The sequence below is a fragment of the Mucilaginibacter sp. PAMC 26640 genome, assembly GCA_001596135.1.
In the GTDB taxonomy this organism is placed as follows: domain Bacteria; phylum Bacteroidota; class Bacteroidia; order Sphingobacteriales; family Sphingobacteriaceae; genus Mucilaginibacter.
Window position 1 is genome coordinate 1960831 of sequence record CP014773.1, and the last position, 57671, is coordinate 2018501.

Here is a 57671-nt window from a genome sequence, read left to right on the forward strand (position 1 = left end):
TTGTACAGCATCAAAAGGACCAGAAGGCTCGTTATTGAAAGCATAACCTTTTGCACCTTGTACATAAGCCAGGTCGGGGTGAACGTTGAAAACGTTATCCGCACCTATAGAAAAGCGCGCTGCCTTAGTCATTTTAAAAGAAAAGTACACATCGCTGGTAACCTTGCCGCTGTAAATGTATTCATCAGCTAATTGTTTAGTTCCGTCATCAGTTGGTACTGTTGGGGTAAGTGTGCTGCCGTCACCGTAACCCAGCAGGTCTATTTTACCGAAGTAGGTAAACCGCGCTCCTATGGTTAAGCTTTTATGGCCGAATTCCGGGTTCAACGCAAATTTTTGCGGCGGAGCCGAAGCAAGGATAAATTTTCTCTCGCGCGAACTCAGGAACGTTTCCTGTAAGGCGGCAGTAGTACCTAATATTGGCGGATAGTTGACTTTATCAATATCCATGCTTTGGAAATTCCCGGTGAACAGTAATTTGTAACGGTTTACACCAATGGTTTTACTATAGTCGATCACTACATCCAAACCACGGTTGGTTGTATTGACTGCATTGGCAAAGAACTGGGCAGCACTTACTCGCAAAGCATTTAATGCATTAGTAAAAGATGGATCGAGTGTTGGATCTGCTGCGCTGAACTGACCTGATAGTACTACGCGGTCTTTCACGCCAATAATATACCCATCCACGGTAAAGCTTAGCTCGGGTACTGGTTTATAAGTGAAGCCTAAGCCTGCATTTTTAGATTTTTCCTGGTGCAGATTTGGAATACCGGCCGCTTTAGTAATAGGGCTGTAGTTTGGCGCTATCTTTACTTCTGAAATTACACTGCCCTGTACGTTTGTAAAGGTATTGCTGTAATTGATCTGTTGTAAAGAAGGAGCACGAAAACCTGTACCCAACGACCCGCGAATATTGAAGTTATCGGTGATTTTATAACGGGTAGCAAATTTGGTATTAAAGGTTGATCCGAAGTCGTTGTAATGCTCGTATCTGTTAGCAAAATCTATGAGCCATTTTTTTGTTATATCCAGTTCCAGGTCTGCATATACACCAAACACTGATCTGTTTGCATTCACTGCATCCGCTGGTTGAAAGCCCGGGAAGCCCTGCGAACCGGCCGCCTGTACACCATTAGGATCATAGTTTTTGTAGGAAGCTTCTTCTCCGGCAAAAATTTTGTAGCGCTCATAACGATATTCGCCGCCTAAGCCAAGATTTAAACCCTGAGCTGCTTTTGCAAAATGCTTGTTAAAATTCAGGTTGGTTGTGTTCTGTAAAAACTCGGAGCCGCCGTCGTCAAAGTGCGTTTTATCGGCGCCTAATGATGCATTAAATGTCTTATCTCCAAAAAAATGGAATTTATTGTTACCAGTGTTGTTGCTCAGATCCCAATCCCAAGCCTCGCCCAAAGTTCCTTTTAAGCCAAATGCGGCGGAGACATCGGTATTATGCGTCTGGATAATTGGGTTATAGTAGGAATCGCCATCCGGTGTCATGAACACTATACCAGTGGTTGAAGCATAATCCGCAGGAAAACGCTCGGGCCGGCCAGAGAGGTTACGGGTAAAGGCATAGGCATCTGATGACTTGTAGCTGTAACCACCGAAACTGTAAAAGGTAGTGCGGGTACCTGCTAATGGGATCTCGCTGTTATAAAAAATGGAACCGGTAGTGGCCGAACCATCGCCATTGGCACGGCGATAAGGGTTGATCGGTAATGCCTGCGGATTTGAAGTGGTAGTATCATGCGTTTGGCGGAAAGTTTTTCCGTTTTTAGAAAAATCTCCGGTGATATTCAGGAAACCGTTGTTTTTACCTAATGCGATGCCATAATTAGCATCTATGGTGATACCATTACCATCAATAGCACCGCCGTGCGGATAGTAGTCTGAAACAACACTTTTGCCGCTATTAAAGGCCGGATCGTAATAACCGGAGTAACCAACGTTAGCCGTAAAAACATTTGTATTTTTTTTAAGCACCAGGTTAATAACGCCTGCAATAGCGTCTGAGCCATACTGGGCAGATGCGCCATCGCGCAGGATCTCTATCCTGTCGATTGAAGCAGTCGGTATTGAACTTAAATCTACTCCTGAATTACCGCGACCCCGCGTGCCAAAGACCGACACAAAGGCCGTGGAATGACGGCGTTTACCGTTGATCAAAACCAGGGTTTGGTCTGGTCCAAGGCCTCTTAAAGTTCCCAGTTCAACATGGTCGGCACCATCAGAGCCGGACTGTTTATTATAATTAAAGGACGGCGCTGCATAGTTAAGGATGTCGGTAATATCTAACCTACCGGTTACTTGGGCGGCCTTGCTTACATTAACAACATCTACCGGTACCGCTGTTTCCAGTTTTACACGGCCCGCCGACCGGGTGCCGATTAGTACCACCTCGTTCAGCTGTGAGGTTTCACTTACCAGCGTCACGTCGATAGCTGTGCGGCCATTAACAGATACGGTTAAGGGTTTGAAGCCCGTATAGCTAAAGCTTAAATCGGCAGATGTTGCAGCCGCGATACGATATTTGCCATTTTTATCCGTACTGGTGCCCGTCGTGCCGCCGGAAACACGCACGCTAACGCCCGGCATGGGTAAATTATCAGCTGAACTGGTGACCGTTCCTGTAACGGTTAGGTTTTGGGCTAAAACAATACTTGAGCTTAAAAAAAGCAAGGTAATCAATAGGTAGATTTTCTTCATATATACAATTTAGGATTAATGATATGTTAAATGGGTTGATAAGTTCAATCAGTATTAACTTTCGTTGATGAATAGAACAATAACTAGGCTCGATTGAAAGCAGTAAATAAGTTGCCTCTGCAGTTGAATTTTAAAACTGCTCTTAAATAATGAAATCGATGCTAATAATTACGCAAAGAGAGAAAAGATCTCCATAGCGAATCTTTGTTAAGCCAATATAGGAATACTATTAATGAAATACGTAAAATTTATAAAATAGTATAAAAAGAATGCGATTTTGTTCCTATTTTCTTATTTTTTAATGATTTTATCGACTTGCATAATTTATTTAGTTCTGATAATTCGTCAGATTTGATAATTTATGCAAAAAATTAAATACTCACTAACAATACATCGTGTCCTAGTCAAAATGTTGGTCCTTTTCTCTTAATTATTGGTGAATTCAAGCTTTTTTTGAAGAGATTTTCTGATTAGTTGATGATTGCTAAAATTAATTTGTGTAGCACGCGCTTTTGTGATAAGGAAATATCTTTTTATTTACTCAAAGTGATCATATCAACTTTCAAAGTTTATGAAACGTGTTTTTTGAATTTGCTGATAAGTCAGATCGTGATGACCAACGGCAATTAATTTTCATAACTTATTGTGGATTATCTACCTTATTGGTTAAGTCAGTTGTAAAATAAAAGCGTAGAATCTTAAAAAAAATACTAAAACACTGCTTATTAACGGTAATTCAATTTAAGTTTGAAAAGCCTGATCATAAATGTTAATTGTTGATAGAAACGGGAGAGATCTAGTAGTAAAGCGCCGTAGCTCGATCTTTCTAAAAATCAGCAAATTGATAGCTGGTTATGGCTCTTAAAACCAATTATTTAATCACAGTAAGCGCTCGGTTAATTATGAATAAGTTTATTTTTTGGGTTATCATTCTTTCTTTTTCTGTAAACAGGTATTCCAGTGCTCAGATCACTGCGCCAAAGCCATTTGGCCCTGTTCCTGGCACTAACCAGTTTCGGGTACAACAGATGGAGTCGTATGCATTTGTGCACTTTTCATTGAATACCTACACAGACCAGTCTTGGGGATTTGGAAATGAAGATGTGAATTTATTTAACCCAAAAGAACTGGACTGCAGGCAATGGGCAAAAACATGCAAAGAAGCTGGCATGAAAGGGGTTATTATAACCGCAAAGCACCACTGCGGTTTTTGCCTCTGGCCGTCGGACTATACCGCATACTCCGTTAAAAACGCTCCATGGAAAAATGGAAAGGGGGATGTAATTAAAGAAATGGCCGATGCCTGCAAAGAATATGGATTGAAGCTAGGCATTTATTTGTCTCCCTGGGATAGGAACCACCCAGATTATGGCAAGCCCGAATACATCACTTATTTTAGGAACCAGCTCACCGAACTGCTGACTAACTATGGCCCAATCTTCGAAGTGTGGTTTGATGGGGCTAACGGAGGTTCTGGTTATTACGGTGGCGCTAACGAGACCCGCACTATTGACCGGAAGACCTATTATGACTGGAAGAACACTTACGCGCTGATTCACAAAATACAGCCAAACTGTGTGATCTGGAACGATGGCGGTGAACGAGGCGACTTGCGATGGGTTGGAACGGAGGCAGGCTATGTTGGCGAAACAAATTGGAGCCTGCTAAACGCTACAGGCGAGGTGCCTTTTGATATGCTGCATTACGGTTTAGAGAATGGCGATAGTTGGGTTGCGGCCGAAGTGAATACCTCTATCAGGCCGGAATGGTTTTATCATCCAAGTGAAGATACTAAGGTGAAAACCTTACCTCAGCTCATGGACACTTATTATAATTCCATTGGGCGCAACGCCACTTTTCTGCTTAACTTTCCAATCATGCCAAATGGCTTAATAAATGAAAGAGACGTAAAAGCTGCATCTGAATATGGTAATGCGGTTAAAGAAGCGTTTGCGGTAGACCTGGCAAGATCGAAGAAAGTTACCGCTTCTAATGTTCGTGGTAACAGTAAACAATTTAGCGCTGATAAAGCTGTTGACAATAATACAGATACCTATTGGGCTACAAATAATAAGGTAAACGTCGCTTCGCTAACCATTGATTTGGGCAGGGCCACTTCATTTAACCGTTTCCTGGTCCAGGAATATATCCGATTGGGGCAAAGGGTGAAAACATTCAAAGTTGAAGCGTTGATTAACGGTAGTTGGAAAGATGTAGCCATGGCTACAACAATTGGCTACAAACGTATCTTACGTTTCCCAAGTGTAAAGGCCACCAAGATACGTTTAACTATTACCGATTCGAAAAGTTGCCCGCTCATCTCGAACATTGGTGTATATAACGCGCAACAGATCCTAACTGCGCCATCCATTATCAGAGACCAATCGGGTAAAATAATTATAATGCCTGCCGATAAAGAATCAGTGGTTTATTATACTTTAGATGGAAGCGCGCCGGGCATTGCTTCAAAGAAGTATAGCGGCCCATTTCAAACTGATGGAAGATTAGAAATAAAAGCAGTAGCCAGTGACACTGCTACTAACAAAAACAGCCCCATAATAGGCGAGAAGTTTGATCTCCCCCGAAAGGATTGGATAATTGTGGGCACTGATGATGAAAAGGCTAAAGCAATTTTAGATGGAGACCCTTCTACCGTATGGCATCCAAAAAATATAAACAAGAAATTGCCGATCGATTTGGTGATTGATCTTGGGGGGGAAGAAAGTTTAACTGGTTTTAGGTACTTGCCAGATCCAGGTATTTGGGGTCCAGGGATCATTAGCCAATATCAATTTTATGTATCGCCCGATAATAAAGAGTGGAAATTGGTTGATGAAGGAGAGTTCGCAAATATTAAAAACAACCCGCTGATACAAATTAAAAAATTTGCGAGCGTTCAAGCGCGTTATGTTAAATTTAGGGCCCTAAAGAATACAGAAGGTAACGAAAATATAGGATATGCTGAAGTAGATGTAATAACTGCACAACCCTAATTTGACAACCTGAGTTTTCGGCAATCCGGCAGGTATTCTGAATAATAGTACCAGGGAGGGGATGTTCGATCATATCCTAATCACTAAGCACAAAACCACTCACTTATGAAACTAACACGAGGTATTATTATTTTCTCCTGCTTACTGCTGTTCGCCTGTTCCAATACGAAAAGAATGGCAGCGAAAATTGATGACCGTAAAGGCTGGAAAAAGCTTTTTAACGGTTCTGATATTAACGATTGGTTCGTTAAGATCAATCATCATGTTGTTGGTGAAAACTATGGCAATACTTTCCGGGTAGAAGACGGCATGATTAGGGTGAGCTATGATCAATATGGCGATTTTAACGATCAGTTTGGCCACTTATATTACAAAACATCCTTTTCTCACTTTCATTTAAGGTTTGAGTACCGTTTTGTTGGGAAGCAGCAAAAAGGTGCACCCGATTACACATTACTTAATAGCGGTGTAATGTTTCACTCGCAAGACCCAAGAACAATGCTGAAAGATCAGGACTGGCCTATCTCCATTGAAATGCAGTTACTGGGTGGTTTAGGGGATGGGAAGCCACGACCAACCGGAAATATGTGCTCGCCCGGGACCGATGTTGTTTATAAAGGCACCGTATCTCCCGATCATTGTATCAATTCAACATCAAAAACATATGATGGCGATCAATGGGTGAAGGGGGAACTAATCGTTTTAGGGAGTAAAATCATCACGCATATTATTAATGGTGATACAGTTTTGCAATATTCAAAGCCTACTATTGGTGGTGGAATAGTACATGGCTACGATCCAAAATATAAACATGACGGTGTGTTATTGAGTAGCGGATTTATCGCCCTGCAAAGCGAGGGGCAGCCAGTTGATTTTAGGAACATTGAAATTAAGCAATTGCCGGCTGATACGCGTGAACAATAGCACGTTTATGTAATGCCAAAATTAATTAACTAAAAAAGCCCTGGTACAAGTACCAAGGCTCAAGTTCAACCAAACAAACTAAACTCCAATAAACTTTTTAACTGGCTAGTTATACGAGTAGCGTTATTATTTAGTTGCGGTTAATTTTTTTGAGCGCAGTAGCCGTTAACAAAAACGAAAAGCCTGTCACGAATATCGTAACAGGCTTTTAAGAGTAGCGGGGAGCAGGATCGAACTGCCGACCTTAGGGTTATGAATCCTACGCTCTAACCATCTGAGCTACCCCGCCGGGTGGTTTTATCACAACATGTTGTTGTGTTTCCTCATTCAGTTATATTTGATGGTTCCTGAAAAAGGTTTGCAAATATAGCAGAAATTCGTTTTCTTTAGAAAAAATGTTAACATTTACATTGTATTGATTGCTAACCATTAATCCTGACATGCCCGAAAAGAAGAAATTCAACATAGAATATGAGATAAAATCCTCCCCAAGGATTCTGTATACTTTTCTAAATGAAGCAAATGGGTTAACCCAATGGTTTGCAGATGATGTTAGCGTACGCGACCAGATCTATACTTTTACCTGGGACGGTGAGAAGCAAAATGCCAAGCTTATAGCCATTAAAGAGAATAAATTAGTGCGTTTTAAGTGGCTGGATGATGAACCGCAGACCTATTTTGAGATGGAAATCATCCAGGATGAGCTTACAAATGATGTAGCTTTGAGCATTACAGATTTCGCAACTGAAGATACTATTACCGAGCGTAAACAGATTTGGGATAACCAGATCGACTATCTCATCGGCGTGCTTGGCGCTTAAATCTTATATTTTCCTTATTTTTGCGCCGTTTAAACAATATGCTGCTATAATTATAGTTAAGCAGTACGCGGCTATTGGTGCCGCTGAATCCGCCCGATGAAGAAGATCCATCTATTACTGCTCAAATCATTTATAAGGCCTTTTATTGTCACCTTGTTTATTGTGATGTTTGTGCTGTTGATGTTGTTTTTGTTTAAATACATCGACGATCTGATTGGCAAGGGCTTTCAATGGTATATCATCCTGGAGCTGATGATGTACAACTCTGCCACTAACGTGGCAATGGCACTTCCACTTTCTGTATTGCTTTCATCTATCATGACATATGGTAGTCTCGGTGAAAATTATGAACTGGTAGCGATCAAATCGGCGGGTATTTCGCTTCGCCGTGCCATGTATCCTATGATGGTGGTAGTGGTGATATTAAGTATAGCAGCTTTTGCTTTTTCGGATTGGATGCTACCCCGGGCTAATCTTAAATATTATTCTTTGTTGTACGATGCGCGCAAGCAAAAGTCTGCGGATCTTTTGCCCGAGAATATATTCAGCAACCGTTTCCCGGGATACTCTATTCGTGTAAAAGAAAAAGACCCGGATGGGCAGACACTGCACAACATCATGATCTATCAGCACAGTGAGCTGGAAACCAATCAAAGCGTAACCTTTGCCAAATCGGGGTTAATGTATCGCTCCAAAGATGATCTTTATCTTATTCTGCAATTGAAGGATGGGGTAAGGTACGAAGAACAGGCAAGCGAAAACAATTACTCTGCGCGTCAAAAGTTGGTCCGCTTTCGCTTTAAAGAGAGGGAGCAAAAATTTGATCTTTCTGGATTTAATATGACGCGGACTAATGAGAACGAATTCAGAAGTGCATCGATGATGATGGATCTTAAACAGATCCAGCATTATGTAGATTCTGCAAACCGCAATGTTGACAGCACGGTGCGTACTAATTATGCACTCATAAAGCCTTACATCAGGTATTTTGCCGTACCACTTAAATCTGCCGTTATTAAGCACCTGGTGCCGGCAGACAGTATTAAGCTGGGTGGACCGGGCGACAAAATTAATGCATATAATAATGCTGCGAGTGAAGTGAAGCAGATCCAGGATATGATAAAAAACCGCACCGATAATTACAAGGAGTCGACCAAAAGTGTGCGGCGCTACATTATGGAATACCATAAGAAGTTTACCCTGGGTGCTGCTTGTATCGTGTTGTTCCTGATTGGTGCTCCGCTAGGCGCAATTATCCGTAAGGGCGGCCTAGGCCTGCCTGTTGTGGTATCCGTGATCTTCTTTTTAATCTATTACATTATTGGTACCATAGGCGAAAAATCAGCAAAAGAAGGTGACCTGTCGCCAATTATTGGCTCATGGATAGCTATTGCCGTGCTTTTCCCTATCGGGATTTTTTTAAGCTACAAAGCTGCTACAGACTCCGCATTATTTGATATGGATATCTACAAACGGTATTTCAAACGCCTTCGTAACCGCAAGGCAAGCACCCCCGCATAGTTTTACAAATTACCGACGGTTATCATTTAATTATCATTTAAATTTGTGGTGCTCCTCAAGTTATTTAGTAACCTATGGGGCCTGGAAAACTTAAAGAAATGCTCAATACCATACCGGAAGCAATAGAAGCCATAAAAGCGGGTAAGACTATTATTGTTGTTGATGATGAAGACCGCGAGAATGAAGGTGACTTTTTAACTGCTGCCCGCAATGCCACGCCAGAGGCCATAAACTTTATGGTTAAGTATGGGCGTGGATTGGTTTGTGCCCCTATTACCAAACAACGAGCCAGTGAGCTGGAATTGGAGCCAATGGTTACGCGCAATACAACCTCGCACGAAACCAATTTTACGGTATCTGTTGATTTGCTGGGCCATGGCTGTACCACTGGTATATCTGCTACAGACCGTTCTAAAACCACGCTTGCTTTAATAGACCCTGCAACTAAGCCGGATGATTTGGGTCGCCCGGGGCATATTTTCCCGCTGATTGCTAAGGATGGCGGTGTTCTACGCCGATCTGGCCACACTGAGGCCGCGATTGATTTCTCGGTATTGGCTGGTTTTGAACCTGCCGGCGTAATTTGTGAGATAATGAAAGAGGATGGCGACATGGCCCGCCTGCCAGAACTATTGGATATGGCCAGGGAGTTTAACCTTGTTATCGTTTCTATTAAAGATCTTATTGCCTACAGGCTCAGTACCGAATCTATGGTACGTAAGGAAGTATCTGTTAAAATGCCAACCGAGTGGGGAGATTTTGATATGGTTGCCTACACGCAGATGGATACCGGAGAAAATCACCTTGCGCTTGTTAAAGGAGAATGGGAGCCTGACGAGCCAATTTTGGTGCGCGTTCACAGTTCTTGTGTAACGGGTGATATCTTTGGCTCATGCCGTTGCGATTGTGGCCCTCAGCTGCACAAAGCGATGGAGATCATCAGCAAAGAAGGCAAAGGGGTTATTATCTATATGAACCAGGAGGGCCGTGGGATTGGGCTCATTAATAAATTAAAAGCATACCACTTACAGGAAAATGGATTGGATACTGTAGAAGCCAACATAAAACTTGGCTTTAGCATGGATCAGCGCGATTATGGCATTGGTGCACAGATTCTACGTAACCTGGGCATCTCAAAAATGAGATTGCTGACCAATAATCCAAAAAAACGCGCCGGCTTAATCGGCTACGGATTGGAAGTGATCGAAAATCTGCCGATAGAAATAGCATCCAACCCGCATAACGAAGCATACTTAAGAACAAAAAGAGATAAAATGGATCACGCTATTATGCGTGAGCATTAATTCTCTTCGTCCTCATTATTACCTTAATCTTCAGAGGGGCCTCCGTTGATAACCGCAGGGGTAGTTGTAGCTGGCACAGGCAGCGGATTAACCGGTGCTTTGTCACGTCGGCTCTGTCGGAATATGTTCCTGAAAAATTCCCCGAAAGTATCAAAGTCGCGCTGGTAAACCAAGCCAATACCATTTACATATTGTACCCCCAAAGCATCATTGATCGTATTGAGCGTGGTACTGTTTAGGGCACGGTAAGAATACCGCACACGTAAGTTTCCATCCTTACGAATGAGGTACTGCATTTCAAAATCTTTATTTAAGGACCGGAAGTCAGAATTGAACAAGCTGCCGCGATTATTGAAAATATCGCTGGAGCCGCTGTTTGAGTAAAAACTGCCGTTTACCGAAAGGCGGTCGTTAAACAAACGAAATCCAAGACTGGCATCGTTGAAGGACCGGATGTTAAGATCGATGTTTTTAATATTGGATTGCGATATTAAGTTATTCAGCTTGTTAAAAGCAAATTCACTCACCGCTTCTGTAGCCGTACCCACTACCTGGTTGGTAAGATTAGTACCGGTACCTGATGCAAAGTTACGCCGTACAATAATGCTTAGGGCCTGCTGGCTGCGGTTGTTATTATCGGCCAGGTAGGTGCTTAAATCATCTTTGATGGAAGGATCTACCGGGAAATTAAAATTGAAATCGATATTAGGTTGTATCAGCGATTTAGTTATCAGCAACTCAGCCTGCACCAGTACCTGTTTAGGGCCGTAAGGCGATTGCAAACCCGCTGCGTTATACAACGGCGATATATCTGTCCGTACTTCATACAAGGCCTTTAAATTGATCTCTGCGTTAGATGGATTTCCGGTCCACCGGATGGTGCCGCCCTGACTTACCACAAAGTTTTTACTTATAAAATCCTTGGCCGTAAATTCAAATTTCCCGGAGGTGATCAAGAAATCACCAAACATCTCAAAGTCACCCAAGCTGTTGATATTGAGCTTTAAGTTTTTTGCCTGGCCGGTTCCTTCTAAAACACCGTAATCGGTGCTGATACGCACTATGGTTTTTTCATCAATGGTGAGGTCGAAATTCAGTGTAACACCATTAAAGGCGTTGATCTTCGACACTACCTTTTTAAGCGTATCATTGTGGTCAACAAAGCGGACAAAGTCGTAATCGGCAGCAGTAGCTGAAGTGTTAAGTGGAATATTAAATATAGTGCCCTCCTGGGTGCTGGCGGTAATATCAATCTTCATGTTATCCACCGGTCCCTGGAACTTAAAGGTGCCCGAGCCATAGGCCGTTCCGTAATAAAGGTGATTGTCTTTAAAGGTAGTATTAAGCGCCAGCAGGTTTTTAGCTTCCAGTGTAATATCTATGTTGGGGTTGCTTAGATTATTAAGATCTACCGTTCCGTTAGCGGTACCAGTGCCACCCTTAAAATCTTTCAGTACCATATCTTTTATAGTTATGGTGCTATTATCTACACTTACCGTATGCTGTACCGTGTACGCAGTTTTTAGATAATCTACCGTAACTCCGGTATTGTTTAGTGACAAGTCGCCGTTGAGGCTGGGACTGCTTGGTGACCCTGAAAGTTTAAGGTTGGCAGAGACTGTCCCTTTCAGATCAGACACCAGGCCCTTTACAAAGGGCTCAAAAATGATGGCTTCCGTATGGTCCATCTTTACATCAAAATCAAGGTTATCGCCAGCATCATGCCCCAAAGTGTAAATACCGGCTATATTAAGCGTTTCCAACCCCTGATGCGTAATGTTCATTTTCACGTTGGCCTCTTCCCGCTGATTATCCAGGTTTGATTTTAATTTGACATCCCCAATAAGCGTTTTATTCATGGTAAGGGAATCGATGGTAAGGTTGGCATCCACCCCTGGTTTTTTAATAACAGAGGTAAGCACCACATCACCATTAAGTGCACCTTTAAGTTGTACGCCGGATGATTTGGTGAGCTGGTTAAGCGTTGACATGCTAAACTTCTGAAAACTAAGCTTTAACTGATCTTCGGGATTATCCGAAATAAAACCATTGATTTTGACCTTTTGAATTCCGTTGGATAGCTCGAAGCCTGATACCTGGGTTTTACCATCCAGCAACCTGATCCGCACCTGATCCTGGATCTTCCATTTTTGCCTTTCCAGTACAATTTCAGATGGCAGCAATTTTAACTTAGCCGTTGTATCCCGCCCGAATTCAACCAGCCCGTACAGATCCAGCTGGTTGGTTGCTGTCTTATCCGATAACTTTATGTTGAAGTTAAGGCTGTCTTTTTTGAGGAAGTTGGTAATGTTGATATCTTTAATAAATAGGCTGTCGGTAAGATCCACCCGGCTTAATGATAAGTTGAGGCCAAGTAGATCCTCGCTTGTGCTTTCATCAATAATGAAATCATGAAATACTATTTTGCCATACTTAATGGTTTTTACAAAGCCGGTTAGCGTTGCCGTCTTGTCATCCGAATTGAATTTTCCCAGGAACGTACCCTGCTCAGGTATTTTTAAATCTGGAAAAAACATTGCCGTTACAGGGTCGAGATTTTTTAAAGTCAGGTTAAAATCAAAGTGCTGAAGCTTTGGCTTGCCAATATCTGTTTTTAACGACGGGATATATTTTTTAGCAATGCTTTTAAAGTAGGAGGGAAGGGTGGCCAGGTCAAAGGTTCCTTTTATACTGCCATCTGCAAGGTCTGATTTGAGCGCTATCGTGCGGTCATTCCCTTTGCCGTTTGCATCTATCGATAAGGTGTCAATTGTATAAACCTTTCGCGGATCAGCTACTCTGATACTGGTCAATAAAATATGGCCGTCTAAATTCTCCAGATTGTTACCGGAAAAATTAGTATTCAATGTAGTGTTGAAGGTAATAGTATCTTTAAGCAGCTTTAGAGATTGCAGCCTTGCATTTTCAACATTACCTGTAAAATTAAAAACAGGCAATTTGGGATTGAGATTAACACTGCCGCTTATAAAAAGTTTAATATTCCTATCGTTAATGCTCAGCTTACCTGCCGCTATCTTTTTCGCAAATGTGCCGTTAGTCACCAGGTTAGTATAGGTATAACCTTTAACACCAATAGACTTAATATTCGCATTCCCCTTTATATTGAGGTTGTTAAGGGCATCCCCGCTGCCGCTTACATTTCCTGTGAGGGTAGCGCGTCCCAGTGTTTTATCATCAATGAGCGTACCCAAATCAAAGTTGGAGGTGCTTATCTTCCCGCTGTAGCTTGGAATACCTTTTTTGTTAATTTTTAAGTTAATATCCGGGTCAAAGCGGCCAAGTGCAGTTTTGAAGGTACCGAAGGCGACAAAATCATTTTGTAAACCGGTAAACCTGCCGCTAAAATTCACGTTTCCAAATTTACCTACCACTGCCGGAAGCCTGGCAGTAGGGTTGCCGGTAAAATGCTTATAAAGGTAATCCAGGTCTTTCTTGTTGCTGGCTACCTGCTCAAATTTCAGTTGCAGAAATGTATTTTCCCAATCCGGGAGACCTGATAGATGAAAATCTCCCCTAATAAAAGTTGCTTGAGCTGCGGTAACAGTCAGATTGTTTGCTCTCAGGTTATTCACCAGACCTCGTATGCGGCCGTCTACGCCCAGTTCGAAATTGATTTTCCCTAGCGTGCTGGTGAAGTAGGCTACATCTTTTGATGAAAGGTGGGATGATTTAAAATCGGCATCCATATTCACCTTATTCTCGAAATCGTCAAAATCGTTAAAGGATTTAAAATTCATCCTGAAGAAATTTTTAACATTCGAGTTAGGGGTTATAATATTAAGGTTCTGCAGCAGGATAGCCGTTGTATCGATCGTAGTATTAGCATTAAAGTTTTTTACATAGAACCCGCTTTTCTCATGTAATGTTAAGCCCGTAATATTGGCTTTAAACAGGTGATTTTGCACATCCATATTATGCAGTACCAAGCTGAAATGGTCTACGTCTACATCATTGAAATTTACCCCGCTTATTACTTCTGTACTGAGTTTGTTTTTGTATTTAAAATGGAAATTATTAAGGGTGATCTTTTCAAAGTTGAGTGTCCACGGTTTTCCGGTTTTTGTGGTTTTGGTAGTATCACCGCCGGAGTTGAAATAGTCTAATATAAATTTAAGATTAGTGGTGCTGTCTTTTTGCTTTTTAAGGTATACCGAGCCATTGTCAAGCTGAATCGACTTAAAATCGAGTACCCTCTTTTTAATACTGTTGAATACTGAAAATCCGCTCAGCTCAAAAGCTAACTTCGGCGTGCTTATCAGGGTATCCTGCTGCTTATCTAACACGTACATGCCCTCCAGTACAACTGATTTAAAAGGCACAAAATAAAGGCTTTTAATATCAACCTTGGTATTTAGCTCTTTTGATAAGTAAGCTGTCGCTTTTTTTGCGGCCCATGTCTGAACGGGTTTATATTGAAACAGCATTAACACAATGCTGATTAGCAGCAGAATTATCAATACAATGCTTAACGCTATTTTGAGTAGTTTTTTAATAACTTTGCGGTTTAATTTAGTAGCTTCTTATCGATTTGTTGCGTTAGCTATATCGCTATACATATTTATCGGTAAATGGTTTGTTTTCTGATCACAAATTCAATCATTCAATAATTCATAAACGTGCCCGTAATTTTAGGAATCGAATCTTCTTGTGATGAAACCTCCGCATCTGTTTGTGTTGATGGCAAGATATTAAGCAATGTTATTGCAAATCAAACCATTCACGAAGCTTACGGAGGTGTTGTGCCCGAGCTTGCCTCCAGGGTGCATCAACAAAACATTGTTCCTGCTGTACAGCAAGCTTTATTGAACGCAAAAGTAAACAAAAATGATATTGATGCAGTAGCTTTCACGCGCGGCCCCGGCCTTTTAGGTTCTTTATTGGTGGGCGTATCATTTGCAAAGGCATTTGCGCTGGCCAGTAATATCCCATTGATAGATATTAATCACATGCAGGCGCACATTTTGGCTCATTTCATTGCTGATAATAAACCAACCTTCCCTTTTTTGTGCCTTACCGTGTCCGGCGGGCATACACAGATCGTATTGGTGAAAGATTATTTCGATATGGAAGTAATTGGCCAAACGCTGGATGATGCGGCAGGAGAGGCAATGGATAAAACAAGCAAAATTTTAGGTCTGCCTTATCCAGGTGGTCCGTTGATAGATAAATATGCGCGTAGTGGCAACCCTGATGCCTACAGGTTTCCTGAGCCGCAAATTCCCGGGTATAATTTTAGTTTTAGCGGGGTAAAAACTGCAATTTTATATTTTATAAGAGATAACGTTGCTAAGAACTCCGATTTTATACAAGAAAACCTGCCCGATATTTGTGCTTCGGTAGAGAAACGTATTGCTACTATACTGCTAAACAAACTCAAGCGTGCCGCAGAGGAGTACGGGATAGTTGATATAGCACTTGCTGGTGGCGTATCTGCTAATACGGGGTTACGGGAAGGTTTAACAAAGCTGTGCGCCGATAAAGGCTGGAACTGCTTTATTCCCAAATTTGAATATTGTACTGATAATGCTGCAATGATAGCCATTGCAGGGTATTATAAATTTTTAAAAGGCGAATTTGTAGGGCAGGAGGTTGCTCCGCTGGCAAGGATGCCAATGTAACTGCCCCCCGGCGCCTGAAGGGGTGCGGGATAATAAGAGGCGATAGTTTAATTAAAATATTAATATTTTATTCCCCCTTCAGGGGGTTAGGGAGGTATATGTCAATTCCATCACTCATTTTCTGGGCAATATTTGTGTTGCCGTTAATTGCTTTTTTAATTTGGCTGATGCGCCAGGACAAGCGTAAAGGCATTCTTGGCCTATTTGTGTTGGGTGTAATTGTTGTTGGCTGCATCACCTACATGATCTTAGAGCATAAGGCGGGGAATTACTAAATTCCGTACTTCTTGTTATTATTATCTTCCTACCTGATTAGATCTGGGGGAACGGTTGTGTTACTTTCATGTGCATGAAATTATAAGACATTATTTTAACTTAAATGTTTATTGTAAAATAGCTACTGATTTTAAGCTATTTATAGTTTAATCTGTAATGTTAATTGCCATAATTTTAAATTGGTAAATTGGTGTTGCTTTGTAATGAAATTAAACCTACCTTTGCGCTCGATTTGGCGATGTAGCCAAATACGTTATTTTAATTCATGAACCCATTTATTCAACTGGGAATCCGTCATGATATTGTTAATGCCATCTCTGAGTTAGGATTTGAAAATCCAACACCAATCCAGGAACAGTCAATTCCGGTATTGTTAACAGGCAGCAACGATTTTGTCGGATTAGCCCAAACAGGGACCGGTAAAACAGCTGCTTTTGGACTGCCGCTATTGGAACTGCTCGATTTCGAAGAAAATCATCCGCAGGCGCTTGTTTTATGCCCGACACGTGAGCTTTGCTTACAGATCACGAACGACATTAAGAACTACGCCAAAAAAATGAACAACGTTAATGTTGTTGCCGTTTATGGCGGTGCAAGTATTCAAGATCAGTTACGCCAGATTAAACGCGGCGTACAGATCGTTGTAGCTACACCGGGCCGTATGCTCGACATTATTAACCGTAAGGCGATAGACTTTTCGCAGGTTAAGTTTGTAGTATTGGATGAGGCTGATGAGATGCTCAACATGGGCTTTCAGGAAGACATTGACAGTATTTTATCCACCACTCCTGACGAGAAAAAAACCTGGCTGTTTTCTGCCACTATGCCTTCTGAAGTTAGAAGGATCGCTAAAAAATACATGGATAACCCTTTTGAGTTAACCATGGGCGAAAAAAACACAGGTAATGTGAATATCGACCACGAGTACTATGTAGTACGTGCCCGTGATAAATATGCCGCATTTAAGCGTATAGTTGATAATAATCCGGAGATCTTCGGTATTGTATTTTGCCGTACTAAAATTGAGACTCAGGAAATTGCAGAGGCACTTATTAAAGACGGTTACAACGCCGATTCTTTACATGGTGATCTATCTCAGCAACAACGTGATAAGGTAATGAAACGTTACCGCGAGCGCAGTCTGCAACTATTGATTGCTACAGATGTTGCCGCACGTGGGATAGATGTTAATGATGTTACACACGTTATTAACTATAGTTTACCTGATGAGATAGAAAACTACACCCACCGTAGCGGCCGTACAGCCCGTGCAGGTAAAACCGGTGTATCTATCGCTATCATCAACAGTAAAGAGCTTGGCAAAATACGCCAGATTGAGCGCACCATCGGTAAAAAGTTTGTTAAGGGTGAAATACCTACTGGCTTTGATGTTTGCGAAAAGCAATTATTTGCATTGGTGCATAAAGTACACAATGTAGAGGTTAACGAAAGCCAGATCGAGCAATACATCCCGCGTATTATGGATGAGTTTGCTGAGCTGAGCAAAGAGGATGTAATCAAACGTTTTGCATCTTTAGAATTTAACCGCTTTTTAGATTATTATAAAAATGCTCCTGACCTGAATGCTCCGGCTGATGACAGGATGCGTGATGGTGACCGTGGCGAGCGCGGAACGCGCGATGCTACCGGTAAATCAGAATATACCCGTTTGTTTATTAATCTTGGAAGTGTAGATGAATTCAACCGTGGCGACTTGCTGGGTTACATTTGCAACAACGGAAAGATAAGCGGCCGTACAGTAGGCAAAATTGATGTTAAAGGAGTTTACTCATTCTTTGAAGTAAGCAATGCAGACGTTGAAATGGTTACTAACAATTTCAAAGGCGTTGAATTTAAAGGCCGCGAAGTAAGGATAGAAGTATCCGGTGAAGGAACCAGCACTACCCGTAGCGGTGGCGGTGAAAGGCGCGAAGGCGGATACCAAAGGCGCGAAGGCGGTGGCGGTTATAACCGTGAAAGAAGCGGTGGTGGTGAAAGACGCGAAGGCGGATTTAACAGAGACAGGAACAAAAGCGCCGGTGGCGGTGGTTTCCGCGATTTCTCTGGTAAACCCCGCGAAGAGCGGCCAGAACGTCGTAGAAGATTCTAATTTGTTAATTAGTTTTCATAAAAGCTTGCGGGGGTAGTTTACCGCAGGTATAGTTTTAGTTTAGTTTTGTTTACAAAGCCTCTCGTTTGCCCAGCATCCGGGAGGTTTTTGTTTTAGAAAAGATCTAGCGCGAAAACTCTACAGCTACAGAATCTGGAAACCCTAGGCTAAGTTGTTTATCGTCTAGTTTTTGAATTACAAATTTGGTATATGGCAAGTTACCTTCAAAGGAAGTAAATATTGTGTCGCCTTTTAAGAAGTAATCTTCCGATTCATTATCAAGCGAAAATTGCTTGCTGGTTATTTTTAGATGGGTAGAGCCATCTTTAGATTTCCAATTGCCCTGCAGCTGTTTGTTGGCCGGTTTTTGGCTACACGCTGCCGATACTAGTATGCACGCTGCCAACAATTTAATCGATATGATTTTGTGGATATTCATGATGCAGGTAAGGTTTTATAAAAAGCACCTGTTTTATCAGGTGCTTTTAGTTCTTTGAATTAATCTACCTTAGCTTTCAGAGATGATTTTTTAACGTAAACATGATGACCTGTTTTGTTTACGTAATAGTAACGTGAGTCTTTATCGATATAAACAGTTTTTCCGCTGGCGGTAACCATATCATCATATTTCTTGTCCGCAACTGTAGAAGCACCCTTCGAGGCCAACTCGGCTGTTTTGTCGCCTACTTTAACAGCAGTTTTTTTGGTCGCTTTCCAACCTTTTTTAGCAGTGTGGCCAATTTTATCGCCTAAAGTTGTGTCCTTATGAGTTTGTGCAAAAGTTGTTGATGCTGCAAGCAAGGCTGCGGCAAACAAAGTTGATTTGAATATACGTTTCATAGAGGTATTAAGTTATTTAATTTACTTAACTAACTCAATTTCTCTGCCAGTTTACGCATTTCGACAGTGGGGGAGCTTTTTTTATACAAAATAGCATATACAGCTTCGCAAATGGGCATATCTACTTTGTACTGCCTGTTAACCTGGTGTAGGCAATTTACTGCATAATATCCCTCAGCAATCATATTCATTTCCAACTGTGCCGACGTGACGGTGTAACCCTTACCTATCATGTTGCCGAAAGTTCTGTTTCGGCTAAACTGGGAATAGGCTGTAACCAGCAAATCGCCGAGGTAAGCCGACTCTTTGATGTCGCGATCGATGGGGTGTACCTGGTCAACAAAACGCTCAAGTTCGCGAATAGCGTTTGAGATCAGCACGGCTTGAAAATTATCGCCATAACCAACCCCATGGCAAATACCACTCGCAATTGCGTAAACATTTTTAAGCACCGCGCCATACTCGGTACCGTAAATATCATCAGAAACAATTGTTTTTATATAACGGGTATTCAGCATAGAGGCAAACTCTGTTGCCAGCGCAACATCCTGTGAAGCAATAGTTAAGTAGGAGAGTTTCTCCAAAGCTACTTCTTCGGCATGGCAGGGGCCGCTGATCACCATGAAATTGCTAAATGATACGTTATACTTTTGATGCATAAATTCGCCAATGATCTGGTTTTCATCAGGAACAATGCCTTTAATAGCGGATACAATTTTTTTATCGGCCAGATCCTCCGCGGTGATGCCGTTCAAAGCCTCTTTTAAAAAAGCAGCGGGTACGTTTAACAGAATGCAATCTGCAGCTGCAATCAATGGTTTTAATAAGGCAGAGATATTAGCGGCTGGTACTTTTATTTCAACAGAACTTAAATAGTTGGGATTATGGCCAAATTTGCTGATGTGTTCTACTGCGTGCTCATTTCGCATCCACCAAAAGATCTCTTTATCTACGGTGTTATCGGTAAGCATTTTGACATTAGCTGTGGCCCAGCTACCGCCGCCAACTACAAGTATTTTATTTATTTGCTTAAGCATTAAGAGTGTAATGTGCTACAGAGCCAATTGCTAATTCTGTGTTGCAAATTACGTGAAAAAAGGTGAAAGGCTAAAGGCAAAAGGCTATTGGGTTAAAACCACGCAGCACGGGATTAAAATGCAATAGAAAAGGCGGAAAATATTACTTTCCGCCTTTAAGCTTAATTTTGCTATGGTTTAGTCTTTCTTTTTATCTGCTGTAAACAATTTAGATTTATCCACTTTCTCTACCACCATATCATCCTTCAAGGTTTTAGAGATGGCAGCAAAAGGTGCTGATACCACTTCTTCACCGCCTTTAAGGCCGCTCAGGATTTGGATGTAGGTATCATCCTGAATGCCTGTGGTTACCTGCACTTGTTTTACTTTATTTGTGGCTTTGTTGAAAACATACACATATTCTTTAGCTAATGGCGTATTGGCAGTTTTCTTGTTTGCATCGGTGGCACCATTATCAACAGGTTTTGTGTCTTTCTTTTCTTCACGGGTGGTTACCGATTGAATTGGCACAGCCATAGCTTTCACATGGTTGGTTTGAATATCAACCGTAGCGGTTAAGCCAGGGCGAAATGGGGAATGGTTAGCGGCATTCTTTTTTAGTAAGTCCATGTATGATTGTGCGGTTATCCTCACTTTCACCGTAAAATTAGTTACCTGGTCTGCATTGGTACCTACTACATTGGCCGAACTACCTATCTCTATAACCTGACCTTCGAATTTTTTGCCAAGGAAGGCGTCAACTTCAATCAAGGAATTGTTTCCAATAGCAATGCGGTTAATGTCGTTTTCGTTTACATCAACGTTTACATCCATTTTGCTCAAATCAGATATCGTCATGATCTCGGTACCGGCAAATTGCTGAGTGCCTAGCACACGCTCGCCAATTTCTATAGATAGCTTTGACACTACGCCATCAACCGGCGCATAAATAGTTGTTTTAGCTAAGTTATCCTGCGCTTCCTTTACAGAAGCTTGAGATTGTGCCAGGCCGTAGGTAGAGCCGATAACATTTTGCTTTGAGGCCTCTAAAGTAGCCTTTGCACCTTCATAATTGGCTTTAGCCTGCTCATATTCGGCGGTGGTTAAAACTTTGTTTTTATAGAGCTCCTGGCTGCGTTTATAAATTGAAGCCTGGTTGGCAAAAGTAGCTTCGGATTGTTTCAACATTTGAGATGAGTTACCTACGCTTGCTTTTTGAGAGTTGTAGGATGCTACAGCGCGTTCGTAACCCGATTTTAGAATATCCGGGCGAATCTTACAAAGCAGCTGGCCTTTCTTAACTACATCGCCTTCTTTTATCGGTAACTCAACCACTTCACCGCTTACTTCAGGACTAATTTTTACTTCGATGTGGGGTTTGATTTTGCCGCTTGCCGACACTGTTTCATTGATATCGCGCATGTCGGCCTTTTCAACAGCCACCTGCGTTAATTGGGGTTTGCCAATAATACCGGCAGCCTTTAAAATAATCAGCAATACAATCAATGCGCCTAAGCTGATAAGGATATATTTAGTAGTCTTTCCCATGATTTTTGATTCAGGATTTTATGTAGTTTATAGTGTTATAGGATTGCCAAGATAATAATCAATTACTTTGTTTCTAAAGATTACTTCGTAGCGGGCTTGTATCAGGTCGAATTGAGATTTGTTGAGGTTGGTTAATGACGTATTGTAATCTAAAGAATTCACCAGGCCCACGTTGTACCGTTGTTGAATAACATTGAAAGCTTCCTTATTGGCCTGGTATGTTTGCTCGGTACTTAATAGCTTTTTTTGTGCCGATTGTACATCCAAAACCGCTTGGATAATCACTTTGCTCAAGTTATTTTTAGCCAGTTGAGTGTTCAGTTCGGCATTCTCGTAATTCAGACGTGCTTTTTTAACTGAGGTACGCGCTGTGAAACGATTAAATATCGGGATTTGAAGACTAACTCCAAAAGACTGGTTAAAGTTATCGCCAAATTGCCTAAAAAACGGGTACTTGGTAAGTATCTGGTCATACCCGGGAGTAGTTACAACCTGATTAGAGTTTTGCACAAAGCCTAAAGTATCAATCCTCCCGTTTGGTACAACCCCACTAAATAGCCTTCTTGCATTTGAATAGTTGGACCCTGCAGAACCAAATAGCGTAACACTGGGATAGTAATTGCCCTGCGCAATTTTTATGGATTGCTTAACAGACAAGGCACGAACCTCTGCAAGCTTTACATCCGGGTTAATTTCCAAAGCTGTTTTAATAATTGTTGCACCGTCGAAACTGGTTTGTACGTTTGTAAACTTACTGATGTCGGGCTTTTCCACCGTTATTTCATCCAGCGGATTCATTTCCATGTATTGCTTTAACACCAGTACCGATAGGTCTAATTGGTTTTGGGCTGTTGTTAAATTAAGTTCTGCCGTTGATTGCTGAGCTTTAGCTTGCGACAGATCTGCAAGAGTTTGGTTGCCGGCATCATAATTTTTTTGAGCCCTGTCCAGCGCTATTTTAGCAATATCTATTTGTTGTTTAGCTGCGGTCACCAAATCCTGGTTGGTTAAAATGGTCAAATACTGAGTTACCACACTCAGCACCAAATCGTTTTTAACCTTGGCGGTGTTGCTTTTATTTACATCAACTAAAATGCGGTTTTGGATGATCTGGTTGCGCAACTGTCCTCCCTGGAACAATGTTACCTGCGCATTAACGTTTCCGCTAACTGCAAAAATACTTTGGTTAATAAACTGGTTGGTAGACGGGTCAATATTACGACCGAAGTTATAAGACGCTTGCGGGCCGGCACTAAGGGCCGGTAATAAGTTATATTTTGATTGTTTATAGTCCTCAGTACTTAAAGCCTCGCTTATTTGGGCTTGTTTAATGGTAAGATTACGATCGAGTGTCCGGTCTACAGCCTTTTGCAGGGTAATCAATTCCTGGGCTTTTGCTGTAAAAATAGATACTGGAAGTAATAAGAGGCAAGCAATGGTTACTTTTGTGATGGGTAATTTTGGTTTCATAATTAATATTACTGGTAAGTAACGGAATTACTTGGCAAGGTATTTTTAATTTTAATAAACAACTTAAACTTAGTTGACATGTATCTGGTAAAAAGTCCCTGGCTTCTTAAAATGCTTTATGCTAAGCTAATATGGCATGTGAAGCCGGGTAGTCGCTGTATTTTTCTGACTTTTGACGACGGCCCTATACCCATTGTTACACCATTTGTGTTAAATATTTTAAAAGAGTACGATGCCAAAGCCACCTTCTTTTGTATTGGCGATAATATTAACAAGCACCCTGAAGTATTTAATGCAGTAGTAAATGATGGCCACGCCATAGGTAATCATACCTATAACCACTTGCGGGGCTGGGATACCGACAGCGAAATTTATTTAGAAAATTTTCTAAAATGCGACGGTTTAACCCATAGTAAGCTCTTTCGCCCACCCTATGGCCGGATCAAGCGCAAACAGATTGACCTTTTGAAAAAAGCTAAGCCGGATCTGAAAATTATTATGTGGGATGTACTGAGTGGAGATTTCGATATTGATCTTAAACCAGAGAAATGCCTAAAGAATGTGCTCAAACATACCGCTGACGGCTCGATCGTAGTTTTTCATGATAGCCAAAAGGCCTTCGACCGGTTAAAGTACACGTTACCGCTGGCTCTGGAACATTGGAGCAAACAGGGGTATACGTTTGGTGTACTTGCCTAATAGCTTTACCATTTTTTCAGGTCGGTTGACTCACTAATTTGCTATCTTTCGGCATGTATATAAAACTATTTGTAAAAATCGCTTTGACGGTTTCAAGCGCGTTTTTAATGCTAGATGCTGCCGCTCAACCTTCCGACACCGCCCGTGTTGTCATCTCCCAAATAAAAATGCCGCAATTAAACCGGGAGCGTACTATCAGGGTTTTCCTGCCTGCCGGTTATGGAACAGCTAACAAGAAGTACCCGGTAATTTACATGCACGACGGGCAAAATATTTTTACTGGAAATACCAGCTTTGCAGGCAGCTGGCTGGTAGATTCAACGGTGAAAACTTTTCCGGTGAAGCAGCAAGCGATAATTGTAGGAATAGATAATGATAGCCAGTACCGGATGGCTGAATATAGTCCGTACGATAATAAGTATGCCAGGACACAAGGTGATGCCTACGTGGAGTTTATCGTTAAAACTTTAAAACCACATATCGATAGTTTATATCGCACAAAAACAGCCGCCAGGTATACTGCAATAGCGGGCAGCTCGATGGGGGGACTGATCTCGATGTATGCTGCAGTAAAGTACCCAAAGGTGTTTGGTGTGGCCGGGGTGTTTTCACCATCGTTTTGGATAGCGCCGCAAATGTATCCCCTGGTAACCAACGCCAGTAATGGTACAAAGCAGAAGTTCTTTTTTGCCTGTGGCGATATGGAGGGGGATAACGAGGTGGGCGATGTGCTAAAGATGGATTCTGTACTAATGGCGAAAGGGTTCAACCGCATGCAGGTACCAAATCCCCTGGTAGTTACAGGAGCAAAGCACAATGAAAAGCAATGGCGCGGCGAGTTCCCGGTATTTTACAAATGGTTAATACAATAGGCCGAATCTTATCATCGATAGCAGCATCCGAACAAATTAGCGATATCCGTGTTTGTTAATTATCAGTCAATTATAAACACACACGGATATGAGAACAAGGATTATATACATTGCTGCTGCAAGTTTGCTATTGCTAACTGCTTGTAAAAAAAGCCCAACAACTACACCAGTTACCCCTGGCGATGCAACCTTAAAGGATGCGGTGCTCACCCAAAACCTCACGTTTCCATGGGAGATATTATGGGGTCCTGATAACAAGCTCTGGATAACCGAGCGTGGCGGAAAAATTAGTCGCATTGACCCTGTAGATGGTTCGATAACGCCGGTTGTTACAATTAGCGAAGTGGTTTCACAGGGAGAGGGCGGTTTGCTGGGTATGGTGCTGCATCCCGATTTTGCCAACACACCCGAAGTTTTCGTGGCTTATAACTACAGCAAAGGCGGCACCTACACCAAAAAGATAGTAAAGTTCACCTACAATGGCACCACGCTGGTTAATCCGGTTGTGCTGCTGGATAATATTCCGGCATCAAACGTACATAACGGTACCCGGCTGGCAATTTCTCCAGATAAAAAACTATTTATTACCAGCGGTGATGCTTCGGTGTCATCAAGGGCACAGGATCAAAACAGTTTTGCTGGCAAAATTCAACGGATCAACCTGGATGGCAGTATCCCCGCAGACAACCCAACTCCCGGCAGCCCCCTTTGGAGTTACGGGCACCGCAACCCTCAAGGGCTTGTATTTGTGGGAGACAGGCTATACAGTTCCGAACATGGTAATACTACGGATGACGAGATCAACATCATTCAAAAGAACCGAAACTTTGGATGGCCAAACGTGGAAGGCTTTTGCAGTACCGGTAGCGAACCCGATTTTTGTACAATGAACAATGTTGTTGAACCAATCTTTGCATGGACTCCTACGATTGCTCCGTCTGGGATAGATTATTATAACAACGATGCTATTCCTCAATGGAAGAATTCCCTTTTATTGGCTGTATTGAAAGATCAGGAACTATTACAATTAAAGCTGAACGCCGCCGGAGATAAGGTGGATATAGTAAATATCTTTTATAAAAGTACATATGGCCGCCTGCGGGATGTAGCTGTTTCCCCGGATGGCGTGGTTTATATAATTACCAGTAATGGAGGTAATGATAAGGTTATTAAAGTTAGTAAGTAACGTGCCTTTTGATATTTTACCATACAAGAATTAGGCATTTATATTTGTTTCATCTTATTTATATCGCATCTAAATAGCATTTGTGCAAATCGCTGACTGTGAATAAAGTTTATAATTTGTAAATTCGCGGCTGACCAATCGGAAACCGATTGCGAACCTTTTTTACCCACTAAAAAAAATCAAACAATATGGCTTTTGATTTAGATATGATCAAAAAAGTTTACGATCGCTACAGCACCCGCATTGCGGCTGCACGTACCGCAACCGGTAAACATCTTACTCTTACAGAAAAAATATTATACGCTCACCTTTCTGAAGGCGATGCTAAAAAAGCTTTTGAACGCGGTACCGACTACGTTGACTTTGCACCAGACCGCGTTGCCATGCAGGATGCTACGGCACAAATGGCTCTTTTGCAGTTTATGCAGGCAGGTCGCCCACAGGTGGCTGTCCCTTCAACCGTACATTGCGATCACCTGATCCAGGCTAAAATTGGCGCTGTTGAAGATTTGAGCACAGCTGTTGATATTAATAAAGAAGTTTACGATTTTCTTTCATCAGTATCAGATAAATACGGAATCGGTTTCTGGAAAGCCGGCGCAGGTATCATTCACCAGGTAGTATTAGAAAACTATGCTTTCCCCGGTGGTATGATGATCGGTACCGATTCACATACGCCTAACGCTGGTGGTTTGGGTATGGTTGCCATTGGTGTTGGTGGTGCTGATGCATGCGATGTTATGGCAGGTTTGCCATGGGAGCTTAAATTCCCTAAGCTGATCGGTGTTAAATTAACCGGCAAACTATCAGGCTGGGCTTCGGCTAAAGATGTTATTTTAAAGGTTGCTGGTATCCTTACCGTAAAAGGTGGTACTGGTGCTATTGTTGAATATTTTGGCGAAGGTGCACGTTCACTGTCTGCTACCGGTAAAGGGACTATCTGTAACATGGGTGCCGAAATTGGTGCTACCACATCTATCTTCGGTTACGATGAAAAGATCGCTACCTACTTAAGCGGTACATCACGCGCAGAAGTTGCAGAACTGGCTAACGCCGTAGCTGAGCACTTAACTGGCGACGATGAGGTTTACGCTAATCCGAACGAATACTTTGACCAGGTTATCGAGATCAATTTATCTGAACTGGAACCACATATCAATGGTCCTTTTACACCGGATCTGGCCTGGCCCATCTCTAAATTTGCTTCTGCAGTTCGTGAGAACAACTGGCCGGTAGAATTGGAAGTTGGATTGATAGGTTCATGTACTAACTCATCTTACGAAGATATTACCCGTTCGGCATCTATCGCTAAGCAGGCTATTGATAAGCACCTGGAAACAAAGGCTGAATTCACCATCACTCCGGGTTCGGAGCTGGTGCGTTACACTGTTGAGCGCGATGGTTACTTAGGTACCTTCGAAAGCATGGGCGGTGTGGTATTGGCAAACGCCTGCGGTCCGTGTATTGGTCAATGGGCTCGACATACCAATGATCCAACCCGGAAGAACTCGATCATTACCTCTTTCAACCGTAACTTTGCTAAACGCCAGGACGGTAACCCCAATACACACGCATTTGTAGCTTCACCGGAAATTGTAACCGCTATGGTTATTGCAGGTGATTTAACCTTTAACCCACTTACCGATACTTTAACAAACAAAGATGGTGAGCAGGTGATGCTGGATGAACCGCTGGGTATAGAAATGCCGGTACGTGGTTATGCGGTTGAGGATGCCGGTTATCAGGCACCTGCTGAAGATGGCAGTGTTGTAGAAGTTAAGGTTAGCCCAACTTCTGCACGTTTGCAATTGCTGGATCCTTTCACCCCATGGGAAGGTACTGACATCACCGGCTTAAAGCTGTTAATCAAGGCAAAAGGCAAATGTACTACCGATCATATTTCTATGGCCGGCCCGTGGTTAAAATTCCGTGGTCACCTGGATAACATATCAAACAATATGCTGATCGGTGCCATCAACTATTTTAATCTGAATGCGGATAGCGTTAAGAACCAGTTAACCGGTGAATACGGCCCGGTTCCTGCCACCCAACGCGATTATAAGGCACATGGCATCGGTTCTATTGTTGTTGGTGATGAGAATTATGGTGAAGGTTCATCTCGCGAGCACGCGGCTATGGAGCCTCGTCATTTAGGCGTACGTGTAATCCTGGTGAAATCATTTGCCCGTATCCACGAAACCAACCTGAAGAAACAGGGTATGCTGGGTATCACCTTTGCGGATAGCAATGATTACGATAAGATCCTTGAGGATGACGTGATCGATGTAACAGGTTTAACCACCTTTGCACCGGGTCACCAGTTAACCGTTGTATTGCATCATGCCGATGGTACAAGCGAAAGCTTCCAGGTTAATCATACTTACAACGCACAACAAATTGAGTGGTTTAAAGCAGGCGGTGCGCTAAACATCATCCGCAGGCAAATGGCCTCTTAAGCTAAAAGCATAAAGACTAAAGTTAAAAGTTTTTAATTATGAGCCTTCCTAATGGGAAGGCTCTTTTTGTTTGCTGCCGCGGAGATTAGCGCAGCGTATCTCGTGTTGTGATATTTTATAGGCTTCCACCTGACGTCAGCTGAAAGCTGACAATGTGCGTACCACGAGCTGGAAGCTCGCGGTAGCGGATCGTTACAAGCTTCCAGCTGGCGACAGCTGAAAGCTGACAATGTGCGTACCACGAGCTAGAAGCTCGCGGTAGCGGACAAATGGGCTCTTAAGCTAAAAGCATAAAGACTAAAGTTGAAAGTCTTTAAATATGAGCATTCCTAATGGGAAGGCTCTTTTTGTTTGCTGCCGCGGAGCGCAGCGCATCTAGTGTTCTGATATTTTATAGGCTTCCACCTGACGTCAGCTGGAAGCTGACAATGTGCGTACCACGAGCTGGAAGCTCGCGGTAGCGGAGGATATTTCCTTCGTCAGCATGACAATGATTAATTTCAGATATTTATTCTCCAATAAACTTCAAGCCCACTTGCCTTCTTGCCTCATCTATCATGGCGATCATCCGTCGTGACATTTCCCATGGTACAATGGGGCTTTCTATTTTTCCTGCTCTCAGCAGACCAATAAAATGAGCTGTTTCATAGTTTAATCCGCCGGCGGTAAAGGGTTCGTCAATAACAACGGTGCGGCCGTCTAAATAGCTGATCGTAGCTTTGGCCGGGTTCCACCAGTTTTTGTGGATGGTGATATGGCCGATGGTACCACAGATCAATGCATCGCCTTTACCGTGCAGATCGAAGCCACAATATACCTGGGAGTAACCGTGTTCGTGTTTAGTTTGGAATATGCTGAACATATCTATCATGGTTTCATTTATATGGCCCATTGCTTGTACATCCTGCGTAGCCCCCAGCCAGCTTACGGCAAGAAAAGCCTCATAGATGCCAATACCCATCAAGCTGCCGCCGGCCAGTTCGTAACTAAAGTTGGGATGATCTTTAGCTACATCTGCAACCGATGATCCGGCTCTGACATAGCCAACCGGTCCAATTGGATCCTGTTTAATGTATTCCAGTAATTTAATATAAAGCGGGTAAAATGGTGGCTTCATCCCTTCCATAAACAACAGGTTCTTTGCTTTAGCAACACTAAGCACTTCATCCAGCTGTGGCAGGTTCAGTGTAGCTGGCTTTTCACATAGTACGGGTTTACCTGCATTAAGTGCTTTTATGCAGTATTCTGCATGGCTGTTGGGCAGGGTGGCTATGTAAACCGCATCAATGTCGCTGGCCAGTAACTCATCAATATGGGCGCAAGCTGTTCCGCCATGCTCATTGACAAATGCTGTCACCGTTTCTGCCCTGCGTGACCAAGATGCTGCCAACAAATTATCCGGCAAAGCATTTATGCCCTGCATAAACCGATGCGCAATACGCCCGCAACCAATAATTCCCCATTTCGTCATACGTCAAAAATAAAAATTAGTCCGTAAAAAAGCCCTGAGCTTGATGGCTCAGGGCTTTTGTTTTTCTTTTTAAACCAGCAATAATTACTGATACTGAATGTAAATAGGGTAAGGTTTGTAGTTTTTCAAAACCTCATCAGGTGTAAGCAGGTGGTTTGGCTTTTTCTTAATATCGTTTTTGTAGAACAATTTAAAGCCTGTAAACTGTACCGGTTCCTGGTTGATGAAATAGCGATAGGTACCGGTTTTCAAGTCTGGTTCGCCCCAGCCATCCATGTCCATTACTACCTGTACTTCAGGGCGCAATTTGATATTTTTATAGTTAGTTACCATTTTCCTGGTAAAGCGGTGAACAACCAGGATTTTTGGCGGAAGGCCATTCTTTTTAACAATTTTTGCCAGGTAGTCGGTTACAAAGTTAATATCGGCAGCATCATAGGTGCCGATTTTTTTGCCGGGTTTGCTGCCATCTTTCATAGAGAATTCCGGGTCCATACCAAAATGAACCTGTGGCATTTTTAAATATGGCTCAAATAAAGGTAACTCTGCCTGTATATTACTCAATGCAACCTGCACATCCAAGAAAACAATGGCATGTGCTTTTTTGGCTAATGCCAAAACGCTGTCTATTTGTTTAAAAGGCATCCGGTAACGGAATTTTCCGTCCTTACCGCCGTCTCCCTGCGCAACTACCGCTATATAGTGCAAAGCCGGTTGTACTGGTGTTTTGGGATCAGCCTTTTCCCAGGCTTTTACTTCTCCTTTTAGTTTGGCCAGCATTTCGTTTGGCGCTAATTCGCCCAAAATTCCCATCCGTTTAGAGTATAGGTTACCGTAAAATGCCACAACACGTTTGTAAGGCAAAATTGCACCACCCAATGGATATGGCTGGTTTTTAACGGGCCATCTGCCGCTGGTATCACCATGTGCATTAAACTTTAGCAGAGAGTCATATTTGGCTTTATCAGTAGGTGGGTAGTCGGACTTTACTACGCTTAGCGTGTCTGGTCCGTCCTCCGCTTTTTTGGCTGTGCTATCGCCCTTCTTATCGGTTGCTTGTTTGCTGCCGCTTTGCGTGCAATTGGTGAAAAGGACTACCGTGCAAAGTAAGAACAAGGCAGAAAAAAGAGCGTTTTTAAATTTCATAGAATGGAGATGTTTGACATGTACCGGCTAATATTGGCCAATTATTTAATATTTAGCTAAATATAATTCTTGTAAAGATAGAAATAGCAGAATTCTATCAGGACTTATTTTTATAAAATTTACCAAACACGCCAAGCGGTAATTTGGGCCCTGCGGTAGCCTGGAGATATAGCTCACCTATCTCTAAATTCTCCACTTTAGGGAAAGCTTTTTTGATCAGATTTTCGATGATCACAGAAGAGAAACCTAAAGAGTAAGTATTAAGAATCAGGAAATGCTCATCAGGATCCAGCAGCTGGATCACATCATTCATCATCTCATTGATGTTATCTTCCAGTTTCCATTTTTCGCCGTTGGGGCCGTTGCCGTATGCGGGAGGATCAAGAATAATACCGTTATAAGTTTTGCCACGCTTTACCTCGCGCTTTACAAACTTAAGCGCATCCTCTACCATCCAGCGAATATCTTTAATGCCCGAGAGCTCCTGGTTCTCATTGGCCCAGGTAACCACTTGTTTTATCGAATCAACGTGGGTGGTATCTGCACCAGCTGCTTTGGCAATTAACGATGCACCGCCGGTATAAGCAAAAAGATTGAGCACCTTTGGGGTGGGGGTACTGAACTTTTTAATATTATCAGAAATATAATCCCAGTTAACGGCTTGCTCAGGAAAGATGCCCAAATGCTTAAATGAAGTTAGTGCCAATCTGAAATTGATCTTGACATCATTATTCTTGTATTCGATATGCCAGCGATCGGGGGTTTTAGGATCCTTTTTTACCCAATCGCCCGCGGTGGCAGAACGGCCTTTAAATTTGATATGGTGGATTTTTTGCCACTGGTCTGCAGTCAGCGTTTTGCTCCAAACAGCCTGCGGCTCGGGTCGGATGAGTACGATATTGCCAAACCTTTCCAGTTTTTCAAAGTCGCCGCAATCAATCAGCTCGTAATCTTTCCAGTGGGTTGGGGTAAGGAGTTGGATCATGTTAAAGTATCAAGTATTGCTTATTAAGTATCTAGATTTTACAAATATCAGAAATTTGGCTGTAATGCCTTGTCTAAATACTCGATACTTGCTACTAAATACTATTTACAGCTTATCCTTTGCTGCCTGCATAAACTTGCTGGCGAATACAAAATCGTTCAACTCTTTATTATCGGTATGGGCTATGTCCTTATTACTGCCTTCCCACCATTTTTGGCCCTGATGCAAGAAGATGATATTATCCCCGATGCCCATAACTGAGTTCATATCGTGCGTAACGATAACGGTGGTCATCTGGTATTCTTCTGTTAGTTCATTGATCAGGTCGTCAATTACAATAGATGTTTTTGGATCGAGGCCTGAATTAGGCTCATCCACAAACAGATACTTTGGCTCCATAGCAATAGCTCGTGCAATGCCAACACGCTTCTTCATTCCGCCGGATAGCTCTGCCGGGTACAGCTTATTTTTATCTTTCAGATTTACCCTGTCCAGGCAAAAATTGGCCCGGTCGCGTTTTTCGGAGATAGATTGTTTGGTGAACAGATTAAGCGGAAACATGATATTTTCCTCCACCGTCATGGAATCAAATAATGCGGAATTTTGAAACAGCATTCCTATTTGCGTACGGATGGGCACGCGGGCGGTAAAATCCATATCGGTAAAGTTTTCTTCTTCAAAAAAAACATCCCCTTTAGTAGGCTCGTGTAAGCCAACAATACACTTGAGCAGGGTTGTTTTTCCGGATCCGGAACCGCCAATGATCAGGTTATTTTTACCAGTTTGGAAAGTAGCGCTGATACCCTTCAGTACGTCGTTATCGCCGAATGTTTTGTAAATGTCTTCTATTTTTATCATAGCATCAAACGGGTAACTACAAGGTCTGCAAACAAGATCATCACACAGCTGTACACAACACCTTTAGTTGCCGACTGGCCAACTTCAAGTGCTCCACCGGAGGTGTAAAAACCCTGGTAGGCACATATGGACGCAATGATAAAACCAAATGCGAAAGCTTTTACCAACGCAACCCGAATAGTAAGCGGATCGAAACCATCGCGTAAACCCATAATGTAATCCGCAGGTGTTACTTCACCGCCAAATAAACAAGCTATGTAGCCACCTGTCATACCCAGTGCTATGGATACGATAACCAGCAATGGTACCATTGTGATACAAGCGATGATTTTGGGTGCAATCAGATAGCCGGGTGCATTTACGCCCATAATCTCCAGGGCATCTATCTGCTCGGTAACCCGCATGGTGCCAATCTGCGATGCAATGCTGGATCCTACACGGCCGGCCAGAACCAGTGCCGAAATGGTAGGGCTAAATTCCAGGATGGTAGAGTCGCGCGCAATTTTACCGGCAATACTCAGCGGTACCAGTGGGCTTGATAACTGGAATGCCACCTGTATAGTAGTAGCCGCTCCAATAAATACGGAGATAATGGCTATGATACCAAGCGAACCTATCCCAACGGATACCATCTCGCGCATTACTTCTGCCCAGTAAACGCTGAACTTTTCTGGCCGTTTAAAACTCAGGCGCAGTAAGAGTATATATTTTCCTAAACTGTAAATCATCGTAATTGATAAATGCGGTTAAAAATACATTTTTTAATAGAAAGCTTCCCTGCTTGTTATAATTGAATTACTTTTAATAAGAATATATCTCAGCTCACCTGTAAAAATTACTTATCTATTATGAAAAACGCTTTAATAACTGCGGCTACAAAAGGCATGGGCCGGGCCATAACTATTGCTTTCGCTAAACAAGGAATAAACGTGGCAATTTGTTCTCGCAATGCGCAAGAATTATTGCATTTTAAAGCAGAACTTTTACAGATAGCCCCTCAAATTAGTGTGTTTACCATGGCTGCAGACTGCAGCAAGCGGGCCGAGCTTATAAATTTTGCCGAATTCACCGAGAAAAACATGGGCTTCGTCGACATTATTGTGAATAATGTAGGGATGTACAAGCACGCTTTTATACTTGATGATACTGACGATTCTTTCCAAAAACAGATAGATACCAACCTGATGCCTGCCTATGAACTATACCGTTTCTTCGGTAAACGCATGGTTTCTGTCGGTAAAGGGCATATCTTCAATATATGCTCCATTGCAGCTATAAACCCGGTGGTAGAGGCCGGGGTATACAGCGTAACAAAGTATGCGTTATTAGGTCTTAATAAGGTAATGAAACTCGAAATGCAGCCACACGGAGTGAAAGTAACAGCTATTATCCCGGGCTCAACATTGACAGACTCATGGGCCGGGATGGAAGTTGATAAAAACAGGATGGTACTGCCGGAAGATATAGCCGCAGCCCTGATTGAAATTTACAATATGAGTACTGGCGCTAATGTTGACGAGATGATCATTACACCAAAATTTGGACAGATCTAGAAATTTACAATAACGCTAATTAAAACACTAAACAAAATGGAAAAGAAACTTTATAGAAACGAACACAACAAAATGATAGGCGGTGTTTGTTCCGGTTTGGGCGATTACCTTAATATCGACCCTACAATTGTACGTCTGGTTTTTTTAGTGATGCTTTTTGCAGGCCACGGTGCCGGTTTTGTACTGTACATCATCTTACTTATTGTATTGCCTAAACGCGGCCTTAACTTTAATGACCCTGGTTTTAAACCAGGTGTAGATTATAAGGTGCCGCCGGCTTCATCTTTTAGCAGTTCTTTTAACAGCTCATTTAACAAGCCATTTGATTTCCCGCCTATCCCGGCAAAAAAATCATCAAACGCAGGAATGATCTTCGGGGTAGTATTAATTGCACTGGGTACCCTTTTCTTAATCGATGAGCTTGATTTTATTCCGGATTTGGATTTTGATAAACTTTGGCCCGCTATACTGGTTGCTGCCGGCGCCGCATTAATATTTACAGGGCAAAAAAAGCAGCCATGGGAAAATCCTAACTGGAGCGCAACCAGCGTACACGCTGCCGAAGAACAGGAAAATACATCAACCGCAGATAAAAGCGCGGGAATTGACCTGACCAAGAAAACTAATGAAACATCAACTGACAACCCTACAACTATATAATCATGAAAACTAACAAAATAATGCCGGGCCTCGTACTGGTTTTAATAGGTGCCTTGTTTTTACTGCACAATTACAACGTAATTAACTTTCATTGGGGCAACTTGTTCTCCTTGTGGCCGGTATTCCTGATCATGGCAGGCGTAAACCTCCTGCTGGCCAATAACAATACCGCCTGGGCCGCCATGATAAAAATAGGCGTGGTCATACTGGGATTTTGCATCCTGGTTTTTGTACCTAACCGTAACCATTATTTCTGGAATAATCACAATGGTAACTGGAACTTCAGCGACGAGGATACCGATGGCGACAGCGATACCACTGATAGTGATAGCAAAGGCATTATAAAGATCCAGGGCAGCAGCAACTTTAATGAACCTTTTACGCCGGGTGTTACACTGGCCAGGTTGAATGTGAATGGGGGCGCCTCGGTTTTTAACCTGAAGGATACCACCAACCAATTGTTCCAGGCGGATACTAAAGAATTTTTTAACCGGTTTGAATATGTGAAAAGCATGGATGGCACTACCCCGGTAATCGATTTCCGGATGAAGAATAAAAAGAATAATAACTTCCACTGGGACAGCGACCAAACCAACACTGCCGATATCAAATTGAACACTACCCCGGAATGGGAGATCAACCTGAAAACAGGTGCCAGTGAATCAAACTTTGATTTAAGCCGCTTTAAGGTGAGAACCCTGAATATCAATGGAGGGGCAGCATCCTACAAAATTACAATGGGGATGCCCGTGGCAGTGACCAACGTGGAGGTTTCTACGGGCGTATCTGAGGTGCATATCCACATCCCCAAAGGTGCAGCCTGCCAGATCACCACACAGTCCGGCTTATCATCAAACGACTTTGACGATTTTGAGAAGAAAGACGATAACCGTTACGAAACCCCTGGCTTTGCAACAGCTGTAAACAAGATGTATATCCGGTTAAAAGGAGGCGTGTCTGATTTTAATGTAGACAGGTATTAAGTTGACTCACCCACGGCCCCTCTCTAAAAGTAGAGAGGGGAGAGGCGAAGACAGCTGGTTTTTATCACGTTGCGCAGCAGAGACGGTCGGGCAGCGATAGCGAACCCGGGGTGCGTAAACCGGGCTTGCGGTGATTATCGCCGAACCTTCTCATTAATAATTGTAAATTTGGTCATGCAACCTCCCGGCTTTGATAATCTTGTTTCCGCCAGTAACGCCACTTATATTTTGGTGGTTAACGGCAAGCCCGAAGGCCCCTTTAGCATTGCCGAACTGCAATTGCGGAAAATAGCTCCCGGTGATTTTGTAAAGACTGCCGCAATGGACGATTATCAGGAAGCCCATGAAGTTGCCGAACTCCGGCAACTTTTTGGCTTTAGCAAACAGCCCCTGCCGCTTCAATATTTTGGCAGTTTTGATCAGCGCGCAATTGCGACCGTAATTGATTGGCTCATCGTTTCAGCTGCGTTCATCCTGGCAGCTTTTGCGGTGATGCTGATTCTGCTGCTTGCTTTATCCGGCGACGAAAACAAAACGGTAAGGATAGGTGCGAGCATTGCGATATTGGCGCTGATTCCCCTTGGTAAGCTGATCTACAATACCAGGATGGATTGCGGCCCCAGGCAGGGCACCCTTGGTAAGCAGTTGATGAAGATCCGCGTATGCGATATTTATGGGGAGCGGATCAGCAGCTCCAAATCTTTTAACCGTAATATTGCCAAAATTCTTTCTACAGCCACCTTTTTTGTGGGTTACGGCATGTGTTTTTTTACCAAAAAACAACAGTGCCTGCATGACCTGATTGCCGATACCCTGGTAATTAAGGATCGTTTAGACAGTTAATTAATTTACCTATTTACCCTCTGATCTTGTTCGCGTTCGCAAAATCAAACAAGCGAAAACGGCCATAAACACGCCTGAACGTGCCCGAACAAGCCCGAACAAGCCCGAACACGAGCTTTGCAAAGCTGAAAATGCCTTTAGCATTCCCTGTTCGTTTTTAATGTAAAGAGCTTAGCGACCCCCACTCAATCGCCATTCACCCCGGCAGTTTGCAATTTTTGTTAAAAATTGTTAAAGACTACGAATCTATCGTAGAATAACTAATTTAATAGTTATGTTTGTTCTGTAATAATCGCAATCTCAACTTTTAACTACATATCACAGCAAACATGAGAAACTTAATCCTCCTCTTAACCTTCAGCATTATTCTGTTTGATGCCAAAGCCCAAAACCCGGAGATGGCAAAAGCCATTGTTCATTACAAGTTTTCGCACCTGCAGGACACTACAGCTAAGGATAAACCTTACACCGAAAACATGGTGCTATTCCTGGGACAAACGGCAAGCGCTTATAAAAGCTATGACAAAAGGCTGCAGGATGCCATGATGAAAAAGCAGGTAGAACAACAAATAGCTGATCAAAAGGGAAATGGCGGCCCCATCAGCATCAAAGTTACCGGCACCAAACCAACCACTAGCGCTGAGATCTACCAATATCCGGTGCTTAATAAGATCATACGGAAAGAATCACTGATCACCTCTTACCTGATAGAGGAACCTATGCCAACCATCAACTGGAAGATCAGCAACGATACCGCAAGTTTTGGTACCCTGCATTGCCAAAAAGCAACCGCCCATTTTAAAGGCCGCGATTACACGGCCTGGTTTTGCCCCGATCTGCCTTTTCATGCTGGTCCCTGGAAACTTAACGGGCTGCCGGGGTTGATCGTAGAGGCTTATGATGCCAAAAAAGAAGTTGAATTCAAGTTCGATGGCTTTGACCAAGTGGTTGCCACAGATAAACCGGCGGCGGTTTCTGCCGGTGTTGCCCCGCCAAGCGCTACAGTAGTAAAATTTGGCGGTATGGATGAGGATGCTTCCAATCCAAATCTTATCTCGGTACCGGTGGATGCGGTAAAAACGACAGAAAAGGAATTTGTAAAGCTACAAACAGCAATGCGCAAAGATCCGCAGGCCTTTATGGCTGCTATGGGTGGCGGTATGCAAGACAGGGTTAGCCCCGCTGGTTCGGGCGGCCCATCAAATACTATTGTGCGGATTGGCCCCGGTAATGGCCCTGTTATCAATAACCCAATAGAATTGCCGGAGAAAAAATGATGAGGCAAAGTAAAAACGTATTGATGCTTTTTTTAGGGGTGTTATGTTATACTGCTGGCTTTGGGCAGAGCATAAAGGGGATTGTCACCGACAGCCTGGGCAAGGCGGTTCCGTTCGCCGGGGTCAATCTCAAAAGCAGCGGAAAGCTCATTGTCGCCTATACCAATACCAGCGACAAAGGCGCATATACTTTAAACATCCCCGCAGATGCTGATAAAAGCAATTTGCAGGTAGAAGTGAGTTGCATAGGGTTTAAGAAGGCCAGCCAAACGGTAAGCAGTTTAACGTCACCGTATAACTTCAAACTGTCGGGAGCGGTGAACCAGTTGCAATCGGTTACGGTAAAAAATAACAGACCTATGCTGCGGTCGCACGGTGATACGCTGGATTATAAAGTATCGGACTTTAGCAGTCCGCAGGACAGGGTTATTGGTGATGTAATAAAGAAATTGCCGGGCGTAACGGTTGATAAGGCGGGCAAGATCAGTTATAATGGTAAGGCCATCTCAAACTTTTACATTGCTGGTGATAACCTGCTGGACGATAAATACAATATCGCAACGGGCTCCATCCCAAATGGCGTAGTAGATAAGGTACAGGTGCTGGAAAATCATCAGCCCATAAAAATGCTGAAAGATAAAGTTGTAAGCGATGATGTGGCGATGAACATTACCATTAAAAAAGACGCCAAGATTCAGTTGGTAGGGCAGGAAACCCTTGGTGCCGGTTTGCCGGATAAATATTATGCTGATCTGAATGCGATTGCCCTTAAGGATAAATATAAAGCGATCAATTACCTGAAGGTGAATAACACTAATTATGACCTGGCCCGGGACATTGTTTCGCATAACCGGTCGTCTTATTTGTCGCGGCTGGACAATGATCAACCCGATGCAGAACTTTCCCTGGGCACGGCGGGCAATCCTGATCTGCCAACCAGTCGCTACTTGTTTAACCAGGCGGGCATCATCAACCTCAACAACCTGGTGAACCTGAAAAAAGATGTGCAGCTTAGGGCCAATCTCTCCTACCTGCATGATACGCAGAAGCAAAACTATACCAAGTTTAGTGAGTTTTATTTGCCTAATGATACCATCCGCTATGCCGAGGTGCAGCGCAATAGCCAACGGCCGGATTACCTGCACAGCCAGCTTTCTGTAAATATTAATAAAAGCAAATTCTACCTCAGCGATAACTTTATTGCCGACTATAACAGAAATACCGGGTACTCGGCGCTGCTAACGAATGGTACACCGGTAAACCAGGTTCTAAAAGATAACCTGATGGATATCTCCAATGAATTCAATTACATGAATACGCTAAAGGGCAATAATATTGTTGAATTGTACAGCTACCTTAACCGCTCTGCAGAACCGGAGAACCGTATGATAGACCCCGGCCTTAATCCGCAAATTTTTAATAAAGGAATCGCGTACCGTTTGCTAAGCCAAAATGTAAATATCCCAACCTGGTTCACTAACAATTATACATCTTATAAAATACCCGGGAACAAATTCACACAGACTTATAAAGCCGGCTTCAGCCTGCAATCGCAAAAGCTAACGTCCGATTTGAAAGTGACTCAGCTGAATAACGCCACCAACCTGTTTACTGACAGTGCCGTAAACAACCTCGACTGGACGCGCCGGAAGATCTACGCTGAAGCCGGTTATGATATCCCCGGCAGTATCCTGAAAGTAAACATCAGCCTGCCGGTGAGCTATTTAAATTTAGACTATCAAGATATATACTATAACCTGAACAAAAGCCTGCAAAGATTATACTTTAATCCCAATGTAGGTGTTAAGTATCAAACCGGGATCGAGAACTACCTGGCAGGAAGCTACAATTTCCGTAACGATATTGGGAGCATCCAGGATGTATATAATGGTTACATCCTGCAAAACTACCGCAGTTTGTATGCTAATAATGCCGATCTTACCGAGCGCAAAACGCAAACGGCCTCGCTGGGCTTTAATTACCGCAAGGCCATTTCGCTTTTCTTTTTTGGTGTAAGTGTATCGTATATGCACCAGAACAGCAATAATATTTCGTCGAGTATTGTAACCAATAACATCCAGCAGCGCATTGTGCTGCCGTTTGATAATAACATTGATTCCTGGTCGGGCAATGCGGTGGTGAGTAAATACGCATTCGATCTGCGCACCACCTTTAGTGCCGGCATTTCGTATCAAACTACCAAACTAAACCAGATCCTCAACAACATTATCCTGCCCTACAATACCATTTCTAAAGGTTTTACCTTCGGTGCCGATACTAAGGTTAGCAAAAAAATAAATTTTGGCTATAAAGCCAGTTATGATATAACAACCAGCAGATCTACCGTGGCAGATGCCGAGAATAAATTTCAGCGCCTGCTGCAGCAGGCTTCGGTAAATTACAATATTACCAATAACCTGTATTTAAATGCCTCCGGCGATCACTATTATACTCACCAGCAGCAGGTAAATGATCTGAAATATATGTTTGCCGATGCGAGCATCCGATATAAATTGAAAAAGGTAAAGGCAGATGTAGAACTTAGTGTGCAGAACTTGTTCAACACCACAACGTACAGCGCATTGTACCTGTCGGCCAACACATTTACGCAGAGTTCTTATACAATCCCCGGCAGGTTTTTGCTGGCAAAGGTGACGTTTAATTTGTAGTGTGATAGTCGCTGATAATCGCTTGGTGATTTAAACACAGAGGGCACAAAGATTTGCATTTTTATTTAACCACGGAGGTGCGCAGCGTTTTGCTAATTGTGGTGATAAAACTAATAAGTGCGATCGGAGAAGGCTTAATTAAAAAGAGCACAGAAACTAAATCCCTATGCTCTCCGTGCCTTCTTTGCGGCCTCTGTGGTTAATTCTACGCCTATATAGAATCCAATAACCTTAAGAACGGCAAGCAAAACTTAAATAAAAAGAGCACAGAAACTAAATTCTCTGTGCTCTCTGTGCCTTCTTTGCGGCCTCTGTGGTTAATCTACGCCTACAAGGCTTGTTTAGATCGCATCTGATAATGAGCTGAACGTAAACTCCTTGATCCGCATAGGCGGGATCAGGGCGCTCTGGCCGCTTTCGCCGCTTACGGTACGCTCAGTTTTACCCAGCGCATCCAGGTTGTTCAGCATAATCACCGGGCTCTCGTTAAAGCGGAAATTTTTTACCGGGAATTTGATCTGTCCGTTCTCAATATAAAAAGTACCATCGCGGGTAAGGCCGGTATAAAGCAAAGTTTGCGGATCCACCGGGCGGATATACCACAGGCGGGTAACCAGTATGCCTTTTTCGGTTCCTTTGATCAGTTCTTCCAGTGTCTGGGTGCCTCCGTCCATAATAATACCGTTGGGATAGGGAACAGGCTTAACACCTTTTTTCTGGGCCCAAAAGCGGGAGTAGTTTAAATTTTTAACCACGCCTTTTTCTATCCAAGTGATTTTTTGCTGCGGCTGTCCGTCGCCGCTCCAGCTGCTGGTAGGCAGCTCAGGGTTGGCCGGGTCGGAGTAGATATTGATGCGCTCATCAACCAGTTTTTCGCCCAGCTTGGTTTTGCCGCCGGGTTTGCTCAAAAAGCTGCGGCCTTCATCGGCACTGCGGGCATCCAGGCTGCCGTACAGTTGCTCCAGCAACACAATACCTGCGGCAGGTTCTAATATTACGGTGTATTTTCCAGGTTCCAATGCTTTGGCATTTGCAGAACCACTTGCTTTTTTGGCAGCTATTTTGGTAAAGGCCAGGGTATCCAGCTTGGTTACGTCATTGTAATCCTTCGTAGCATACCCCGATCCCTGGCTATCTGCGGTACGTAGCGTTACCGAAAAACTGATGTCTGTAGCGGTATTGTACGCGAACAAACCTTTTGAATTCATCATGGCCGAAAACCCGGTGCTGTTTTGCAGGAAGCCTGCGGCAGTTAGTTTGTTTTCTTTAGCTACATCTAAACTTTGGGCTACCATGGTAGTGCGTTGCGCCGGTGTAACAGCTGCAGTTTCGGGTACAAAGGTTTTGGAGGCGGGTGCATAAGTTTGCGGCCCCAAAAATGGCATGTATTCGGGGTTCTCCGGGGCCAATTGCGCCAGTTCTTCCGAGCGTTTTACGGCGCTTTTTATGGCATCATCAGTATATTCGTTCAAGGTAACAATGCCTAATTTTTTGCCAAAGGCAGATGATATGGCCATGCTGCTTGAGCTTAAGGCCCCGGCTGTAGATACCGAATTGCGGGCGTAACGGATGTTTGCCGAATCGGAACCATTAATGCTTACTTCACACTCATCGGCTTTGGAATAGCTGAGCGCCTTTTTTAAGATCGCCTTGCATTCATCTTCAGTTAAAATAGCCATATGTTATATTTTTCTTGCTGTGTTAATTACGTTAACCCCTTTAAACAGGGCAGTTGATGAACCATGAGATACGGCGCTGGATTGCATTGGCTGGCCTTTACCGTCAAAGAACGATCCGCCTAAACGGTAATCGCTCTGATCGCAAACGGCGGCGCAGCTGTTCCAGAATTCCTGGGTATTGGCCTGGTAGGCCACATCGTTTAGCATGCCTACTATTTTGCCATTCTTGATCTCGTAATAAAGCTGACCGCTAAACTGAAAGTTATAACGCTGCTGGTCAATCGAAAACGAGCTGTCGCCAACAATATATATACCTTTCTCTACGCCTTTAATCATCTGCTCCACACTCAGTGGGGTTTTACCCGGTTGCAGCGAAATGTTCGGCATACGCTGGAACTGCACATCCTGCCAGCTTTGCGAATAGCAGCAGCCCTGTGATTCTTTAAGGCCAATGATATGTGCCTGGTCGCGGATGGTCTGGTAATTTACCAGGATGCCGTCTTTAATAATATCCCATTGCTTGGTACCAACGCCTTCATCGTCGTAACCTACTGCGCCAAGGGATCCGGGCTGCAATTTATCGGCTACAATATTTACATTTTTGCTGCCGAAGTTGAATTTTTTGGATTCCCATTTATCGAGCGTAAGGAAGCTGGTACCGGCAAAGTTAGCCTCGTAACCCAATACACGGTCGAGTTCGGAAGGGTGGCCCACCGATTCGTGAATAGTTAACCACAAGTGACTAGGATCCAGCACCAGATCATACTTGCCCGGCTCTACCGATTTGGCCTTTAGTTTTTGTGCCGCCTGCAAAGCCGCCGCCGCTGCATCCTCGTGCATATCGTAGCGGTCGCGGTACAGGGTGGTAACCCCGTGGATCTTGTCGCTTTCTCGTGGCATCAGGTATTCGTAGCCCATACCGCGTGGTGCGCTTAGTGATTGGCGGGTTTCAAATTTGCCGGTCTTCTCATCTATTTTAGTAACGCCGAAAGTCGGCCATACGCGGTGGATGTCCTGGTCTATATAACTGCCGTCTGTAGAAGCAAAGTATTTCTGTTCGTTCACAAAAAACAGCACCGAATTAACGTAGTTGGCGCCGTTTTTAAATGCGGCGTCGTTTACGGAAAGGAGCAGGTCGGTCTTTTCCTTCATCGGCACCTCGAAAGCATTTTTCTCGATAGGTGATTTCCAGCTTACCTCGCCATAGCCTTTTTGCGGCGCTAACTGCACCGGGTCGCTTTGGATGCGGGCGTTTTCTTTTGCAATGGCAACAGCCGTTTCGGCGGTGCGGGCAATGCTGTCGGTATCCAGCTTATCGGTAGCGGCAAAGCCCCAGCAGCCATTAGCAATAACGCGGATGCCCATTCCATAAGATTCGGTATCCACAATATTCTCAATGTTTTTGTCGCGCGTAACCACAAATTGGTTGAGGTAGCGGCCAATCCGGGCATCGGTATAGGTTGCGCCTTTGGAGCGTGCTGCATTAAGGGCAACATCGGCCATGCGTTTTTTTACGGCTACATCTACACCACGTAATGCGGTGCCTGGCATAACAGGACTGCCCATGGCGGTCATCCTGCTGAGCATGGAGGCACTGATGCCCATGCCGGTTAGGTAGAGGAAATCTTTTCTTTTCAAAGCGGTGCTATTATTTGCCTAATATAATGATAGTCGATGTGTTTTTTATGAGAAAAGCAGTTATTTATAGAAATTATTGCCAATTGCATAGGTCTGCTTCATAGGCAACATCGGCTATCACTGCAACCAATGGTTGTAGTCTTTCAGCACCATTTCGCAGCTTTAAAACTCTAAATTTCTCTACCGGGTCTTTACCACATATGTTTTGGCCAGTCCATCGTGCCATCCCTGGCGTTGATCATCCCAAAAAATACAAAGAAAGCCTATACCAAGGATCATTGTCGATAACACTTTACCTAAATTACGGGATAAGGCTTTGCCGAAGTTGATTCGCCGGCCGTTTTCATCTACAACAGCAAGACCGCATATTTTTTTACCGAAACCACCCCGTATCCGTGTCGCTTCGAGTACCGAATGGTAAAGAATCATGAGTGAAATTCCGAATAAATTATACAAGCTATCGTCACTGTCTTCAGTTTCTGTATAATAAGTGTGACCAAGTAAGGCAGCAATCGAAAAGAAAATCGCCGCCAGAATAATGCCCGTTACAAGAATGAAAATATAATCAAGCGCATACGCTAACAATCGCCACCAAAAATTAGCCAGGACGGCCCGATTAGGAATAAAAATGCCGAGCTTTTTAAAATAGACGTTAAACTCCGGCAAATCGCCTGCTTCCTGCCAATCGTTGGCAAGCGGGGAGAGTACCATAGTGTGCACCTCTACACCCTGGTCCATTAATTCATAAAGCGTGAAAGGCCCGGTTTCTTCCCCGTTTTGGAGAATCAAATAACTGTTGATCATTCTAACGGAAAGATAGTTATAAATCTAATCCGTCGTTTACTAATCCTGTTTAATTACATAAGTTTTAGCCAGCATATCCTGCCAGGCCTGGCGGCGGTCGTTCCACAGGATATTTAAGAAACCAATGCCGAATGCCGCGAAAGATACCCATTTGGCAAAATTCCTGATCAATGCCCGCCCAACGCTCAGCCGGCGGCCATCAGCATCAACAACTGCCAATTTACAGAGCTTTTTACCGATGCTGCCGCGCATAGGCGTACTTTCGCAAAGGGTATGGTAAAGTGAATAAATAATGAAGTAGAAGAAGGTAAACTGCATTAATACCATCACATCTGCATCGCTAGGCGCTGCCTTTTGGGTAACGGCCTGTATACGCAAAATATACCCTGATGCTATTACGCCCATCAATACCGACAGGAAAACATAATCGATCAAATAAGCCAGTAACCTCCGCCCAAAACTGGCAAGGTTATCTTCGGTAGGGAAGTGGTAGCCCGCCCTTTGAAAATATTCAAAAAACTCCGGCAAGTCAGATGCGTCCTGCCAGGTGTCCGTCCCCGGCGCTAATATTTGAGCGTGGATCTCCAGATCCATTTTCATTAATTCCTGTGTAGTGTATGGCCCGGTCTTCTCGCCGTTAGCCAATAAATAGTACTCATTAAACATCAGCCGAAATATAGTAATTAAATGTGCGGATGTGCAAAGATGCGGTTTTACGAATTAGGATTGCTTGTAATTTTAACTATTCCGGCCCGGTTGATTGCGTGGGGTATTAAAGAACTGAGTTACCAGGTAGCCAACTACCTGCAAAATTTAGGAAGCCGATTGTTATCGGGACAAAACTATTGGCCTGAAGGCTACGTATGAAGTACTAGGGGCACCATATAAATTGCACTTCAAAATTATTGACAGACCACGTGCCATTTTGAAACAATTTTAACGTTATATATCTTTAGTAAACAAATACATATTTATCCGCTCTTTCACATATGCCATCAATAGCTTCAGTTTCCGGCGTTAGCCTGCCTTACAAAATAAAACAACAGGATGTAAAGGCACAGGCCAGGGCCTTATTTGTAGAACATTTCCCGCAGGTTGACCGCCTGATGCCTGCCTTCGATAACACAGAGATCGTTACCCGCAATTTTTGCAAACCCATTAGTTATTACGCCGAACCCAACACGTTTGAAGAACGTAACGACGATTATATTGCCAATGCCCTGCAATATTCCGTACAGGCAGTTGAACAGGCGGTAGCCAAAGCTGGTATAAACAAAGATGATATTACCGATATCATCTTCGTATCAACCACCGGACTAGCCACGCCCAGTATAGATGCGCTGATCATTAATAAAATGCGTTTAAACCCGCATATCAACCGGATCCCCGTTTGGGGTTTGGGTTGTGGTGGCGGCGTTTCGGGTATGGCGAAGGCTAATACCTTAGCAAAAGCTAACCCGGATGCGGTGGTGCTTTTAGTTGCCGTGGAACTTTGTTCTTTAACGCTTATTAAAAACGATTACAGTAAAAGTAATTTTATTGGCAGCAGCCTTTTTAGCGATGGTATTGTTGCCGCAATTGTAAAGGGCGATAATTACGGCAAAGGCAAGATCACCTGCATTGCAAACAGCAGTAAATTATATTATGATTCATTAGAGGTAATGGGCTGGGATTTTAAGGATACCGGTTTTAAAGTGTTATTCTCTAAAGATATCCCTACGTTCATCCACGAAAATATACGTGCTGATATTGATGCATTTTTGGCCAAGCAGGGGCTGGAGCTTAAGGATATCAAAAACTTTGTGTTTCATCCCGGCGGTAAAAAGGTATTGGATGCCTACACGGATGCACTGGCAGTACAGGGTGATTTTCTGAAAAACACCCGACAGGTAATGAATGAGAACGGCAATATGAGCAGCGCAACGGTACTTTATGTACTGGAGAAATTCATGACCGAAGGCTATGATGAAGGTTACGGATTGATGTTGGCCATGGGCCCCGGTTTTAGCAGCGAGATGGTTTTATTGGATATGAAAAAATAGGTAATTATGTATTTTATCATCTTTATTTTATTTGTGATTTTTCAGCGCTTGCTGGAGCTGGCGGTTGCCAAGCGTAACGAAGCCTGGGCACGCAGCCAGGGGGCTATTGAATATGGCCAGTCGCACTATCCGTTTATTGTGGCGTTGCACACGTTTTTTATCATCAGTATGATAGCCGAGTACTGGTTTAAACCGGGTGATTTCAGCATGATCCTGCTCATTATATTTTTACTGCTCATCTCTTTTAAGATCTGGGCGATCTCGTCTTTAGGCAAATACTGGAACACCAAGATCCTGCGCATCCCAAATTCGGCTTTTGTAAAAAAAGGGCCTTATAAGTTGTTTAAGCATCCTAACTACTTTATCGTCATCTGCGAGATCATCGTGATACCAATGGTGTTTAACCTTTATATTACCGCTATTGTATTCACGCTGTTAAATGCGGCTATGCTAATGGTGAGAATCAACGAAGAGGAACGGGTTTGGGCAAGTTGATCTTGCAGGTTGGTGAGTTACTGGGATAATTAAGGCTGGAAAGCTTTTTTTTAATTTTGTTGCGGCATAAGTAATTGGGGCTCGCGTCCATGAGCAAACCATCCATTCAGGCGTAAATTCAATATGTTCTTCTATCATATTTGGCAAAGCGCCAGCATCCATAGCTTATTAAAGTTTCCCTATGGCAGGCTAGGAATTTAAAGTGATAGACTTAAAGGAAATTAGTTTTGCGGATGGCGCTTTTGCGGGAAATAACTTTGTGATATTATCTTTGCTCCCATGCTATCCCAAAACGAAGACCAAACCTTCACCAAGATCTCTGCCGGTCAGATTAAAGGCAATCAAACTTTCGAAAATTGTAAATTTCTAAACTGTGATTTTAGTAACTCCTATTTTGACGGGGCTGTTTTCATCGACTGTGTATTTGAGGATTGCAACCTGTTACTAGTAAGTGTGGGTAACACCGGTTTACAATCAGTGGTGTTTAAACGCTGTAAACTTAGCGGTGTTAATTTCAGCAAAAGCCGCGACTTTTTATTCGAGGTGAATTTTGAAGGATGTATTTTGGATAACGCTATCTTTTTTAAAAAGAAGAATAAGAAAGCAACCTTTACCGATTGCTCCATGATGGAAACTGACCTGACTGAGGCAGACCTTACCGATGCGAAATTGATCAACTGCAACCTAAACCGGGCGTTTTTCAGCCGCACCATTTTAAAAGGTGCCGACTTGCGTTCCAGCTATAATTTTGCTATCGACCCGGAGGATAACCAAATCAAAAAAGCACGATTCTCGCTGCATGGCTTGCCGGGGTTATTGGGTAAGTATGAAATAAAGGTGGAGTAATATGCACTTGTTTCCCGTATAAGTTTTGCCTAAGTTTAGTCACCCGTTTATGAAAAAGCTGCTCACCATAATGCTTATACTGTTTTATGCCACTATTGTATGTGCGCAGCGGGATACCATTAACTATGCGGCCTTCAATAGTTTTAATAACGAAGTACTTAAAGGTCATGTATCCAAAAAGGAAGCTCAGCGGGTTATTGATGTATTTATTGGGCAAGTAACCAGGCAGTACAAGCTGAGGGCAGCTACACCTATTCAGCATCAACGATGGGTGTTCCCGCTAAAAGGGTATAATTACCGGGCAACAGGTGGCAGTAACGGCGATGGGTATAATGATAAAGGTTTTAGATATATCGACGGCAACAAGCATGGCGCGCACCCTGCCCATGATATTTTTATTATTGATAAAAATCAGGACTGCCTGGATGACCATACCCTACAGCCCGTTGATGTGCAGGCTGTTCGTGCGGGCATTGTCATCGCGTGTACCAACGAATGGGACGAAACCGGTAACATGCGGGGCGGCCGCTATGTCTGGATCTGGCATCCCGAGGGTTTCTTTTCTTACTATGCCCATAACCGCACTATATTTGTAAAACCCGGCGACTATGTACAGCAGAGCCAAAAAATAGCTGAAGTGGGCCGCACCGGCTTTAATGCTTTCAAAAAGCGCTCACCAACGCACCTGCATTTTTCCACCTTTAAATTGGTGGATAACATTCCCGTGCCCTTCAATAGTTTTGATCAATTAAAAAAAGCAGTAGATAAATGAAACGGATAATCGCCCTTGCAATTTTGTTAACTTGTGCTGCTTTTACGCCGGCAGATACCGTTTCTGCCCGTTTCAAGGCACCGTCGGGTTATCAGCGGGAAAGGGTTGCGCCGGGGAGCTTTGGCGCTTTCCTGCGAAGCCTGCCACTTAAACCAACTGGTACACCTACCAGAACTTATACCGGCGCTATTGCACGTACTAACCCTTACACCGCAGGCGTGGTAGATATGAGTATCGGCACACAAGATCTGCAGCAATGTGCAGATGCGGTGATGCGCCTGCGCGGCGAATACCTTTTTGCTAAACACGATTACAACGCCATCAGCTTTAATTTTACCAGCGGCTTTAAATGCGATTTTGTACATTATGCGGATGGTTATCGATACAGCAATAATAAATGGGTGCGCAAAGCTAAAAACGACTACAGCTACGCCTCTTTTAAACGTTACATGTCGCTGGTGTTCAGTTATGCCGGTACATTATCGCTCGAAAAAGAGTTAAAGCCGTTAACTAACAGTTCCGATCTTAAAACCGGTGATGTATTTATCCATGGTGGTTCGCCGGGGCACTGTTTCATCATTCTGGATGTTGCCGAGAATGCCTCACATCAAAAAAGATTTCTGCTGGCCCAAAGCTTTATGCCCGCCCAAAATATACAGGTTCTTCAAAATGGTTCGCCCTGGTTTAGTTTAACAGAAGCGGCGGAGATTCCATACGGGGAACTAGTGACTGCTAATTACCTCAAACGATTTTAAATTTGTCGATAATTTAATAGCTGAGCTGATTGTATAACCTGTAATAGGTAAAACTTTCTTTTTTTATAATAGCGTGATAAAAGCCTGCGGTATGGTTTGCCCTGGGATTTTCTTTTTGGGGACAGATCCGGTATTACAACCGGAGCTTTATTTGAGTTAATAGCAATTATAGTTGTTGCGTATTAAACCTTGTCTGCGTAAACCTATCTACATAAGTATATATAACAGAAACCATGAAGAAATTATTATTAGCAGCAGTCTTAGTTGCATCAACAGTTACAGCAACATTTGCGCAATCGGTAGATTTGCGCCGCAAAATAGAAGTTACAGGTATTGCCGAACAGGAAGTTACTCCTGATATCATTAACGTTTCTATCTCACTGAAAGAATATCTTGATGGCAAAAAGAAGATTACCATTTCGCAACTCGAAGGCCAGCTGGAAAAAGCTATTTCAGAAGCGGGTATTGCTAAAGAAGATTTTACCATTAACAGCTTATCATCATGGAATTACAGTACCGAGAAAAAGAAAAATCCTGATTTTTTGGCCAGCAAGCAATATGGTATCAAATTTCGCGATCTGAACAAGTTTGATCAGATCCTGAGCAAACTAGATTCTAAAGGGATCCAGAGTACCAATATTGATAGCTACGACTATTCAAAGATCAATGCTGTAAAAAATGAACTTAAGCTGAAAGCACTTTTAAATGCAAGAGATAAAGCCGCATTTTTAGTAGCCGGGCTTGGTGATAAACTGGGTAGTGCAATAAACATTACCGAAAATGATAACAGCAGTTTTCCGCAACCCCGCAATGTAATGTACATGGCCAAGACAACTATGGCAGATGCAGCCCCCGAGTCTGATATCGATTTTAAAAAGATCAAACTCAGCTTCCAGATTCAGGCAGTTTTTGAAATAAAATAAGCTTTTGCGATAATTATTAAACGGCAGTGTGGTATTTGCATCCTGCCGTTTTTTTTTAATTTTCATACTGATTTACAGTTAGATAAATATGAATTTTATAATTAAATATGTTTGATAATGTAAAACGCACATTTTATATTTGGGTCCCCAATTGGTTTGAACATGATTCGTACGCGTTCTAAAAATGTGCTTTTGGTAGCTCCCAAAGCGTTCCCACAGGAACTGCTCGCCGGTTACCATTCCTTTAGGCAGGTTACTGCTCAAGGTGATATTTTTCCGTCAATTTATAAAGCCAAACCAGATGTGATATTATTTGATTATGCACATATGGGCGCGGATTTTGAAAAGGTGTTGCGCCGCCTGCAATCAAATAGCTTCTACCGAAATATAAAAATTTGCTGCTACAAAACCAAAGAGCATACACAGGTAGATGGCCTCCTGAAAGTGCTGGGCGTGAACCACTTTTTCTATCAGGAAGATATAGAGAAAGTATCCAAAAGCAAAACGGCTCTGAATACGATCAATCGTATTGTTGATGCTTCCATTGTAAATTGGGTAGCAGGCATAGCTTAACTGTTTACTCGTTCATTTGTCCAATAGTTAAGTAGTACACTCCTAGTTACATTTTCATCTGCAATATTCTTTGTCACTCCCGACATCCGGATTTTCCGATTTTCAGTCTTTCTAACTTTGGGTCTTCCTGTCTTCCGGACTTTCCGTATTTCGTACTTCGGACTTCCCGTCTTCCCGACTTTCGGACTTTCCGTCTTCCCCCTCTTTCGGATTTCCCCTCTTCCAAACTTTTACAAAAGGCTAACACATTTACCATAAAATGCTGTTAAACTTGTATGCTTTATAACCTGCCCCATGTGGCCCATTTCTTTGGCCGGGTAATGGCTGTAACAGCTTAAATCGTATCAGCATAAAATGAAAATTGGAATTGTATGTTACCCCACATTTGGCGGTAGCGGGGTTGTAGCTACAGAGTTAGGTAAGGCCCTCGCCGATAGGGGTCACCAGGTTCATTTCGTTACCTATAACCAACCCGCCAGGTTAGATCTGTTCTCAGAAAACCTTTTTTACCACGAGGTATCAGTATCTAATTACCCCTTGTTTGATTTTCCGCCTTATGAGCTGGCGCTGGCGAGCAGGCTGGTAGATGTAGTGCGGTTTGAAAAACTGGACGTATTGCACGTGCATTATGCTATTCCGCACGCTTCGGCCGCTTTTATGGCTAAGCAGATCCTGCTGACCTACGGAATTACTATCCCGGTAATTACCACCCTGCATGGTACAGATATTACGCTGGTAGGGCAGGACAGGACCTACAAACCAGTAGTAACGTTCTCTATCAATAAATCCGACGGGGTAACCGCTGTTTCGGCGCATCTGCGGGAAGATACCTACAAGTATTTTAAGATAGAAAAGGATATCAAAGTGATTCCTAATTTTATCGACCTTACCCGTTTCAGCCTGAAGGCTAAAGATCACTTCAAAAAAGCAATTGCACCAAACGGTGAAAAGGTATTAGTGCATACATCCAACTTCCGAAAGGTGAAGCGTACGGATGATGTGGTAAAGATCTTTGCAGAGGTAATTAAAAAGATCCCTGCAAAATTGCTAATGGTTGGTGATGGCCCGGAGCGGTCTACGTGCGAAAAACTGAGCCGCGATTTGGGAATAGCCGAGCATGTACGCTTTTTGGGTAAGCAGGATGCAATAGAAGAAATCCTCTCTGTAGCCGATTTATTCCTGATGCCCTCACAGTCGGAAAGTTTTGGTTTAGCTGCGTTGGAGGCAATGGCGTGTAAGGTCCCCGTGATCAGCACTAATGCAGGCGGTTTGCCTGAATTAAATGTAGAGGGCGTTACCGGCTTTCTGCGTAACGTAGGCGACGTAGATGCCATGGCTGATCGTGCCATTTATATCCTGGAAGATGACGAGCGCCTGGATCAATTCAAAGATGCTGCCCTTAAACGCGCAAAAGAATTCGAGCTGGCCAATATTCTTCCCGAATACGAAAATTACTATAAAGAGATTATTGAACAAAGTAAGGCCGAAGAACAAGCTCAAGGCTTGTAGTTTTGGTTGTTATTGCTATTTTTTTCAGCTGATTGCTCGATTGATTTCCGGATTATTTAATACATTCTGTATAGTAGCTTTATAGGTACTAATAACAATAACAATAAGTAACCTTTTGGCAGGATTTGTGTTATAATGCTACAAGAAATAATACATTTAATACAAATCATGAAAAAAATATTCCAAACGTCCGTAGCTATTTTGGCCCTAGCCCTTACAGTAGCTTCCTGCTCAAGCACAAAAAACACTGGTACATCAGCAACTGCCGAAACTTCGGCAAGCAGCGTATCTCGCGGTAAATTTGTAGGCACCTGGACACTGACCAACGTTAGTTATGACGGGCTGGTGGCTAACGCTGTGCAAAACGTATTCGACCAGGCAGCCCCAAGTGCTTTTATTGGCAGCACGTGGAAGTTTACCAACAGCGGTAACGGCATTTACACCTTAAGTAACGGTACATCACAAACTATTTTCTGGTCAACGTTCAATGGTGGCACCACAGGTACACAGTTACAGTTTAAGAAATTGTATGAAGGCGACAAAGCCAAAAATGTACAGGAAGGTTACCGCTTAAACGTAGGCAATGTAAGCAGTTCAGGAATGACTCTGACGTCGCCGGTAGCAGTAGGCAGCGGAACAGGCTATGTGGTTTATACATTTGTTAAAGCCAATTAAGAGAGCCATCGCTTGTTATGCCACATTAGTAGCAAAGCCTATAAAACAGCGAAGCCCGTTTCTTAAAGAACGGGCTTCGCTGTTTCTATTAGATTTTTTAATTTTTACTGATCTCTATAAGCTCTGAGGGCTTTACATCGCAGGGGTGAACTTAAGGCAAACCGGGTTGCCGATATCTATTTTTGATACCACATTCATCATTTTGCCGGTATTTTTATCCAGCCGATAAACGTAAACAATATCACTGCGCTGGTTAGCTACTAACAGGAAACTACCGGTTGGGTCAATAACAAAATTGCGCGGGCCCTTGCCATTGGTGGTTTTACGGTCTATAAATGTCAGCATACCATTTTCCGAGTTAACCGAGAATACAGAGATATCGTTAGCATCACCACGGTTGGAAGCATATAAAAATCTGCCATCTGGCGATATGTGAATATCTGCAGCGCCGGTGGTGCCGGTGAAGCCATCAGGCAATAGGGTAACCGTCTGCTTCTGTTTTAGCTTGCCATTATCATAGTCGAAGGCGATAACACTACTGCCCATTTCGGTAATGAGGTAAAGCGTTTTTTTATCTATGGAGAAATCTATATGGCGCGGGCCTGCACCGGGGGCCACGTTTACAAAGGCGGGACTTGCCGGAGTAAGCGGGTTTGATTTGCCTGGCTTGTAACGCGTAATATTTATTTTATCGTTACCAAGATCGGTATACAATACGTACTTTTCATCAGGAGTTAACACAGCGGTGTGTACATGTGCCTTTTCCTGGCGTTCGGCATTGGGGCCATGTCCCGGGTCGCGCATAGTCTGCACGCTGGGGGCTATCGAGCCGTCCTCGTTCAAAGGCAATACCGAAATATTACCACCGGAGTAATTAGCTACAAAAAGGTTTTTGTTAGCCTTATCTACGGAAACGTAACATGGATCGGCACCCAGTGTGGGTTGTTTATTAATAAAATTTAACAGGCCCGTCTTCGGCTCGAACGAAAAAGCGCTCACCGCACCCTCCGAACCTTCGTTAACGGCATACACATGCTTATTATCGCTGGATACACAAAGATAAGAGGGGTTGCTTACATTATCTGCCTGGCTAAGGTATGCTAATCGACCGCTTTCGGCATAAAACCGGTATACGGAGATACCTTTGCTGCTTCCGCTGGTGTAGGTGCCTACCACCAGGTCGTAAGTTTTGGGGAGTGGTTTTTGTTTTTGCGCAAGTGTTGCCATGGGCAAAAGTAACGCAGCAATTAACCAGATGTTTTTCATTTATTAAAGATTGATTAGGAGCGCAAGTTAATAAAAACAGCAAAAAATAGACGGACTTAGGATGTAATAGTTTAACGCTACATTATAAGAGCAAGCAGGTTAAAGTTACCCGATGTTAACACGGCGCAACACTACAGAGAACCGCAAGGCATATATGAGGTTTAATTTTGCTCAGCCGGGCTGTTTCATTTTATAAATCGATATACTTTGTGGGGCAATAATTTAACATGCATTCGCCAACGTATCTTCAACTGTATTAAACAAAAAAGGCCCCAAATAATGGAGCCTCTTCAATGTTTTTATTGGGTATTACGTTAACTTGATCAAATGCTTTAATTGGATCACTTCCTTTTCGTCGAGGAATCTCCAGCGGCCGCGCGGAAGATCTTTTTTAGTAAGATTAGCATAAATCGACCTGTCCAGTTTTACTACGTCATAGCCAAGGCTTTCGAAGATCCTGCGCACAATACGATTTTTACCGCTGTGAATCTGGATACCTACTTCTTTCTTGGTACCGCCGGTTACGTATGAAATGCTGTCTGGCTTGATAAGTCCGTCTTCCAGTTCCAAACCAAAAGCTATTTTGTTAAGGTCACCCTGGGTTAGGGCTTTGTTCAGCTCAACATTATAAAGCTTGGTTACGCTGTTACGCGGGTGCGAAAGCTTATCGGCAAGGTCGCCGTCATTAGTCATGAGTAAGAGCCCGGTTGTGTTACGGTCTAGGCGGCCAACAGGGTATATACGTTCGCGGCTTGCTTTTTCTACCAGGTGCATTACCGTGCGGCGTTCCTGCGGATCGTCTGTTGTGGTAATATAATCTTTCGGTTTGTTCAGTAATACGTAAACCATTTTCTCCCGTTTAAGGGCCTCGCCGTTGTAGCGTACCAGGTCCTTCATCGGGTCAATCTTATGGCCCAGTTCATTAATCACCTCACCATTTACCGATACCACACCTGCGGCAATTAGCTCATCTGCCTTGCGGCGGCTGCAAATACCGGCATTGGCAATGTAACGGTTCAGGCGCATCAGCCCGTCGTCTTTGGCTTTCGGTGCTGCCGGGTTTTTGCGGCTGCGCATGGTGCGGGTAGGGCCTTCGCTTTGCGGGCGGGCTTCTTCATCGCGCTTTTTAAAGCCTGAGGTGGTGTTGGCAAAATCTTTTTTACCGGTAGCCGTTTTAGGCGTTCGGTTGTAAGGTTTACGCTCGCCGCTGGTATCGCCAAAGGCGCGCTTCGGCTTTTCGCCGTCGGTGCCGGTGCCGGTTGTGCGGCTGCCGTAGGGCTTATCTTTAGTAAAAGTTTTTTTGTTTGGGAAGGATGATGGTCCTAAACCGCGTTTTGGGCGGTCTTCACTGTCGCCGGTTGGGCGGCCGCTATAAGGGCGGTCTTTAGGCGTAAATGATTTTTTATCACCGAAAGATGATTCGCCGCCGAAGCTGCGTTTCGGCCTGTCGCTGTCACCATCGGTGGGGCGGCCGCTATAAGGCCTGCCTTTTGGCGCAAATGCTTTTTTATCGCCACCGGCAAAAGATGAGCCACCACTGGTACCCCTGCGTGGTTTTTCACCGTCAGATGCTGCACGGTCGCTGTAAGGTTTTTCGTTTGTTGATGATCTCTTATCGGTAGAGTAGTGGTTTTTACTCTCGGCTCCGCGGCTGCCGTAGGGCTTGCCTGCTGATGCGGATGATGATCTTTTTGATGCACCTTCGCCGCTTTTTGAGCCGCCTGATGATCTGTTTGGCCTGTCGTCGCGACTGCCCTGTGGTCGTTTAAATACCATAATTTTTTGTGTTTGCGCTTTCGCAGCGTGAGGGTCAAAAGTACGATAATTTGCCCACTATTTATCAAAAAAATCAACTTTTTAACAAGGGCCAAAAACTGCGTTTAAACCACTTTAAACACCGATTTTAGACTGGTCGTGATAGCGGTCAGTACACTAACCCCGTACTAAGTATTTGATAATGTGATTCGTATAGCGTACCTTTGCGCCACATTAATCCAAATGTTTAATTAATGAGTAAAATTGAAATGCTAAAAAAACACTTAATTACGTGCTCCGTAATCGTGGTGCTGGTTATCATTTCCAGACTAAACATTTTCAGTACAAACCCTGTATTTACTAAAACAATCGTCCCTGCAGACAGCAGTTCTATCCCTTCACTTTTGGTATTTACCAAGCCTGTTGCAGCGGCTAAGGAGAACTATAATTTTGCCAACGAGGCATTACCTTTGCACGATAAAAGGGTAGATTTTAAACTTAAAAAATCGATTACAAAAAACAGGTTTCGCAACATTCAGTCGAATGTTTTACATGCCAAGGCCGACAGGCTTTTCCCTATCATCGAACCCATCCTGAGAGCTTACGGTATCCCCGAAGACTTTAAGTTTGTTCCCCTGGTAGAGAGCGGCCTGCGCGAAGGTACTTCTCCAAAAGGCGCAAGAGGCATCTGGCAGTTTATGCCGGGTACCGCCCGTACTTATGGTTTGAGGGTAAGAGGCGCAACAGATGAACGCTTAAACGTGCGTAAATCAACCATTGCCGCCTGCAAGTACATTAAAGAACTGTACGCCGAGTTCAATAGCTGGACTTTGGCCGCAGCAGCCTACAACAACGGCAGCATTAAGCTGGAGCGCGCAATCAACAAGCAAAATGAGGATAACTATTTCCGCATGGTGCTCAACCGCGAAACCGGCAGCTACGTTTACAAGCTTGTTGCTATGAAGGAGATCATCAACAAGCCTGAAAAATATGGTTACCATAACTTCTTCAGTTATCAGCAAAAACCATCGCCGCTTTTAGTGGCCTACAATTAGTAATTCTTTAAAAAATTACGGAGCACATTTAAAGCCGTTTCGCCTGTTTGGCGGA

At 43.3% G+C, this 57671-nt stretch carries 45 protein-coding genes and 1 tRNA gene (1 of these 46 running past the window's edge); 27 read left to right on the forward strand and 19 right to left on the reverse strand.

Annotated elements, in window-relative coordinates:
* Window positions 1-2709, reverse strand: the 5' portion of a protein-coding gene (locus A0256_08425) for a hypothetical protein (GenBank protein ID AMR31446.1). 51 nt of this gene lie to the left of the window's left edge; only the first 2709 of its 2760 coding nucleotides appear in the window; its start codon is at window positions 2707-2709; the stop codon falls past the left edge of the window.
* Window positions 2710-3611: 902 nt separating this feature from the next.
* Between A0256_08425 and A0256_08430 the strand changes: the two genes are divergently transcribed.
* Together A0256_08430 and A0256_08435 are read left to right on the forward strand one after the other, a co-directional pair.
* Window positions 3612-5702 carry an alpha-L-fucosidase gene (locus A0256_08430; protein AMR31447.1) on the forward strand — a complete coding sequence of 697 codons (2091 nt, stop codon included), beginning with the start codon at window positions 3612-3614 and terminating at the stop codon, window positions 5700-5702.
* A 105-nt stretch (window positions 5703-5807) separates the two neighbouring features.
* On the forward strand, window positions 5808-6626 hold the full coding sequence (locus tag A0256_08435; protein ID AMR31448.1) for a hypothetical protein: 819 nt from the start codon (window positions 5808-5810) through the stop codon (window positions 6624-6626).
* 215 nt (window positions 6627-6841) lie between these two features.
* Here the strand turns inward: A0256_08435 and A0256_08440 are convergent.
* Window positions 6842-6915: transfer RNA gene (locus tag A0256_08440), tRNA-Met, on the reverse strand.
* 151 nt (window positions 6916-7066) lie between these two features.
* On the opposite strand from A0256_08440, the gene A0256_08445 reads away from it, so the two are divergent.
* The 3 genes from A0256_08445 to A0256_08455 all read left to right on the forward strand — a co-directional run bounded on the left by A0256_08445 (window position 7067) and on the right by A0256_08455 (window position 10272).
* Window positions 7067-7447 (forward strand): hypothetical protein, encoded by a 381-nt coding sequence (locus A0256_08445; protein AMR31449.1) that lies wholly within the window; start codon window positions 7067-7069, stop codon window positions 7445-7447.
* 96 nt (window positions 7448-7543) lie between these two features.
* Complete coding sequence (locus A0256_08450; protein AMR31450.1) at window positions 7544-8968, forward strand: permease; 1425 nt, start codon at window positions 7544-7546, stop codon at window positions 8966-8968.
* A 74-nt stretch (window positions 8969-9042) separates the two neighbouring features.
* Window positions 9043-10272, forward strand: coding sequence for a bifunctional 3,4-dihydroxy-2-butanone 4-phosphate synthase/GTP cyclohydrolase II (locus A0256_08455; GenBank protein AMR31451.1), 1230 nt, complete (start codon window positions 9043-9045; stop codon window positions 10270-10272).
* A gap of 23 nt (window positions 10273-10295) precedes the next feature.
* Here the strand turns inward: A0256_08455 and A0256_08460 are convergent, their stop codons facing one another.
* A complete protein-coding gene (locus tag A0256_08460) occupies window positions 10296-14717 on the reverse strand; it encodes a hypothetical protein (protein AMR31452.1) in 4422 nt (1473 codons plus the stop codon).
* Window positions 14718-14909: 192 nt separating this feature from the next.
* Here A0256_08460 and A0256_08465 point away from each other — a divergent pair, with 192 nt between their 5' ends.
* Together A0256_08465 and A0256_08470 are read left to right on the forward strand one after the other, a co-directional pair.
* Complete coding sequence (locus A0256_08465) at window positions 14910-15911, forward strand: N(6)-L-threonylcarbamoyladenine synthase TsaD (GenBank protein AMR31453.1); 1002 nt, start codon at window positions 14910-14912, stop codon at window positions 15909-15911.
* 541 nt (window positions 15912-16452) lie between these two features.
* Entirely contained in the window at window positions 16453-18297 is a 1845-nt protein-coding gene (locus tag A0256_08470; protein ID AMR31454.1) for a DEAD/DEAH box helicase, read from the forward strand.
* A 124-nt stretch (window positions 18298-18421) separates the two neighbouring features.
* Here A0256_08470 and A0256_08475 read toward each other — a convergent pair whose 3' ends face one another.
* From A0256_08475 to A0256_08495, 5 genes are all read right to left on the reverse strand, one after another.
* Window positions 18422-18736 carry a hypothetical protein gene (locus A0256_08475; GenBank protein ID AMR31455.1) on the reverse strand — a complete coding sequence of 105 codons (315 nt, stop codon included), beginning with the start codon at window positions 18734-18736 and terminating at the stop codon, window positions 18422-18424.
* Window positions 18737-18795: 59 nt separating this feature from the next.
* Entirely contained in the window at window positions 18796-19137 is a 342-nt protein-coding gene (locus A0256_08480; protein ID AMR31456.1) for a hypothetical protein, read from the reverse strand.
* Between the two features lie 29 nt (window positions 19138-19166).
* Window positions 19167-20174 carry a glycerol-3-phosphate dehydrogenase gene (locus tag A0256_08485; protein AMR31457.1) on the reverse strand — a complete coding sequence of 336 codons (1008 nt, stop codon included), beginning with the start codon at window positions 20172-20174 and terminating at the stop codon, window positions 19167-19169.
* Window positions 20175-20351: 177 nt separating this feature from the next.
* On the reverse strand, window positions 20352-21701 hold the full coding sequence (locus tag A0256_08490) for an efflux transporter periplasmic adaptor subunit (GenBank protein AMR31458.1): 1350 nt from the start codon (window positions 21699-21701) through the stop codon (window positions 20352-20354).
* A gap of 27 nt (window positions 21702-21728) precedes the next feature.
* Window positions 21729-23171 carry a transporter gene (locus A0256_08495; GenBank protein ID AMR31459.1) on the reverse strand — a complete coding sequence of 481 codons (1443 nt, stop codon included), beginning with the start codon at window positions 23169-23171 and terminating at the stop codon, window positions 21729-21731.
* A gap of 78 nt (window positions 23172-23249) precedes the next feature.
* Between A0256_08495 and A0256_08500 the strand changes: the two genes are divergently transcribed.
* From A0256_08500 to A0256_08515, 4 genes are all read left to right on the forward strand, one after another.
* On the forward strand, window positions 23250-23870 hold the full coding sequence (locus A0256_08500) for a polysaccharide deacetylase (GenBank protein AMR31460.1): 621 nt from the start codon (window positions 23250-23252) through the stop codon (window positions 23868-23870).
* Between the two features lie 53 nt (window positions 23871-23923).
* Entirely contained in the window at window positions 23924-24742 is an 819-nt protein-coding gene (locus tag A0256_08505; protein ID AMR31461.1) for a hypothetical protein, read from the forward strand.
* An 88-nt stretch (window positions 24743-24830) separates the two neighbouring features.
* Entirely contained in the window at window positions 24831-25928 is a 1098-nt protein-coding gene (locus A0256_08510; protein AMR31462.1) for a glucose dehydrogenase, read from the forward strand.
* A 188-nt stretch (window positions 25929-26116) separates the two neighbouring features.
* Entirely contained in the window at window positions 26117-28384 is a 2268-nt protein-coding gene (locus A0256_08515; protein ID AMR31463.1) for an aconitate hydratase, read from the forward strand.
* A gap of 508 nt (window positions 28385-28892) precedes the next feature.
* Here the strand turns inward: A0256_08515 and A0256_08520 are convergent.
* The 5 genes from A0256_08520 to A0256_08540 all read right to left on the reverse strand — a co-directional run bounded on the left by A0256_08520 (window position 28893) and on the right by A0256_08540 (window position 33572).
* Window positions 28893-29855, reverse strand: coding sequence for an oxidoreductase (locus A0256_08520; GenBank protein ID AMR31464.1), 963 nt, complete (start codon window positions 29853-29855; stop codon window positions 28893-28895).
* Between the two features lie 84 nt (window positions 29856-29939).
* Window positions 29940-31001 carry a hypothetical protein gene (locus A0256_08525; GenBank protein ID AMR31465.1) on the reverse strand — a complete coding sequence of 354 codons (1062 nt, stop codon included), beginning with the start codon at window positions 30999-31001 and terminating at the stop codon, window positions 29940-29942.
* A gap of 97 nt (window positions 31002-31098) precedes the next feature.
* Window positions 31099-31986 carry an oxidoreductase gene (locus A0256_08530; protein ID AMR31466.1) on the reverse strand — a complete coding sequence of 296 codons (888 nt, stop codon included), beginning with the start codon at window positions 31984-31986 and terminating at the stop codon, window positions 31099-31101.
* 105 nt (window positions 31987-32091) lie between these two features.
* Complete coding sequence (locus A0256_08535; GenBank protein ID AMR31467.1) at window positions 32092-32844, reverse strand: ABC transporter ATP-binding protein; 753 nt, start codon at window positions 32842-32844, stop codon at window positions 32092-32094.
* Window positions 32841-33572 (reverse strand): ABC transporter permease, encoded by a 732-nt coding sequence (locus tag A0256_08540; protein AMR31468.1) that lies wholly within the window; start codon window positions 33570-33572, stop codon window positions 32841-32843. The genes A0256_08535 and A0256_08540 overlap by 4 nt, the downstream gene beginning before the upstream one ends.
* A gap of 120 nt (window positions 33573-33692) precedes the next feature.
* Between A0256_08540 and A0256_08545 the strand changes: the two genes are divergently transcribed.
* The 6 genes from A0256_08545 (at window position 33693) to A0256_08570 (ending at window position 40829) form a co-directional block, all read left to right on the forward strand.
* Window positions 33693-34397 carry a short-chain dehydrogenase gene (locus tag A0256_08545; protein ID AMR31469.1) on the forward strand — a complete coding sequence of 235 codons (705 nt, stop codon included), beginning with the start codon at window positions 33693-33695 and terminating at the stop codon, window positions 34395-34397.
* Between the two features lie 36 nt (window positions 34398-34433).
* Window positions 34434-35057, forward strand: coding sequence for a hypothetical protein (locus tag A0256_08550; protein AMR31470.1), 624 nt, complete (start codon window positions 34434-34436; stop codon window positions 35055-35057).
* Between the two features lie 2 nt (window positions 35058-35059).
* A complete protein-coding gene (locus A0256_08555) occupies window positions 35060-36040 on the forward strand; it encodes a hypothetical protein (GenBank protein ID AMR31471.1) in 981 nt (326 codons plus the stop codon).
* A gap of 174 nt (window positions 36041-36214) precedes the next feature.
* Window positions 36215-36883, forward strand: coding sequence for a hypothetical protein (locus A0256_08560; protein AMR31472.1), 669 nt, complete (start codon window positions 36215-36217; stop codon window positions 36881-36883).
* Between the two features lie 329 nt (window positions 36884-37212).
* Window positions 37213-38160 carry a hypothetical protein gene (locus tag A0256_08565; GenBank protein AMR31473.1) on the forward strand — a complete coding sequence of 316 codons (948 nt, stop codon included), beginning with the start codon at window positions 37213-37215 and terminating at the stop codon, window positions 38158-38160.
* Window positions 38160-40829 carry a hypothetical protein gene (locus A0256_08570; GenBank protein ID AMR31474.1) on the forward strand — a complete coding sequence of 890 codons (2670 nt, stop codon included), beginning with the start codon at window positions 38160-38162 and terminating at the stop codon, window positions 40827-40829. Before A0256_08565 ends, A0256_08570 begins: the two co-directional genes overlap by 1 nt.
* 341 nt (window positions 40830-41170) lie before the next feature.
* Here the strand turns inward: A0256_08570 and A0256_08575 are convergent, their stop codons facing one another.
* From A0256_08575 to A0256_08590, 4 genes are all read right to left on the reverse strand, one after another.
* Window positions 41171-42508, reverse strand: a complete 1338-nt coding sequence (locus A0256_08575; GenBank protein ID AMR31475.1) for a peptidase C69 — start codon at window positions 42506-42508, stop codon at window positions 41171-41173.
* Between the two features lie 3 nt (window positions 42509-42511).
* Complete coding sequence (locus A0256_08580) at window positions 42512-44146, reverse strand: TldD protein (protein ID AMR31476.1); 1635 nt, start codon at window positions 44144-44146, stop codon at window positions 42512-42514.
* Between the two features lie 180 nt (window positions 44147-44326).
* Window positions 44327-44950: a hypothetical protein gene (locus tag A0256_08585; GenBank protein ID AMR31477.1), complete on the reverse strand. Its 624-nt coding sequence runs from the start codon at window positions 44948-44950 to the stop codon at window positions 44327-44329.
* A 39-nt stretch (window positions 44951-44989) separates the two neighbouring features.
* The gene (locus A0256_08590; GenBank protein ID AMR31478.1) at window positions 44990-45616 is read right to left on the reverse strand and encodes a hypothetical protein; all 627 of its coding nucleotides are present in this window, start codon (window positions 45614-45616) and stop codon (window positions 44990-44992) included.
* Between the two features lie 323 nt (window positions 45617-45939).
* On the opposite strand from A0256_08590, the gene A0256_08595 reads away from it, so the two are divergent.
* The 9 genes from A0256_08595 to A0256_08635 all read left to right on the forward strand — a co-directional run bounded on the left by A0256_08595 (window position 45940) and on the right by A0256_08635 (window position 53540).
* Window positions 45940-46992 carry a hypothetical protein gene (locus A0256_08595; protein AMR31479.1) on the forward strand — a complete coding sequence of 351 codons (1053 nt, stop codon included), beginning with the start codon at window positions 45940-45942 and terminating at the stop codon, window positions 46990-46992.
* Between the two features lie 6 nt (window positions 46993-46998).
* The gene (locus A0256_08600; GenBank protein AMR31480.1) at window positions 46999-47487 is read left to right on the forward strand and encodes a hypothetical protein; all 489 of its coding nucleotides are present in this window, start codon (window positions 46999-47001) and stop codon (window positions 47485-47487) included.
* Between the two features lie 279 nt (window positions 47488-47766).
* Window positions 47767-48333: a hypothetical protein gene (locus tag A0256_08605; GenBank protein AMR31481.1), complete on the forward strand. Its 567-nt coding sequence runs from the start codon at window positions 47767-47769 to the stop codon at window positions 48331-48333.
* Window positions 48334-48382: 49 nt separating this feature from the next.
* The gene (locus tag A0256_08610; protein ID AMR31482.1) at window positions 48383-49105 is read left to right on the forward strand and encodes a hypothetical protein; all 723 of its coding nucleotides are present in this window, start codon (window positions 48383-48385) and stop codon (window positions 49103-49105) included.
* A complete protein-coding gene (locus tag A0256_08615; GenBank protein ID AMR31483.1) occupies window positions 49102-49860 on the forward strand; it encodes a hypothetical protein in 759 nt (252 codons plus the stop codon). The genes A0256_08610 and A0256_08615 overlap by 4 nt, the downstream gene beginning before the upstream one ends.
* A 233-nt stretch (window positions 49861-50093) precedes the next feature.
* Window positions 50094-50783, forward strand: a complete 690-nt coding sequence (locus A0256_08620) for a hypothetical protein (GenBank protein AMR31484.1) — start codon at window positions 50094-50096, stop codon at window positions 50781-50783.
* Between the two features lie 162 nt (window positions 50784-50945).
* Window positions 50946-51356 (forward strand): hypothetical protein, encoded by a 411-nt coding sequence (locus tag A0256_08625; GenBank protein ID AMR31485.1) that lies wholly within the window; start codon window positions 50946-50948, stop codon window positions 51354-51356.
* A 354-nt stretch (window positions 51357-51710) separates the two neighbouring features.
* Complete coding sequence (locus A0256_08630) at window positions 51711-52865, forward strand: N-acetyl-alpha-D-glucosaminyl L-malate synthase BshA (GenBank protein AMR31486.1); 1155 nt, start codon at window positions 51711-51713, stop codon at window positions 52863-52865.
* Between the two features lie 168 nt (window positions 52866-53033).
* Entirely contained in the window at window positions 53034-53540 is a 507-nt protein-coding gene (locus tag A0256_08635) for a hypothetical protein (GenBank protein AMR31487.1), read from the forward strand.
* A 132-nt stretch (window positions 53541-53672) separates the two neighbouring features.
* Here the strand turns inward: A0256_08635 and A0256_08640 are convergent, their stop codons facing one another.
* Together A0256_08640 and A0256_08645 are read right to left on the reverse strand one after the other, a co-directional pair.
* Window positions 53673-54806: a 3-carboxymuconate cyclase gene (locus A0256_08640; GenBank protein ID AMR31488.1), complete on the reverse strand. Its 1134-nt coding sequence runs from the start codon at window positions 54804-54806 to the stop codon at window positions 53673-53675.
* 309 nt (window positions 54807-55115) lie between these two features.
* A complete protein-coding gene (locus tag A0256_08645; protein AMR31489.1) occupies window positions 55116-56582 on the reverse strand; it encodes a hypothetical protein in 1467 nt (488 codons plus the stop codon).
* 248 nt (window positions 56583-56830) lie between these two features.
* Between A0256_08645 and A0256_08650 the strand changes: the two genes are divergently transcribed.
* Window positions 56831-57616: a murein transglycosylase gene (locus A0256_08650; GenBank protein AMR34482.1), complete on the forward strand. Its 786-nt coding sequence runs from the start codon at window positions 56831-56833 to the stop codon at window positions 57614-57616.
* Window positions 57617-57671 lie beyond the last annotated feature (55 nt).

Coding starts and splice junctions, on each gene's coding strand:
- A0256_08430 (AMR31447.1), top strand. CDS start 3,612: ATGAATAAGTTTATTTTTTGGGTTATCATTCTTTCTTTTTCTGTAAAC.
- A0256_08435 (AMR31448.1), top strand. CDS start 5,808: ATGAAACTAACACGAGGTATTATTATTTTCTCCTGCTTACTGCTGTTC.
- A0256_08445 (AMR31449.1), top strand. CDS start 7,067: ATGCCCGAAAAGAAGAAATTCAACATAGAATATGAGATAAAATCCTCC.
- A0256_08450 (AMR31450.1), top strand. CDS start 7,544: ATGAAGAAGATCCATCTATTACTGCTCAAATCATTTATAAGGCCTTTT.
- A0256_08455 (AMR31451.1), top strand. CDS start 9,043: ATGGGGCCTGGAAAACTTAAAGAAATGCTCAATACCATACCGGAAGCA.
- A0256_08460 (AMR31452.1), bottom strand. CDS start 14,717: ATGCTGTTTCAATATAAACCCGTTCAGACATGGGCCGCAAAAAAAGCG.
- A0256_08470 (AMR31454.1), top strand. CDS start 16,453: ATGAACCCATTTATTCAACTGGGAATCCGTCATGATATTGTTAATGCC.
- A0256_08475 (AMR31455.1), bottom strand. CDS start 18,736: ATGAATATCCACAAAATCATATCGATTAAATTGTTGGCAGCGTGCATA.
- A0256_08480 (AMR31456.1), bottom strand. CDS start 19,137: ATGAAACGTATATTCAAATCAACTTTGTTTGCCGCAGCCTTGCTTGCA.
- A0256_08485 (AMR31457.1), bottom strand. CDS start 20,174: ATGCTTAAGCAAATAAATAAAATACTTGTAGTTGGCGGCGGTAGCTGG.
- A0256_08490 (AMR31458.1), bottom strand. CDS start 21,701: ATGGGAAAGACTACTAAATATATCCTTATCAGCTTAGGCGCATTGATT.
- A0256_08495 (AMR31459.1), bottom strand. CDS start 23,171: ATGAAACCAAAATTACCCATCACAAAAGTAACCATTGCTTGCCTCTTA.
- A0256_08500 (AMR31460.1), top strand. CDS start 23,250: ATGTATCTGGTAAAAAGTCCCTGGCTTCTTAAAATGCTTTATGCTAAG.
- A0256_08505 (AMR31461.1), top strand. CDS start 23,924: ATGTATATAAAACTATTTGTAAAAATCGCTTTGACGGTTTCAAGCGCG.
- A0256_08510 (AMR31462.1), top strand. CDS start 24,831: ATGAGAACAAGGATTATATACATTGCTGCTGCAAGTTTGCTATTGCTA.
- A0256_08515 (AMR31463.1), top strand. CDS start 26,117: ATGGCTTTTGATTTAGATATGATCAAAAAAGTTTACGATCGCTACAGC.
- A0256_08520 (AMR31464.1), bottom strand. CDS start 29,855: ATGACGAAATGGGGAATTATTGGTTGCGGGCGTATTGCGCATCGGTTT.
- A0256_08525 (AMR31465.1), bottom strand. CDS start 31,001: ATGAAATTTAAAAACGCTCTTTTTTCTGCCTTGTTCTTACTTTGCACG.
- A0256_08530 (AMR31466.1), bottom strand. CDS start 31,986: ATGATCCAACTCCTTACCCCAACCCACTGGAAAGATTACGAGCTGATT.
- A0256_08535 (AMR31467.1), bottom strand. CDS start 32,844: ATGATAAAAATAGAAGACATTTACAAAACATTCGGCGATAACGACGTA.
- A0256_08540 (AMR31468.1), bottom strand. CDS start 33,572: ATGATTTACAGTTTAGGAAAATATATACTCTTACTGCGCCTGAGTTTT.
- A0256_08545 (AMR31469.1), top strand. CDS start 33,693: ATGAAAAACGCTTTAATAACTGCGGCTACAAAAGGCATGGGCCGGGCC.
- A0256_08550 (AMR31470.1), top strand. CDS start 34,434: ATGGAAAAGAAACTTTATAGAAACGAACACAACAAAATGATAGGCGGT.
- A0256_08555 (AMR31471.1), top strand. CDS start 35,060: ATGAAAACTAACAAAATAATGCCGGGCCTCGTACTGGTTTTAATAGGT.
- A0256_08560 (AMR31472.1), top strand. CDS start 36,215: ATGCAACCTCCCGGCTTTGATAATCTTGTTTCCGCCAGTAACGCCACT.
- A0256_08565 (AMR31473.1), top strand. CDS start 37,213: ATGAGAAACTTAATCCTCCTCTTAACCTTCAGCATTATTCTGTTTGAT.
- A0256_08570 (AMR31474.1), top strand. CDS start 38,160: ATGAGGCAAAGTAAAAACGTATTGATGCTTTTTTTAGGGGTGTTATGT.
- A0256_08575 (AMR31475.1), bottom strand. CDS start 42,508: ATGGCTATTTTAACTGAAGATGAATGCAAGGCGATCTTAAAAAAGGCG.
- A0256_08585 (AMR31477.1), bottom strand. CDS start 44,950: ATGATCAACAGTTATTTGATTCTCCAAAACGGGGAAGAAACCGGGCCT.
- A0256_08590 (AMR31478.1), bottom strand. CDS start 45,616: ATGTTTAATGAGTACTATTTATTGGCTAACGGCGAGAAGACCGGGCCA.
- A0256_08595 (AMR31479.1), top strand. CDS start 45,940: ATGCCATCAATAGCTTCAGTTTCCGGCGTTAGCCTGCCTTACAAAATA.
- A0256_08600 (AMR31480.1), top strand. CDS start 46,999: ATGTATTTTATCATCTTTATTTTATTTGTGATTTTTCAGCGCTTGCTG.
- A0256_08605 (AMR31481.1), top strand. CDS start 47,767: ATGCTATCCCAAAACGAAGACCAAACCTTCACCAAGATCTCTGCCGGT.
- A0256_08610 (AMR31482.1), top strand. CDS start 48,383: ATGAAAAAGCTGCTCACCATAATGCTTATACTGTTTTATGCCACTATT.
- A0256_08615 (AMR31483.1), top strand. CDS start 49,102: ATGAAACGGATAATCGCCCTTGCAATTTTGTTAACTTGTGCTGCTTTT.
- A0256_08620 (AMR31484.1), top strand. CDS start 50,094: ATGAAGAAATTATTATTAGCAGCAGTCTTAGTTGCATCAACAGTTACA.
- A0256_08625 (AMR31485.1), top strand. CDS start 50,946: ATGATTCGTACGCGTTCTAAAAATGTGCTTTTGGTAGCTCCCAAAGCG.
- A0256_08630 (AMR31486.1), top strand. CDS start 51,711: ATGAAAATTGGAATTGTATGTTACCCCACATTTGGCGGTAGCGGGGTT.
- A0256_08635 (AMR31487.1), top strand. CDS start 53,034: ATGAAAAAAATATTCCAAACGTCCGTAGCTATTTTGGCCCTAGCCCTT.
- A0256_08640 (AMR31488.1), bottom strand. CDS start 54,806: ATGAAAAACATCTGGTTAATTGCTGCGTTACTTTTGCCCATGGCAACA.
- A0256_08645 (AMR31489.1), bottom strand. CDS start 56,582: ATGGTATTTAAACGACCACAGGGCAGTCGCGACGACAGGCCAAACAGA.
- A0256_08650 (AMR34482.1), top strand. CDS start 56,831: ATGCTAAAAAAACACTTAATTACGTGCTCCGTAATCGTGGTGCTGGTT.